Raw genomic sequence first — 57671 nt, 5'->3', positions numbered from 1 at the left:
GACATAGACCGGAACGCCTTGTGCGCCAAACCACCCTGCCCGCCACCAGCCGAGCCTCAGACCCCGATCACGCGAAATGCAGTCGGCGATATTTGCCGCGAAAATAGAGCAAAGGATCGCGGTGCGGTTCGAATTGCGCGCGCACGACGCGGCCGACCAGGATGAAATGGTCGCCGGCCTCGTGGAGCGATTCGCGGGCGCATTCAAACGATACCAGCGAGCTGCCAAGCAGCGGCACGCCAGTCTGGCCCGGCGCCCATGGCAGGTTGGCGAACCGGTCTTCGCCGCGCGTCGCGAAACGGTTTGATGCGGGTTGCTGGCCGATTTGCAGCACATTGACCCCGAAATGCTCCGCCCCGCGCAGCGCGGCTGCGGTTCCGGCGGAATTGGCGATGCACACCAGAAGCAGCGGCGGATCGAGCGAGACCGAGGTAAAGCTGTTCGCGGTCAGCCCCACCGGCACCCCCGTCGTATCGAGCGCGGTGACGATCGTCACCCCGGTGGCAAAGCAGCCCATCGCATCGCGCAGCGTTCGTGGGTCCGATCCCGCCTGAAACTCGGTCGCTTCGCGCGGCTGACGCCGCTCAAGAAATTCGAGCAGTTGGCCGAGCAAAGCCTCGGTCCGGTCGGCGTCGAGTGCCAGATCGGCTTCGTCAATGTCGGCGCTTTCGCCGATCGGCAGCGCGGCGCTGAACGCATCGCTTGCGGCGCTGCATTGCGCGGGGGCAAAGCCGCCGCGCACGACCAGCGTCGGCACCATCTGGCGCGCCGCGATGCCGCTCGCGATGGCGTCGGCATCCTCGGGCATATCGACCAGCACAAGTCCACCGGCGAGCAATACGCCGTCGGTTGCCAGCGCGCGCGTTGCGATCCAACCGCCGTGCCGCGCCGCAACGACGACGGGGCGCGACCCCATTTGCGCAAGGACGAGGCGTAAATCTTCGATATGCGCCGCCAGTTGATCCGGTCCACCGGCTTCGCGCAGATCAAGATTTACCACCCGGCGACCTGACAGCACCAGCCCCTCGGCGACCGCGCGCCACGCGCCGCGATCCTGCCCGATGTCGGGGATCAGCAGCACCGCGGGGTCATTGTCATCGCCCAGCACATCGGCGGGCAGCAGGGCGCCGCCGAAACCCTTATATTCGATGAGGCTCAAACATCCCCCTTGGCGCACCGGCGGGCGAGGACGCCGACGGGTTCCGATATGATCAAATTGCGAAGAATCGGATCATATCGAAAGCGCGCGCGCCGCGCCAGCGCCTCAACGGCGTGCCGGACTATCCGCGCATGGAAGCCAGCCGCTGATCGACGATCGCATCCGCGTCAGCGATGATACGGTCGATCAGTTGCTGACAGGTCGGAACGTCGTGGATCAGCCCCTGCACCATGCCGGCCCAGAACACCCCCTTGGTCAGGTCGCCGGTTTCGAGCAGTTCGCGCCCGGCCTTGCCGTTCACCAGTTCGGCCACATCGGCAAAGGTCGCGTCGGGCTGCGCCAACCGGCGCACGACCTCCTCGCTGACTTCGCTCTTGCCGACGCGCGCGGTGTTCTTGAGGCTGCGGAAGATCAGGTAGGAGCCGCGCTCGTCATTATCGACATAGGCCTGCTTCACATTGTCGTGGATCGGCGCCTCGACCGTCGCGCAGAAACGCGTGCCCATATTGATACCCTCGGCGCCCAGCGCCAGCGCCGCCACAAGGCCGCGCCCGTCGCCGAACCCACCCGACGCCAGCATCGGGATCTTCACCTTGTCGGCGGCGGCGGGGATCAGAATCAGCCCGGGAATATCGTCCTCGCCGGGATGTCCCGCACATTCGAAACCGTCGATCGAGATGATGTCACAGCCCGCGCGTTCGGCCGACAAAGCGTGGCGCACTGCGGTACACTTATGCAGGATGGCGATGCCATGGGGTTTCAGCATCTCCCAGATTTCGCGCACCGCCTGCGTCCCCGCGGTCTCGACGATCTTGACCCCGCCATCGATGATCGCCTGCGCATAGGCCTTGTAATCAGGGGCGTTGATTGTCGGGAACACCGTCATGTTCACCCCGAACGGCTTGTCGGTCATCGCGCGGCAACGCTCGATCTCATCGCGCAGCGCCTCAGGGCTGGGCTGGGTCAGCGCGGTGATGATGCCCAGGCCGCCGGCGTTCGACACCGCGCTCGCCAGTTCGGCATAGCCGACGCTCTGCATCCCGCCCTGGACGATAGGATGTTCGATCCCCAGCATTTCGGTGATGCGTGTCTTGAAAGCCATCGTACAGTCCTTCCCCATGTTCGGTCGCGACAAATTGACGCTACGTCGCCGCCGCGCCGGAATTGGCTTGACGTTTACGTCAACGTCCGGTTCATTGGCAAGACAAGATAATGGGAGCGGGACGAATGGCATCATGACCATCCTCTATGACGAAGGCCAACAGGCGATCGCGACCGAATCGCGGCGGGTGCTCGAGGCGCGCACCAGCACCGAGGCGTTGTTGCCGTTGCTCGAATCGGTCGGTGACTATCACCGTCCCTTTTGGGACACCGCGAAGGAACAGGGCTGGACCGCGCTCGCGCTTCCCGAAGATCAGGGCGGACTGGGACTCCGCCTGGTCGAACTCGGGCTGATTGCCCATCAGGCCGGCCGCTCGCTCAGCGGCGCGCCGTTTCTGACGTCAAGTTTCGGTGCCGCCAAGGCGATTGAGATTTATGGCTCCGCCGCGCAAAAGGCGCGCTGGCTGCCACGGCTGGCCTCGGGTGAAACCATTGGTGCGATCGCTTTCGCGGCCGGACCCGACGCCCTCCCCTCCCGGCCCGACGTCACGCTGACCGGTGACCTGCTCGACGGCGCCGCGCGCGCTGTTCCGGGCGGTCTGGCCGCCGATGTGGCGATCGTCCTCGCCCATGGCCCCGGCATGCCCGTCCTGACGCTGGTCGATCTGGCTGGGGTAGAGCGCACCGCCGTCGCCAGCTTCGACAACAGCCGCTGCCTGGCCGACCTTGGCTTTGCCGCGACGCCCGCTGAGACGCTGGCGGTGGGGCATGCCGCGCGCGATGCGGCGCTCCATATTCTGGCGCTTCAAGCGGTCGTCACTGCGCACGAGCAGACCGGCGGCGCCGAAATGCTGATGGAGATTGCGCGCGACTATGCGCTGACCCGCCGCGCCTTTGGCCAGCCGATCGGCGCCTTCCAGTCGGTGAAGCACCGGATTGCCGAGCTTTACGGGCTGGTCGAACTGGCGCGCGCGAATTGTATCCACGCCGCCGCGCGCGAAGGCGCCGCCGATTTCATCACCGCCGCCGCGGCGGCGCGGCTGTCGGCGACCGAGGCCTACGATACCGCGGCGCGCGATTGCATCCAGATTCACGGCGGCATCGGCGTGACGTGGGAGATCGGGTTGCATCTGCACATGCGCCGCGCACGCAGCCTCGCGATCGAACAGGGCAGCAGCCTGTTCTGGGAAGATGTCCTCGTCGACCGGCTGGCAGGAGAAGCGGCATGAGCAATCTTGAAACCTATCGCGCCAAGGCGGCGGCGTGGCTCGCCTCGATGGCGCCGACCTTCGGCCGCGATGCGCGCAAAGGACTGGCCGAGGCCGACGACCTCGCACTCGGGCGCCGCTATCAAAAAGCAAAGTTCGACGCGGGCTATGCCGGGATCAACTGGCCGACCGAATATGGCGGTCAAGGGCTGACCCACCTCGAAAAGGTCACCTTCGACGCCGAAGAGATGAAGCACGGCTTCCCCAGCTTCTATTTCGGCATTTCGCTCGGCATGCCGGTGCCGGTGCTGATGCAGTTCGGCAGCGACCGGGACTTCGTCAAGGAACGGGTGCTCAAAGCGCTGCAGGGCGAGGAAATCTGGTGCCAGCTGTTTTCCGAACCCTCGGGCGGCTCCGACCTCGCGGGCCTGCGCACCAAAGCCGAACCCGACGGCAACGGGTGGAAGATCAACGGACAGAAGGTGTGGACGAGCTGGGCGCATTATAGCGACTATGGCGTCATCGTCGTGCGCACTGACCCGACGGTCGCCAAGCACAAGGGGCTGACCTATTTCTGGGTCGATATGAAAGCGCCGGGGGTAACCGTGCGCCCGATCAGGCTCGCGGGCGGCGACAGCCACGTCAACGAAGTGTTCTTCGACGATGTGAAGATCAGCGATGATCATCGCATGTCGCCGGTCGGCGGCGGCTTTGCAGTCGCGATCGCGACGCTGATGATCGAACGCTATGTCGCGACCGACAGCGCTGGGTTCGGGCCGCATCTCGACCTGTTTGTCGATCTGGCCAAAGACACCCAACTGAATGGCAAACCCGCGATCGCGGACGGCCGCATCCGGCAACAGATTGCGCGCAACTATGCGATGCGGTCGGGGCTCGATTCGATCAACGTCCGGGCGCGGCTGATGATGCAGGCCGGGATGATCCCGGGCGCCGAAGGATCGCTCAACAAGCTCGTCGCGGTGCGCTCGCGCCAGAAACTGTCCGAACTCGCGATCGACCTGCAGGGCACCGGCGGCTTCGCCTTCGACGAACATGCTTCGCAAAAGGAGGATTGGGCGTCGAGCTGGATCAACGCCCCGACCGGCCGCATCGCCGGCGGGTCGGACGAGACGTTGCTCAACACGATCGCCGAGAAGGTGCTCGGCCTGCCGCAGGATCATCGCCCCGACAAGGGCATCCCGTTCAACCAGATTCCGGCCTGAGGAGGCGCAGTCCATGAAGTTCGATTCGACCACCGCAGCCGTCGTCACCGGCGGCGCCTCGGGCCTTGGCCGCGCGACCGCCGAAGCGCTGGCGGCGGCGGGCGTCAAGGTCGCGATTTTCGATATCAATGAAGCGCTGGGCGAAGAGGTCGCCGCGGCGATCGGCGGGCTGTTCTGCAAGGTCGACATCACCGACGAACAATCGGTGCTGGACGGCTATGCAAAGGCACGCGCGGCGCATGGCCAGGAACGGATTTGCGTCCATTGCGCGATGACCTCGCGCCGCGGCAAAACGCTCGCCTATGACAAGGAAACCCGCACCTTCCGCCGCACCCCGACCGAAGATTATGCCTATGGCGTAGCGGGCATTTTGACCGCAAGCTATCGCATCGGCTCGATCGCCGCCGAGGGCATGGCGACGCTGCCCGAGCTGGACGACGGCGAACGCGGCGCAATCATCTTCACTGCGTCGGTCGCGGCGCAGGACGCGCAGATCGGCCAGGTCATCTATGGCTCGGCGAAAGCGGGCGTGAATGGCTTGGTGCTGCCGATGGCGCGCGACCTGATGGATCTGGGCATTCGCGTCAATTCGATCATGCCCGGCGTGTTCGGCACGCCCTTGCTCGGCAATATGAACCCGAAGGTGAAGGAGAGCCTCGAAGCCTCGGTCCCCTTCCCCAAGCGCCTCGGCAAGGCCGAGGAATATGCGAGCCTCGCGATGGAGATGGTTCGCAATACCTATTTCAACGGCCAGGCGGTCCGCCTCGACGGCGCGATCCGCATGGCCCCCCGCTAACGCCCCGACCGAAAGGAATATCCCATGGCCGAAGCCTATATCATCGACGCCGTCCGCACCCCCCGCGGGATTGGCAAGCCCGGCAAGGGTGCTTTGTCGCACCTCCACCCGCAGCATCTTGCCGCCACCGTCCTGCAGGCGATCAAGGATCGCAACGACCTCGACACTGCGACGGTCGACGACATCATCTGGTCTACCTCAAGCCAGAACGGCAAGCAGGGCGGCGACCTGGGCCGCATGGCGGCGCTGTCGGCGGGCTATGACACCAAGGCATCGGGGACGACGCTCGATCGCTTCTGCGGCGGCGGCATCACCTCGGTCAATCTGGCCGCAGCGAGCGTGATGAGCGGAATGGAAGATTGCGTCATCGCCGGCGGCACCGAAATGATGAGCTACACCACCGCTTTCGCCGCTGAACAGGCGAACGCCGGGCTTCCGCCGCGGCTGATGGGATCGGGCCATGAGGCGCTCGACGAAATGCACCCGCAATCGCATCAGGGCGTCTGCGGCGATGCGATTGCAACGATTGAAGGCATCAGCCGCGAGGCGCTCGACGCGCTGGCGCTAGTCAGCCAGCAACGCGCCGATCGCGCGATCAAGGAAGGCCGCTTTGCCAAGTCGGTCGTCCCCGTGCTTAACCCCGACGGCAGCGTCGCGCTCGACCATGAGGAGTTTCCGCGCCCCGAAACCACCGCCGAAGGGCTGGCGTCGCTGAAGCCCGCCTTCACCGGCCTTGCCGATTTCGACCTCGGCGGCGGCTTCACCTTCCGCAAGCAAATCAATCGCCGCTATCCCGACGTCGAGATCCAGAATTTCCATCACGCGGGCAACAGCTCGGGCGTCGTCGACGGCGCCGCGGCAATCCTGCTCGCGTCGAAGGACTATGCCGACAAGCATGGCCTGAAACCCCGCGCCCGCGTCGTCGCCTATGCCAATATCGGTGACGATCCCACGCTGATGCTCAACGCCCCCGTTCCGGCGGCAAAGAAGGTGCTCGAAAAAGCCGGGCTGACCAAAGACGACATCGACGTCTGGGAAATCAACGAAGCCTTTGCCGTTGTCGCCGAAAAGTTCATCCGCGATCTCGATCTCGATCGCGACAAGGTCAACATCAACGGCGGCGCGATGGCGCTCGGCCATCCGATCGGCGCGACGGGTTCGATCCTGATCGGCACCGCGCTCGACGAGCTCGAACGCTCGGGCGGTCGTTATGGTCTCGTCACCATGTGTGCCGCAGGCGGCATGGCACCCGCGATCATCATAGAACGGATCTGACGGCATGACCGGACCGCTCAAAGGCATCAGGATCGTCGAATTTGCCGGGATCGGTCCCGGTCCCTTCTGCGGCATGATGCTTGCCGACCATGGTGCCGAGGTGATCCGCATCGACCGCCCCGGCGGGTTCATGGACCCGCGCGATCCGCTGAGCCGCAACCGGACCTCGATCGCGCTCGACATGAAGAACCCGGATGCGGTGCAGATCGCGCGTGACCTTTGCAAAAGCGCCGACGGGATCATCGAGGGCTATCGGCCGGGCGTAATGGAGCGGCTCGGGCTTGGGCCGGACGTGCTCCTCGCTGACAATCCAAAGCTGATCTACGGGCGCATGACCGGCTGGGGGCAGTTCGGCCCCTACGCCCATGCCGCCGGGCACGACATCAACTATATCTCGCTGTCGGGTGTCCTCCACGGCATCGGCCGCGCCGGTGAAAAGCCGGTGCCGCCGGTCAATTATGTCGGCGATTTTGGCGGCGGCGGCATGATGCTGGCGTTCGGCATGGCGAGCGCGCTTGTCCATGCGTCGCGCACCGGCGAGGGCCAGGTGATCGATTGCGCGATGACCGACGGTTCGGCGTTGCTCGCGGGGATGACCTGGGGCTTCAGCGCCGCGGGTCGGCTCAAGGACGAAGCCGGGGTCAACATGCTCGACGGCGGGGCGCATTTCTATGACAGCTATGCCTGCGCCGACGGCAAGTTCATCTCGATCGGGTCGATCGAGTCGCAATTCTATGCGCTGCTGCGCGAGAAGACCGGGCTGACCGACGATCCCGATTTCAACGCGCAGATGGACCCGTCGAAATGGGGATCGCTGAAGGACAAGTTGACCGCTCTGTTCCTCACGAAGACCCGCGACGAGTGGTGCGCGATCATGGAGATGACCGACGTCTGCTTCGCGCCGATCCTGTCGCTAGCCGAAGCACCGCGACATCCGCACAATGTGGCGCGTGAGACGTTTGTGACCGTCGGCGGTACGGTGCAGCCCGCGCCCGCGCCGCGCTATTCGGCAACCGTCAACGACACCCCGCGCGCCGCCCCCGCCGTGGGCGCCGATCGCGATGCGGTGCTGGCGGGACTTGGTTATGACGTGGGCAAGATCGCGGCGCTGCGTGAGGGTGGTGCGGTGCGCTAATTCTCCGACCTCCGTTCGTGTCGAGCGAAGTCGAGACACGGTGAAGTCGCGCATGGCCGAAAGGCATCTCGACTTCGCTCGATGCGAACGGAATACAGGGAGGAACTCAACGCGCCGTCAGCGCTTCCCACAGCCCACGCCCACCAAACCCCGCCACCTGCCGCCCTAGTATCTGCGCCCAATAAGCATCATTCCCATGCTCCCCACGCCAGCGCATCAGCGGGATCGTCACCCGGCTGAGATCATATTCGCGGGTAAAGCCAATCGCGCCATGCACCTGATGCGCGACCGATGTGACGACCCCGACCGCTCGATTGGCGCGCAGTTTCGCCGCGGCGATTTCAAAGTCGGCGGCTAACGGGTCCAGACCCACAGCATCCAGCCGGGCGGCCAGCACCGCCGCCGCGGCTTCGACCGCACGTACTTCGCACGCCATCACCGCCAGCGATTGCTGCACCGCCTGAAACTTGCCCAGCGGCCGCCCGAATTGCTGGCGCGTGTTCACATGCTCGATCGACAGCGCCAGAGAATGCCCCATCGCCCCCGCCATTAGGCTGACCGCCGCGGCAGGCTGGAGCGACGCGTTGGCGATCAGCGCCGCAACCGGGAGACCAGGCACGAGCACGCCGGAGATTTGCAGCACGGCGTTCACATCGCCCCAATCGCCACCGAACCCGCCCTGTTCTTCGGGAACAAGCAGCAGGCCGAAGCCAGCATTGTCGATGGGCGCCATCCCCACCGTTGCCGCCTCTGCAAACACCGCCCGCGCGGTGTCGCACAGCATCTCGCGCGCCGCGCTCATCGCAGGCCCAATCCGCGCGCGATAATCCCGCGGATCACCTCGCGCGTCCCGCCGCGCAGCGAAAAGCTGGGCGAGGCGATGAGCAATGCGCGAAGCAGCCGCGCCAGATCGTCCGCATCGTCCCAGCCGCTTGTTACGATCGCCTGCACCCGGCGCGGCATGTCCTGCTCGAATGCGTTGCCCAATTCCTTGACCACCGACGCCTCGACCATCGGATCCTCGCCCGCCGCCAGCTTTGCCGCGGTCGACATCGACAGCTGGCGCAGCGTCCACAGTTCGGCGGTGAGTTCGCCGATCAGCGCCGCCACCGCCGGATCGGGATCGGCGCCCGCCGCATCGATCAGCGCGGCGAGCAGGGCATGGCTCGACAGATAGCGTTCCGGCCCCGATCGTTCGAGCCCGAGTTCGGCAGTGACCTGTTGCCACCCCTGTCCGCGTGTCCCGACCAGCGCGCCGTGCGGGACGAGGACATCGTCGAAAAACACCTCGTTGAAATCATGGTGGCCCGCCATGTCGATGATCGGGCGGATCGTGATACCGGGGGTGTCGAGATCGATCAGCAGCTGGCTGAGCCCCGCATTGCGTTCGCTGCCATCTTCGGTGCGGACGAGCGCCAGCATGATGTGCGAAAAATGCGCGCCGGTGGTCCAGATTTTCTGGCCGTTGATGCGCCAGCCCTCGGCCGTTTCGCGCGCGGTGGTCCGCACCGCCGCCAGATCGGACCCGGCACCGGGTTCGGACAGGCCTATGCACGCAAAGAGCTCGCCCTTCGCGATGCCCGGCAGATAACGCTGCCGCTGCTCCTCGCTGCCGTAGCGCAGGATCAGCGGGCCGGTCTGGCGGTCGGCGATCCAGTGCGCACCGACCGGAGCGCCCGCCGCCAGCAATTCCTCGATCACCACATAGCGTTCCAGCGGATGCCGGTCGCCACCACCATAGCGGGTCGGTAAGGTCATCCCGACATAGCCCGCGGCGCCAAGCGCGCGGCTGAAATCGGCATCGAAGCTCGCCCAGCAATTGGCACGCGCGACGATGTCACCCTGCGGCTGGTTCACCGCGAGCCATGCCCGCAACTCGGCGCGCAGTGCTGCAATGTCGCCGGGTGGATCGAAGGGATAGAGCGCAAAGCCTTGCATGTCCGCCCAGCCATGCAATAGCTTTGTAAAGGCAGCAAAGGATAATTGAAGATGGGCGAGTTTCTGAGTGTCGAGCGGCGGGGCAAGATCGCGATCCTGACCATGATCAAGCCCGAAAGCATGAATGCGATCGGCACCCACGAAGACTGCCAGGACATCATCGGCACTCTGCGCACCCTTGGCGACGACCGTAGCGTCAGCGCGATCATCCTGACCGGCAGCGGCAAGGCGTTCAGCGCCGGCGGCAATCTGAAGGGCATGCAGGATCGCACCGGCATCGGCGTCCTCGACCAGCCCGATTCGACCCGCAGCAACTATCGCAAGGGCGTGCAGGCAGTGATCCGCGCGCTGATGGATTGCGAAGTGCCGATGATCGCCGCGGTCAATGGCCACGCCATCGGCCTCGGCTGCGACCTTGCCTGCACCTGCGACATCCGTATCGCCGCCGAAAGTGCCAAATTCGCGTGCAGTTTCATCAAGGTCGGTATCGTCCCCGGCGACGGCGGCGCCTGGCTGCTCCAGAACGTTCTTGGCTATCCCCGCGCCGCCGAACTGTTCCTGACCGGCGACCGTTTTGACGCGGCCCAGGCAAAGGAATATGGTCTGGTCACGGACGTCGTCCCCGACGCGGAACTGCTCGACCGCGCGGTCGCGATTGCCGAACGGATCGTGTGCAATCCACCCCGCGCGCTGCGCCTGACCAAAAGGCTGCTGCGCGAGGCGCAGCATAGCCGGATGAGCGACATATTGGAGCTCAGCGCCGCCTATCAGGCAATCGTGCACGAAACGGCCGATAACCGGGAGGCGATCAATGCCTTTGTCGAAAAACGCCCGCCGGTGTTTACAGGAGAATGACCATGATTGCCGAGCGCGTCCTGCCCCTGACCGGCATCCATAATTTCCGCGATTATGGCGGCTATGCAGTCGAGGGCGGCGGGCGGCTGCGCAGCGGGATGTTGTGGCGTTCGGCGCATCATCAGGACGCGAACGACGACGATCTGGCGGCAATCGACAAGCTGGGGATCGAGACGATCATCGATTTGCGCGGCGACGACGAACGCGCGCTCCATCCCTGCCGGCGACCCGAAGGTTTTGCGGCGCGCGTCTTATATGCCGAGGGCAATACGGCGGGCCTCGCTCCCCATTTGCAGGCCGCGGGCGGCACCATCGACAACGAGACGGCGCGGTCGCGGATGATCGATGTCTATGCCGGGATGCCCTATCGTCCGGTGCTGGTGAACACCCTGCGGCTCTATCTCGCGGCACTCGCCGAATATGACGCGCCAAGCCTGGTCCACTGCGTCGCGGGCAAGGACCGCACCGGCTTTGCGGTCGCGGTCGTCCACCGGCTGCTTGGAGTGCATGAGGATGACCTGATGCACGACTATCTGCTGACCAACAGCGCGGGCAACATCGAGGAACGCATTGCGCAGGGCGGCGACCACATCCGCGCCCGCTACAATTCCGAGATCCACGACGACGCGATCCGCACCCTGATGTCGGTGAACCCGATTTTTCTCGACGCCGCGCTGGCGACGGTGCGCCGCGACCATGGCGATGTGGCGACTTACGCCGAGGCGGTGCTGAACTTCACGCCCGAAATGCGCGATGCGATCGTGGACAAGCTGGTGGTATATTGAGGCATCCGTCGCCCCCGCGAAGGTGGGGGCCGCCGTCGTTTTATCCTGCCATGTCGGCACAGGCCTCCAGCGGCCCCCGCCTTCGCGGGGGCGACGATTGTAAGGCTTACTCGCCCTTCACCACCACTCCGCCCTTGACCACCGCGTCGACGCTTTCCAGCTGGCGCACATCGGTCAGCGGATTGCCGTCGACCGCGACGATGTCGGCATAGCGGCCGATCGCGATCGCCCCGACATCCTTTTCGCGCCCCAGCGCCTCGGCGGCGTTCTTCGTCGCCGCCTGGATCGCCTGCAACGGGGTCATGCCATATTCGACCATGACGCGGAACTGGCCGCCGACCTGTCCATGCGGCATCACCCCGGCATCGGACGCGAACACCATCCGCACCCCGGCGCGGTGCGCCTTGCGGAAATTGTCGCGCTGGATCTGCGCAATCTCGCGGTCTTTGCGCAGATTATCCTCGAGCACGCCGTTCTTGGCGCCCTCGGCCTGGGTATATTCGGTGTTGAAGATGTCCATCGCGAACCACACCGGCTGCTTGCGCGCCACCGCCATGCGGATGCCCTCGTCGTCGACCAGACTGGCATGTTCGATCGTGTCGATCCCGGCGGCGATCGCGGCGCGGATGCCTGCGCCGCCATGCGCGTGGGCGGCGACGCGCAGCCCCCATTGATGCGCCTCGTCGGCGATCGCGCGCAATTCGGCCTCGGGCACCTGCAGCTGGCCCGGTTCGGTGTTGCGGGAGAACACCCCGCCGGTCGCGCACACCTTGATCACCTCGGCGCCGAACTTGCGCTGGCGGCGGACCTGATAGCGCAGCTCGTCGGGGCTGTCGCCGATCCCCTCTTCCTTGCCGTCCTTCTTTTCCAGGCTGGGCGGCAGGTAGGTGCTGTCGCAATGACCGCCGGTCGCGCCCAGCGCGTAACCCGCAGGGACGATCCGCGGCCCGACCGCATAACCGGCGTCGATCGCCTGTTTCAGGCCGATGTCGTTGCGGTCGCCCGATCCGACGTTGCGCACGGTCGTGAACCCGGCATCGAGCATGTCGCGGGCATTTTTGACCGCGGTCATGCCCCAGAAACTGTCGGTGAACTCCAGCCCGCGATACCCACCGATGTCGGCGGGCCCGTCGAGGTGGACGTGCATGTCGATCAGCCCGGGAACCAGCGTCTTGTCGCCCAGATCGATATGCTTGACGTCGCTGCCCCAGCGCACCGTGCGCGCATCGGCGATATTGGTGATGCGGCCGTCGGCGCCGACAAAGATCGCCGGGAATTCGACCGTTTTACCGGTCAGCACATCGACATAACGCGCGGCGGTGATGACCGTCTGGCCCGCTGGCTCCTGGCCGAGCGCGGGGACGGCGAAAAGCGCCACCGAGCCCAATGCGATTCCCCGCAGAAAACTGCCGAACTTCACTCGCGATTGCATATTTGATCCGCCTGTTGTGGGTGCCCATCCAATTGATGGCAAAACAGGACTTGTTAGGACAGCGGAAAATTGCGTTGGCTCACAATCCCTCCCCTTCACGGGAGAGGCTTAAGAGGCTGCTATCTTATGCTGCGCCAGATGGTGATAATCCGCGCGGCATGCGTCGGCGACCGCCCGTTCGTCGCGCGTCAGGTCGGGTTGTGATTTGTCGGGCGCGCCAAAGCTGGTGCTGGCGGCCACCGCATCATACCAGTGCGTGCCCCAGACGCCGTCGGTCGGGTGCAGCCCCGCCTGCCAGGACAGCATCGCCGGATCCCATGCGATGGCCAGCGCGACGCACAATTTCTGAAGCATCGCTGCCGGGTCGCGCAGGACGTCGGCGCTGTCGATCACCGGCGGCGCATGCCCCAGGCGATCGGCCTCGCGGTCGAAGAATTCGACCTGCTTGTCGGTGCCCAGATGGTCGGGCCGCACCGCGACGCGCTTGGCGGCATAGCTGGCGACAACGCGCGCCGGATCGCGGATCAGAAAGGCGTGGCGCAGCCCCGGCAGGTCGTGATGCGCGATCGGCCCGACCATATGGTGCGCCATATGCTTTTGGTACCAGATCGGCGTACCCGCCGGGTTCGGGCCGGTCATGCTGCGCGCGACGCCGTGCCAGTCGCAATCCATCGACGCCATGACGTCATCCGCCATCGGCTGCGGATCGCCGGTCTGCCTCAGATAGGCGCCGTAGAAAGGTTCGTCGGTCACATGCGTGTCGGCGCGGCTGCCGAAGCTGCGCATCATCGCCGTCGACAGATTGCGCGGCCCCGACCACATGGCGATACGAACGGAGTCGGTCACGGACGGTCGCGCCCCGCAATATCCCGCTCGATCAAAGCCTTGTACAATCCTTGCAACCGCTCGACCATCGGCCCGCGGCCGTCGGTCAGCACGCGCCCGTCGATCGTGTGCGCGGGGACGACCCCGGCAAAGGTGCCAGTGACGAACGCCTCGTCGGCGCCATAGACGTCGGTCAGCGAGAAATTCTTCTCGAACACCGGAATATCATTCTCGCGGCAAATGCGGATGACGTTGTTGCGGGTGATCCCGGCGAGGCAATAATCGCCGCTCGACGTCCACACCTCGCCCTTGCGGACGATGAAGAAATGGGTCGAATTGCACGTCGCGACAAAGCCGTGCGGATCGAGCATCAGCGCCTCGTCGGCGCCCGCCTGCGCCGCCTGGATGCACGCGGTGATGCAGTTCAGCTTGCTGTGCGAGTTGAGCTTTGGATCCTGCACCGCCGGATCGCCGCGGCGTACATGGACGGTGAACAGCGACAGCCCCCTTTCGACGGTCGCGGGCAGCGGATCCTTATATTCGGCGATGATCACGATCGTCGCGGGCGAAATGACGACGCGCGGATCCTGATAAGGGGTCGAGCGGATACCGCGCGTCACCATCAACCGGATATGACAGGTGTCCATGCCATTACCGTCGATCGTATCGTAGAGCCGCTGGGTGAGCGCGGCGCGGTCGATCCCGATATCCATCGCGATCGCCTTGGCGCCCTCCCACAGCCGATCGAGATGCTGGTCGAGGAACGCCATGCGCCCTTCATGGACGCGGATGCCCTCCCACACCCCATCGCCGAGCATGAAGCCGCTGTCGAACACCGACACGCTGGCCTGAGCACGCGGCACCAGCGTGCCGTTGACGTTGATCAGAATCGCGTCGTTGCGCGGATCGGGGACGAAATCATGGGTGCCTTGTGCCATGCCCCATTGGTAGCCGCTGGCGCGCGGCTGTCGAGAGCGAAGCGGTGGCTAAACCGTCTTGCGGCCAAAACCGCCGGGGCGCGGCGCAAAGGGTGCCGACGGCTCGCTCTCTACAGGGTCGATCGAGACATCGCCGGTCACGCCCGCGTCGCGTTTGCGCATATAGTTGGCGAACGCCGCATCGGCGTCGAATGCCGGCTCGACCGCCACTTCGCCAGGTTTGAGCTTGGCGTCAAAGCTGGCGCCGGGCACGCGGTTCACCCCCGTCGTGGCGCGCAGCAATTTGATGATCAGCGGCAGCGCGAACAACAGGCCGACGATCGAAAGCCCGATCACCGTCGGGCCCAGCCCGATCCCGGCGACGCCTTCGGCGGTGCCGCCGCCGACGCCGACGAAATGATAGAGCAGCCAGCCGATCCAGACGAGCGGAATGAGCCCGCCGATGATGCCAAGCACTTTGCCGAGGGAATTGTTCATGCCGAAGCTCCCGTGATTCCGGGGCGTTGATAGCAGCGAGAGCTTACGATTTTCTTAGTGCGTCCGGCGCGCCGCTGCGCGTTCCGGCCCACCACGCCGCGGCGAGCGCAAAGGCCAGCCCGAGCAACGTCCCGCCGACAATGTCGCTGGCCCAATGCACGCCCAGCATCATGCGCGACAAGGCGTTGAGGATGACCATCGCCGCGGCCAGCGCCCAGGCCGCGCCCCGCCAGCGCCGCGGCGCGAGCCAGGCGAGCAGCAGATAGACCACGGCCGCGCTCGTCGCATGGCCGCTGGGGTAGGAGGCGCTGGTGACATGGTCAAGATGCGGCACCAGATCGGGACGCGGCCGGCCGAATGCGATTTTGAGCAGCGTCGAGGCCAGGTTCGCCAGCAACGACGCCCCGCCCAGCGCCACCGCACAGCGCGGCCCGCACCAGTGCCAGACCAGCGCACACAGCAGGATGACGATCCCCCAGCGCGGCAAACCGCCGCCGATCCAGCTGATCGCCTGCATGAACAGGATCGCCCGGCGCGGCGACGTGTCGGCGGTCATCGCCAGCGCGGCGCCGATCTGGCGGTCAAGGCAGTCGAACAGGCCAGCGGCGGTCACCGCGCTGACGAGGGCGAACAGCAGCAGCGCCGCGATCAGGGCGCGCTGAAAAAAAGCGATGCGGGTGGGATTGGTTGGCACGCGCCTCCTATGGCGAAGGCACGCGGGGGGCGCAATCGGTTGCGATCAGCGATGGCCGGGCGGGCGCGACCCGCGCCACATCTCGATCTGCGCGGCAAAGCGCCGCAACTGTTCGGCGCCGCCGTCGAAGTCATTGTCGATCAGCCGCACCTCGCCGGTCGACGCCCCTGACCGGTAACGCAGATACAGGCCATGACGCAGCGTGGCGCCCGATCGCGCCGCACGGTTCGCTGACCAGGAAAAGGCGCTCGCCACCGATTCCCATTTGCCTTCGGGCAGCCGGTCGGCGCGATCGAAGATCGCTTCGGTGACGTTCGCGATCGGCATGATTGACGAGAGCATGTTGTAGCTTGGGTGAAAATGGAGCTGCCCCGTCGCAATCGTCACCGCGACCTCGCGGGTCATCAGCCGCACGCCATGGCGCCAGACATAGAACAGGCTGACCCCGCCCGCGGCGAGCAGCAGCGGTATTTTCACCGGCGCAAACGGATCGGGCCGCGGCGTCGGCATCGGCAGCACCAGTCCGCCGGGCAGCGTCTGGGTCAGCGGCGCCACTGCCTGCCTTTCTTCGAGCAGCAGATAAGCCAAGCCGAAGGCGAGGACCGCGAACCCCAGAAAGAGCAGCATCTTCATCGCGTTGCCGGTGCGCGAAAAATGAAGGATCGTGGGATTCACGGCGTACCGCCTGTGCTGCGTCAACAGCCAGTGGAATGAGGGGCGCGGCGAATGGACGCAAGCCCGGCAACGCACCGGTCCATCCCCTTCCCCGCGACCCCTCGCTCTTGGTCAGATATGCAGCGGCCGTCCGAATGCCGCCAACACGCCCTCGTGCATCGTCTCGCTGAGCGTTGGATGCGGGAAGACGGTGCCGATGAAATCATCCTCGACCAGTTCGGCGGTCTTGCCGATCGTATAGCCCTGGATCAGTTCGGTGACCTCGGCGCCGATCATGTGCGCGCCGAGCAATTCGCCGGTCTTCGCGTCGAACACGGTCTTGGTGAAGCCCTCGGCCTCGCCCAGCGCGATCGCCTTGCCGTTGCCGATGAAGGGGAAGGTACCGGCCTTGACCTCATAGCCCAGCTCCTTCGCCTTGGCCTCGGTCAGCCCGACGCTGGCGATCTGCGGGCGGCAATAGGTGCAGCCGGGGATGTTGCGCGGATCCATCGCGTGCGGGTGGCCCCCCGCGATCGCTTCGACCGAAATCACCGATTCGTGCATCGCCTTGTGCGCGAGCCACGGCGGCGCGGTGACGTCGCCGATCGCCCAGATGCCGGGGACGTTGGTGCGGCACATCGCGTCGGTGTCGATATGGCCCTTGGTCGTTTTCACGCCCAATGCTTCGAGCCCGATATTCTCGGTGTTCGGGACGATGCCGATCGCAACGATCGCGTGGCTGAATTCGGCGCTTTCGGTCTTGCCGTCCTTGGTCTTGATCTTGGCGGTGACCCCGGTCGCGGTCGCCTTCAGTTCCTCGACCCCGGCGCCGGTGAAGATCGTCATGCCTTGCTTCTTGAGCGCCTTTTCGAGGAAAGCCGAGACATCGGCATCCTCGACCGGAACAACGCGGTCGAGCATTTCGACGACGGTGACCTCGGCGCCCATGTCGCTGTAGAAGCTCGCAAATTCGATCCCGATCGCGCCCGATCCGATGACGAGCAACTTTTTCGGCATTTCGGGCGGGACGAGCGCGTGGCGGTAGGTCCAGATGCGCTTGCCGTCGGCGGGCGCGAACGGCAGGTCGCGGGCGCGGGCGCCGGTCGCGACGATGATATTCTTGGCGGTCAGGGTTTCGCTCCCCTTCTCGCCTTTGACTTCCATCTTACCCGGTGCGGTCAGCTTGCCCTCGCCCATATGGACGGCGATCTTGTGCTTCTTCATCAGGAACGCGACGCCTTGGCTGAGCTGTTTCGCGACCCCGCGGCTGCGCTTCACCACCGCGTCGATGTCGGCGCTGATCTGCTGCGCGATCAGGCCGTAATCGCCCGCATGCTGCATATAATGATAGATCTCGGCCGAACGCAGCAGCGCCTTGGTCGGGATGCAGCCCCAGTTGAGGCAGATGCCGCCCAGATTCTCGCGCTCGACGATTGCGGTCTTGAGCCCAAGCTGCGCCGCGCGGATCGCCGCGACATAGCCGCCGGGTCCGGAGCCGAGGACGATGAGGTCGTAGTTGGTGTCAGCCATTATGGGCTCCTTCAAAAGCCCCTCTCCCCTTGCGGGAGAGGGGTTGGGGTGTGGGGTCGGCGCGCGTCGGCGCGCCAGAAGAATCGATGGCGTCCAGTATCGCTTCGGCAATACCGTCGCTGTTGATCAGCACATCGTTGTTCCAGAAGCGCAGAATATGAAAGCCTTGCGCTGCAAGATAGGAATCGCGGTCGGCATCATAGGGGCTTTCTGCATGCTGCCCACCGTCTGCTTCAACGATCAATCGATGCTCAAAACAGACAAAATCGGCGATATAGCGATCGTCGATGATGACCTGGCGCCGCCATCGAAGGTCGGCCAATCGCTTCGCGCGCAGGATCGACCAGGGCCGACGTTCAGCGTCAGTTGGATGCGACCGCATCTCGCGGGCGCGTTCCCGCAACAGTGCCTTGCGGGCGAGAACGTCGGTTACTGTCTTATGCGCCGCAGACGCGGCGCGGACCCCACTCCCCAACCCCTCTCCCGCAAGGGGAGAGGGGCTTTGGCCCCTCACGGGCATTTTACGCCACCAGCCCCAGCGGGTTCTCCACCAGTTCCTTGAACGTCTTCATCAGCAGCGCGCCGTCGGCGCCGTCGATCGCGCGGTGGTCGAAGCTGCCGGTCGCCGACATGACGGTCGCGATCGCGAGCGCGTCGTCGACGACATAGGGCCGCTTCTCGCCCGCGCCGATCGCCATGATCATCGCCTGCGGCGGGTTGATCACCGCGGTGAACTGCTTGATCCCCATCATGCCCATGTTCGAGATGCTGGCGGTGCCGCCCTGATATTCGCTGGGCTGGAGCTTGCCCTCCTTCGCCTTCGCGGCGAGTTCGGCCATTTCGGTCGAGATTTTCGACATCGACTTGCCGCCCGCGTCGGTGATGATCGGGGTGATCAGCCCACCCGGGATGCTGACCGCGACCGAGATGTCGGCGCGGCTGTACTGGCGCATCACATCGCCGCCGAAGCTGACGTTGCACGCGGGGACGCGTTCGAGCGCGACCGCAAGCGCCTTGATCAGCATGTCGTTGACGCTCAGCTTGACCCCGCGGCTTTCGAGGCTGGCGTTAAGCTCGCCGCGCAGCTTGAGCAGCGCGTCGAGGCGGATGTCGACGGTCAGGTAGATGTGCGGCGCTTCCTGCATCGACTGGGTCAGGCGGCGCGCAATGGTCTTGCGCATGCCGCTGAGCTTGGTGTCCTCGTGCGGGATACCGAAATCGGGGATCGGACCTGCGGCGGCGGGAGCGGAGGCTGCTGCAGGCGCTGCGGCTGCAGGCGCTGCGGCTGCGGGTGCGGCGGCGCTGGCGGTGGCGGCGGGTGCCGCGGCGCCTGCCGGGGCGCCGTCGAGGTCGTCCTTGACGATGCGGCCGCCGGGACCGGTGCCGGTGATCGTCGCCAGGTCGATGCCGCGTTCGGCGGCGAGGCGTTTGGCGAGCGGGCTGGCCTTGATGCGATCGCCCTTGTCCGTCGTCCCGGCGGAAGCTGGCGCCGTTGGCGTGGGCGCACTGACGGGAGCGGCTCCAGCTTGCGCTGGGGCGACGTCTTTTACCGCAGCCGGTGCGGGCGCGGGCGCGGGCGCCGCAGCAGGCGCCGGAGCAGCCTTCGCGCTCCTCGCATCCTCACCCTCGCCCGCAATTACCGCGATGACGGTACCGACCTTTACATTGTCGGTGCCTTCGGCGACGAGAATCTGGCTGACGACGCCTTCGTCGATCGCTTCAAACTCCATCGTCGCTTTGTCGGTCTCGATCTCGGCGAGCAGGTCGCCCGATTTGACCGCGTCCCCTTCCTTGACCAGCCATTTGGCGAGCGTCCCTTCCTCCATCGTCGGCGAAAGGGCGGGCATTTTGAGTTCGATCGGCATCGTCTTTTTTGTCCCTTTTTACCTGGGGCGCGAGTCTTGCAGGACGGGCCTGCCGCTACGGTTTCTCCCTCGTCATAAGAGCATCGTTCGTCAACGTCCATCGGGGCAAACTTGCCTTTCATACGAATGTGACGCAATCTCCACGCACAAAAAGCATAGCGAGGGGTCGGGGCGATGCGGACATATCTGGTGGTGATCGACGACAGTCCCGAAGCGAGTCTGGCGCTGCGCTTTGCCGCGCGGCGCGCCGGGCGCACCGGCGGCGGCGTCATCGTGCTGGCGATCATCCCGCCGCAGGACTTTGTCGCGTTTGGCGGGGTCCAGGCGACGATCGAGGCAGAAGCGCGCGAACATGCCGAAGAACTGGTTGCTGCCGCTGCCGAAGCGGTGGTGCAGGAAGCGGGGGTGACGCCGCAGATCCTGATCAAGGCGGGCAAGCCGGCCGAAGTCGTGCGCGAGGTGATCGGCGCCAGCGACGAAATTGCCGCGCTGGTGCTGGCGACCGCGGCGTCGGGCGCGCCCGGGCCGCTGGTCGCGTATTTCACCGGACCGGATGCGGGGACGCTGCCCTGTCCGGTGATGCTGGTGCCGGGCGCGATCGACCTCGCCCGGCTCGACGCACTGAGTTAAGTCCTAGCCTCATCTTATCGCCCGTCATTGCGAGCGAAGCGAAGCAATCTCCAGCCATCGTTCATCAGCGGCGATAGCTGGAGATTGCCGCGTCGCCTTCGGCTCCTCGCAATGACGGGGTTTGCTCAGAACGTAACTGCTCGGGGCAAAGTGGCAGCGCCCTTGGCTTCATAGATCGCGAAAACCAGCACGCCGATCGCCTGGGCGACGACGACCGCGATGCCGAGTGCGGTCATCTGACCGGCAAACATGGCCAGCACCGCAAAGCTGGCGATGACCCAGCCGAGGTTGCCGACCGCGATCAAATTGGCCAGCCCCTTGCTCGGCATCTTCTGGTTCGCGACGAACAGCATCAGCAGCGCCGACGGCAGCCCGATCCAGCCCGCGACGGTCACCACTTCGGAGGGGAGGCCGAGCAGCGCGGCGACCGTCGCAGTCGCAAAGACGCAAAAGACGAACAATCCGGTGCAGGTGACGGCGTCGATGAGCAGGGTGTTTTTGAGGTTGAAGAGGGGCATTGGGGTTCTCCTGTTTGGATGACCCGCTCCATTTGCCGCCGAAAATGCGGCCAGTCGATTACGCGCGAGGTAATGGAAAAGCAGAAAGCCGGGGTATAGCTCTCGCGGCAAAGGAGACGATCATGCAACCCGCACCGCTCGGTACCCAACTCCGCGAATGGCGCAGCCGCCGCCGGATGAGCCAGATGGACTTGGCGCTCGATACCGACATGTCGACCCGGCACCTGAGCTTTATCGAAACGGGCCGGTCGAAACCGAGCGCGCAGATGCTGCAGCGGATCGCCGACTGCTTGGAAGTCCCGCACCGCGCGCGCAACGCGCTGCTGCTCGCCGCCGGCTACGCCCCCGACTATCAGGAACGCCCGCTCGACAGCCCCGAAATGGCCGGAGTCCGCGCGATTGTGGAGCATGTGCTGAAGGGTCATGAGCCTTACCCGGCGCTGGCGGTCGACCGCCACTGGAACATGATCGCCGCGAACGCCGCGATTGAGATCCTGATCGCGCAGGTGGCCCCTGCCCTGCTCGCGCCGCCGGTCAATGTGCTGCGGATCGCGTTGCATCCCGACGGGCTGGCGCCGCAGATCGTCAACCATGGCGAATGGCGCGCGCATATATTGGAGCGGATCGACGTCCAGATTGCGGCGAGCGGTGATGCGGGGCTGATCGCGCTGCGTGATGAACTGGCGGGCTATGCGGTGCGAAGCGACGACCACAGCGGCGAGCAGCGCGACAGCCATGCCAGCAGCATTGCGGTGCCGCTGGTGCTCGACACCGACGCCGGGCGGATTTCGTTCGTATCGACGGTGACGATTTTCGGCACGCCGGTCGATATCACGCTGTCAGAGCTGGCGATCGAAGCGTTTTTTCCGGCCGATGCAGAGAGTGCCGTGTTGTTAGCGAAGCTGGCGGGGAAATGATCTCCCCTCCCTGAAAGGGAGGGGTGTGGAGACTTGGCAGCTTGCTGCCTAGTCGCAGCGGGGTGGGTAAGCGGCCGGAAACAACGCCTGCGGCGACCCACCCCTAACCCCTCCCTAGAAGGGAGGGAAATCAGGTCAGCGTCGCCGCCCCTTGTGCTTGATGTTCGCCGGCCGCCCACGCTTGCCGACGACATGCTTGCCCGCCTTGTCCTTCATCCCGTCACGCCGCGGCCCGCGATTGCGGTATCCGCCCTCCGGCGCATCGGGCAGTTCAAAGCGCAGTGCGCCGCTGATCGGATTGGCGTCGATCAGCCGCAGGTCGAGCCGCTCGCCGGTGGTGAAGCTGACCCGGCCATGCTCGCTATCTAGCGTCCGCGCCTTTTCGTCATAGAAAAAGCGTTCGCTGCCCAAGGTCGACACCGGCACCAGCCCGTCGCCGCCAAGCCCGTCGACCGTCGCAAAAAAGCCGAACGGCTGCACCCCGGTGATGCGCGCCTGGACGATCTCGCCCTTTTTGGCCGACAGATAGGCCGCGACATAACGATCGACCGTCTCGCGCTCGGCCTCCATCGCGCGGCGTTCGAGCGCGCTGATCGCCTCGCCGATGCGCGACAATCCTTTGGCGTCGGCTTCGCCCAGCCCGGTGCGTTCGGGCAATCCCTTGGGCTTGCCCGGCACTTCGAGTTTGTAGCCATCGACGAGCGCGCGGTGGACGATCAGATCGGCGTAGCGGCGGATCGGCGAAGTGAAATGCGCGTAGCTGCCCAGCGCGAGGCCGAAATGGCCCGCATTGGCGGGGCCATAATAGGCCTGCGTCTGGCTGCGCAGGATCGCCTGCATGATCTCGGGTAGCCGGTCGTCTTCGGAAAAACCGTCGATCAGGCGGTTGAACACCGCGGGGGTGATCACCTGCCCCAGTGCAAAGCTCTGCTCAAAGGTTTCGAGATAATCTTTCAGGCTGACCAGTTTCTCGCGGCTCGGCGGTTCGTGGATGCGGTACATCACCGGCGATTTCTTCGCCTCGAGCGCCTTGGCCGCCGCGACGTTCGCCGCGATCATATAATCCTCGATCAGTCGCATCGAATCGAGCCGGTCGCGGACGCGGATTTCGGCGATGCCGCCCTGCTCGTCGAGGATTACCTGCCGTTCGGGCAGGTCGAGGTCGAGCGGCGCGCGGGCGGCGCGCGCCTTGGCGAGCAGCGCCCAGCAGGCCCAGAGGTTCTGGAGGGCCGGAATTATGTCGTCATCCCAGCGAATGCTGGGATCGCTGGCGTCCTGCCCGGCCTCCTGCGGCCCCAGCTTTCGCTGGGGCGACGTGGATCTATCATACGCCGCCTGCGCGTGCTCATACGCGATGTTCGCCCGCAGCCGCACCAGCGCGCGGCTGAACCGCCATGACGTCACTTTACCCTGTTTGTCGATGACCAGATGGCACGCCATCGCCGCGCGGTCCTGCCCGGCTTTCAGCGAACAGACGCCCGCCGACAAGGTTTCGGGCAGCATCGGGACGACCTGGTCGGGGAAATAGACGCTGTTGCCGCGCCGCCGCGCCTCGCGGTCGAGCGCGCCGTCGGGGCGAACGTAATAGCTGACATCGGCAATCGCGACGATCGCCCGGAAGCCGCCCTTGTTCGGGCCGTCCAGATCGGGTTCGGCCCACACCGCATCGTCATGGTCGCGCGCGTCGATCGGGTCGATCGCGACGATCGGCAGGTCGCGCAAATCCTCGCGGCCATCGGCAGTGAGCGGCAATTTCGCTGCCACTTCGGCCTCGGCGAGCGTTTCCGCGCCAAAGACGTGCGGGATTTCGTGGCGCGCGATCGCAATCATGCTCAGCGACTTGGGCGCGAAGGGATCGCCGAGGCGTTCGACGACTTTCGCCTTGATTGCGGGGCCGCGCCCGGTCAGTTCGGCGCGCACGAGGTCGCCGATATTGGCATCGCCCTTGTCGGCGACGGCAAAATCATAGCGCGCGCGCTTGTCGGCGGGGCGCAGCCACAGCATCGGCTTGCCGCCCGGCCCCATATCCTCGACGAGGACGCCGATCACCGTTTCGCCGCCCGATTGCAGCTTTTTCATCGGATATGCGGCATGGCCGCTGCCGCGTTCCTCGGTGCGTGCGAGGATGCGGTCGCCGACACCCAAAGCGCCCTTGCGGCCCTGCTCCATGACGCGAAGCCGCGGTGCCGGGCCGGCGGCTTCCCAATGTTCCGGCACCGCCCAGACCGTGCTGCCATCGATCGACGCCACACGGAGCACCGTCACGCGCGGCAATCCGCCATGTTTGTGGAACGCGCGGCCCGGCGCCAGATCGACCAGCCCCTCGTCGGTCATGTCCTTGAGCAGCGCCTTCAGCGCGATCTTGTCATTGCCGTGCAGCGCAAAATGCTTGGCGATCTCTCGCTTGCCGACGGCCTCCTTGCTCTCTTCGATAAAGCGCAGGATCTGATCCGGGCTGGGAAGACCAGCAGGCTGTTGCCGTTTCGCCAATTAATAGGTCCGCCCGATCAGCACGCGCTCGACCGCGGGTTCGCCGGTGAAGAAGCAGGTGCCGTCCGCGGGCGCGGCGCCCAGCGGGGTGTTGCGCATCGTCAGCTTGAGCGCCTTGAGCTGCTCGACGATCTTGTCGAGCGCGGCGCCGGTCGGGCGCGACCATTGCACCTCGACCCAGCCGACGAACTTGTCGTCGCCCTTGAAATGCGCGGCAAGGTCGGTGACGTCGCGGCGGATATTGGCGTCGAGACGCTGTTTCGCCTCGGCGTGCAGGCTCGTCTGGATATCCTCCAGCGTCGCGACCGCTTCGGCAACAAAATCGCCCTTCGCGACGAAAGCCGAATTGAGCTTGCCATCGTCCTTGTACAGCCGGTCGCGGCGGATCACCGCGACATTGCCGCCCGCGACGTCGCGCGGGCCGATTTCCAGAATGATCGGTGCTCCCTTCTTGACCCAGCCCCAGCGCTTGGTCTGCGCCTTGTTCGCTCCCGCGTCGAGATGGACGCGCAGCGGTTCGCGGAAGGCGTCGAGCGCCTTCAACTCGGTTTCGATGCCGCGGCAATAGTCGAGGATCGCCTGATCCTCCTCATTGTCGCGCAGCATCGGCACGATGACGATCTGGTGCGGCGCGATGCGCGGCGGACAGCGCAGGCCGTCGTCGTCGCCATGGGTCATGATCACGCCGCCGATCATCCGCGTCGACACGCCCCAGCTCGTCGTGTGGCACAGCGAATGGCCGCCGTCCCTGTCCTGATAGCGGATGCCTGCGGCCTCGGCGAAACCGGTGCCGAGATAATGCGAGGTGCCGGCCTGCAGCGCCTTGCCATCCTGCATCATCGCTTCGATCGAATAGGTGGCGACGGCGCCCGGAAAACGCTCATTCTCGGGCTTTTCGCCCGCGATCACCGGCATCGCCAGCACGCCTTCGGCAAAGGCGCGATACATTTCGAGCGCGCGCAGCGTTTCGGCCATCGCGTCATCCTTGTCGGCGTGCGCCGTATGCCCCTCCTGCCACAGGAATTCGCTGGTCCGCAGGAACATGCGGGTGCGCATTTCCCAGCGGACGACGTTGGCCCACTGGTTGACCTTCAGCGGCAGGTCGCGCCAGCTCTGCACCCAGCGGCTCATCGCGGCGCCGATCACCGTCTCCGATGTCGGGCGGACGATCAGCGGTTCTTCCAGCCTGGCTTCGGGATCGGGGATCAGCTTGCCTTTGCCGTCACCGATCAGGCGGTGATGGGTGACGACCGCCATTTCCTTGGCAAAACCATCGACATGGTCGGCTTCCTTCTCAAAGAAGCTCAAGGGGATGAACAGCGGGAAATAGCAATTCTGGACCCCGGCATCCTTGATCGCGGCGTCCATCACCGTCTGGATGCGTTCCCAGATGCCATAGCCCCATGGCTTGATCACCATGCAACCGCGCACCCCCGATTCCTCGGCCAGATCGGCTTCGGCAATGACATCCTGATACCAGGCCGCGAAATCGGCCTGCCGGGTTACGCTGAGCGCATGCTTGACCATGGAATATCCGTTATATCTGTCGTGGCGGGCGGGGAACCGCCCGGCGTTTACTTGTTTGCGAGTTCCGCCTTGAGCGCGGCCACTTCGGCCTTGAGCGCGGCAATCTCGGCGTCCTTGGCTTTGCTGCCGCCCGCGCCTGGAATGAAGGCACCCGCCGCCTGCTGGAACATTTCCATATTGCGCCGGGTCAATTCGGCGAGCGGGTTCGACCCCAGCACGCCGTCAAAGGCGGCACGGACATCCTGCTGGTTCTTGCGGAACGCGGTCATCGATGCTTCCAGATATTGCGGGACCATCGATTGCATCTTGTCGCCGTACATGCCGATCAGGTGGCGCAGAAAATTGACCGGCAACAGCGTTTCGCCGCGCGTTTCCTCGTCCATGATGATTTGGGTCAGGACATTGTGGGTGATGTCTTCGCCGCTCTTGGCATCGACGACACGAAACTCGCGGCCGTCGCGGACCATCGTGCCGAGATCCTCGAGCGTGATGTAACAGCTGCGCTCGGTATCATAGAGCCGTCGGTTGGCATATTTCTTGATCGTGACGACGCCATCATCTGCTGCCGTCTTGGACTTCGCCATGTCTGTTTTGCTCCCATGGCCCGTGAGACAATCGACTTCGTCGCGTCGGGCGTAACCGTATAGCCGGTCAATAGCATCAATTTATGATGCATCGCAACATGGCGTCGCGATGGCCCCGCGAGCGCTGCCCGATTCGGCGGGTTCCAGCCCGCGCGCCCGGATCGCAGCGTCCTGCATCGATTGGCGGCGCGTCTGGCGACCCTCGCCCGTGCCTCGGCAGTTTTCTGGCGTTTAAGCAAGATCGTTTCCCATGAAACCGATTGATCGACATAAACGAAGGCATGAATAGTTCGTGACAAGCCATTCATTTCACCGCGCGATCAAACCGCCCCGCCTCCCCGGCGCGCCCGCGTCCGGCGGCTTGTTGCAAAAATGGCACAGCGGCAGACGCTAAGCGTACCGGTGTAAGATTTATGCCATCAAACTCTTGTGCGGCCGCCACTTTCACGCTTTCTTGTCGCCAAGCCGTCCTGCTTTGTCGGACGGCCAACCGGGGAGTATATAATGACCAAGTCGCACCTGTTTCTGGGTGCTGCTGCCTTTGCAGTAGCGATTTCTGTAAGCCAGCCTGCGTTTGCGCAAGATGCGGCAGCCGACACGGCTGCGTGCGTCGATGCCAACAACGACGGTGTCTGCGATTCCGAAGCCAATGACGATGACCGTGGCACCATCGTGGTGACCGGCACGCGCATTCGTCTTCGCAATCTGGAGTCGATCGAGCCGACCACGACTCTCGACAATCGCCAGCTTCGCGAGCGCAATTTTACCAACGTCGCTGATGCATTGAACGAATTGCCCAACTTTCGCGGCAGCGTGACGCCGCAAGGCGCCCAGGGCTTTGGCCAGGGGGTCAATTTCGTCAACAGCTACGGCTTGGGCTCCAACCGCACCCTGACACTGTTCAATGGCCGCCGTTTCGTCAGCTCGAACGTCGCGACGATCTTTGCGAACGCCGGTGCCGGTACGCAGGTCGATCTCAACGTGCTGCCAAGCATCTTGACTGACCGCGTCGAAACGCTGAGCGTCGGCGGTGCGCCGACCTATGGTTCTGACGCTATTTCGGGTGTCGTAAACGTCATCCTGCGGACACGGATGACCGGAGCCGAGTTTGCGGTCAAAGCGGGCGTTACGGAAGAAGGCGACAACGGGAATTATAACTTCTCCGGTATCGTCGGCAAAAATTTCCTCGATGACCGGCTGAACGTCACCTTGGCGTTTTCGCATGACGAGGTTGACGGCGTGGTGTTCAACGACCGCGAATTTTTGCGTCGTCGCATCGGCGGTGCAACCAACCCGTCGACCGCGCAAAATGGCTCGCTGCGCTTCCCCGGCATCAACTCCACCAACGATGGCCGCCTGAACACGGGTATCGGTTTCAACAACAGCGCGACCGACGGCAATCCCGGCGTCGTCCTGATCCGCGAAGTCAATATCCCCTTCCTGACGCCCGGCGGCCTGATCACCGGCACCAATTTGGCCGGCGCGGGGACCAATCCGCTCAACCCGGCGGTTCCTTTCGGCGTTCGCACGGCGTTTGGTTTGCAGTTTGACACCAACGGCAACCTTGTTCCGTTCAACCAGGGCATTGTTTTCCCCGGCACATCGGGTTCGGGCGGCGATGGCTTCACCTTCGCCGACTACACCCAGATCACGTCGGACCTGAACCGCACCACCGGCAACGCTTTCCTGACGTTCGACCTGACCCCGAATGTCCAGTTCTTTTTCGAAGGCACATATTACCGGTCGCGTGCCGACGAACTGACGCAGCAGCCGACGTTCAACAGCTCGCTGTTCGGCGGCCTCAGCGGCGCGCTGACTTTCTCGGTCGACAATCCGTTCCTGACCACGCAGGCGCGGAACGCGCTGGTGTCGCGCGGGGTCACAACATTCAGTGTCTCGCGCGCATCGGATGATTATGCCGACCTGACCGGGTTCAACAAGACCCGGCTTTACAACCTTGTCGGGGGCTTCAAGGGCGACTTCAGTATTTTCGGCAAGTCGCTGAATTTCGAAACCTATCTCGGCCACGGCAGCACCAAGAGCCGCGATTTCGGGCAGGATCTGAATGCTCAGAATTTCATCAACGCAACCAATGTGACCACCGTGAACGGTCAGATTGTTTGCACCACCGCACAAACACGACCCGGTGGTTTTGCTGCTCCGGGCGGCACCCCGATTGCCGATCCGAACTGCGTGCCGCTCAACGTCTTCGGCGAGGGGCGTGCCTCGCAAGCCGCGCGTGACTATATCATCGAGGATTTCGTGACCGTCAGCGAGCAGCGCCAGACGGTGTTCCAGGCCAACCTCGGTGGCTCCCTGTTCGACCTGTGGGCGGGGCCGGTCGGCTTCAACCTCGGTTACGAGTATCGCAAGGAATTTGCGAGCTTCACGCCCAGCGATTTCCAGCAAGCGGGCCGTGGCCGCTCGGTGCCGATTACGGCGTTGGCAGGTTCGTATACCCTCAATGAGGTGTTTGGCGAACTCTCGATCCCGCTGGTCAGCGAAGAGAATGATGTTCCGGTCATTCACAGTGCATCGATTATCGGCCGCGGCCGCTATTCGGACAACACCGTGAACGGCGGATTCTTCTCCTACACCGTTGGCGGCAATATTGCCCCCATTCCGGATATCGAGTTCCGAGGGAACCTGACCAAGTCGTTCCGTTCGCCGGCAATCACCGAACTGTTTTTGCCGACGGTCAACACCTTCGCTTTCGTGCCTGACCTGTGCCAGCCGTCTGCCCGAAATGCCGGCCCGGCGCCGGCGATCCGTGCCGCCAACTGCGCGGCGTTCATCGCTGCGTTTCCTGGGACAGACTTCAATTCGCCCGATCCTGCATCGACAGCCAGCGTTCCGGCCCAGTCGGGCGGGAACCCGAACCTCAAGAACGAACAGGCGGACAGCTACAGCTTTGGCGTGATCTTGCGCCCGCGCTTCATTCCGCGCCTTTCGATCACCGCCGACTATATCGACATCACGCTGAATGATCCTATTGCGAACCTTACCATCGCCCAGATTGCGTCGGGCTGTTTCGACAATGCGAATTTTGATGCCTCGGACCCGGCCAACGGAAACAGCTTCTGCTCGCAGATCAATTATGGGCCAAATGGTCGCGTACAAGGCGATCCGCAGAACCCGGCGGTGATCAGCGGGTTCGTCAACGGCAACCAGATCAAGTTCAGCGGCATCCAGGGAACGATCGACTATAATGTGCCGCTCTTCTCAGGCACGCTCTCGCTCGGTGGCGACATGCTCTATGTGCGCCGCCGCCTGGTCGACATAACGGGCGTGGCACCGAGCCGGACCGATGGAATTATCGGCGATCCGGAATTTTCGGGTCAGGCCCGCCTTCGCTATGCGCAAGAAGACTTCGGCACTACGCTAACGGTTACTTATACCGGCGAGCAGCTTTTCAACCGTTTGAATCGCGCGACCGGGGTGGCCGGATCGGGTCCGGATGCGCGTGAAATCGACAAGCTGAAAGATTATGTCGTGGTCAGCGCTGGGATCTTCTTCGATCCGGTCGATGATTTCCGGCTGACGCTGTCGGTGACCAATTTGTTCGATCGCCAGGGCGAAAGCTATTTTGGTGAGCTGATCCCTGCCAGCTTCAACGATACGCTCGGCCGCCGCTTCCAGATCAGCGCACGCGCTAAGTTCTGAGGCTGAACACCGCGGAAACCAAGAAGGGGCGCCTTTCGGGGCGCCCCTTTTTTTGGCCATCGGTCGTCAGACCTATTTAGGACCAGCCCCGCTCGAACCGCATCCGCAGCCCCGTCAGCAGCTCATACTGCGACAGCCCGCTGCGCGCGGCGATGGCAGCAAGGTCGTAATCGATCGTCAGCCAGTGGCCCTCGTTCAGCCCTCGTGCTTCGCTGGCATCGAAAGCGGTCAGGTCCATCGACACGCGGCCAACGAGCGGCAGCGCCTGCCCTTGCCACGTCGCACCCCCGTTGCCCGCGTGGCAGCGCAGATAGCCGTCGGCATAGCCCATATTCACCACCGCGATCCGGCTGTCGCGCGGCGCGGTCCATGTCGCACCATAGCCAACCGTCTCGCCCGCCGGGACTGTCCGCACTTGCAGCACCCGCGCCTCGGGAAAGACGACCTGCCGGATATGCCCTGCCGCCTCGGCGCGCGGTGTTCCCCCATAAAGGGCAAGCCCGGGCCGGGTCAGATCGAAACCATAGTCGGCGCCCAGACAGATGCCCGCACTGTTCGCAAGGCTGTAGCGCCGCGCTGGAATCTGGTCGCGGAGCGTGCGAAAGGCCGCAAGTTGCCGCGCGTTCTGATCGCTATCCTCGTCCGCCGACACCAAATGGCTGAGCAGCGTTTCGATCGCGAGGCCGTCGAGCGCGCCGCCCGTCGCCTCGTCGATCCGCAAGCCGAGCCGGTTCATCCCGGTGTCGACCATGACGTCGCACGGCCGTCCCTCGCCCGCCGCGCGCCAGCGCCGCACCTGTTCGACGCTGTTCAGCACCGGACGCGCCGGAAGCAGGCGCGCGGCGACCATATCGCCCTCACCCACGCCATGCAGAACCGACAGCGACACCCCCGCGGGCAGCGGCATCAGCGCCGCGGCCTCGCCCCAAGTGGCGACGAAAAAATCGCGGCAGCCCGCGCCGACCAGCTGCCGCATCACGTCGCGCGCGCCAAGGCCATAACCATCGGCCTTGAGCGCCGCGCCGCACGCCGCCGCGCCGCCCTGTGCCGCCAGCCAGCGCCAGTTGGCGACGAGCGCGTCGGACGAAAGGCGCAGGCGAAGCGGTGACGGCACGTCAATCATGCCCGTGCCCTTATACGGGTTCGCAGATGGCGCCAATGGGCTGGATCAGGCCGCGGGCGGCGGCGCGGACGGCCGTTTGTCCCATTGCCCCTCGACCGGATCCTTCAGCATGAAGGCGGTCACCAGAAACGCGACCAGCACCACGAACCAGGTGTACCACAGCCCGGCATAGGCATCGCCGGTCTTGGCGATGATGAAGCTGGCGATCAGCGGCAGGAAACCGCCGAAATAGCCGGTGCCGATATGATAGGGGATCGACAGCGACGAATAGCGGACATGCGGCGGGAACATCTCCGACAGCAGCGCCGCGACCGGGCCATAGGTAAAGCCCGACAGCGCGCTGAGCCCGAGCAGCGCGAGAAAGATCACCGCGATGCTGCCCCAGCCGGGGATCTGCTTGGCGAAATCATAGCCGCTTGCCTCCAGCGCGGGTTGCAGCAGCGCCGGGTCTTCGCTCGCCACCTCGCGGTCGCCGATGCGGATTTTGACGCTGTCGAAGCCGCTGTCGGTCTGGGCGACGGTGTATGGCACGCCCAGCTTGGTGAGCTCGCCCAGCGTCTTGCCGCACGCGGTTTCTTGTTTCTGGGCAAAAGGATCGAAACTGCACTGCGATCCGGCGACGGTCACCGGAGCGCGTGCGGCGGCGGCCTGCAACGACGGGTTGGCGACGCTACCCATCCACCAGAACAGCGGAAACAATAGCACCAGCGTCGCCGCATAGCCCCACACAATCGGCTTTTTGCGCCCCAGGCGATCGGACAGATGTCCAGCCCAGATGAAAAAGCCCATGCCGACCGCGGCGGCGAATCCGACGATGATTTCGGCGGCGGTGTCCTCGACCTTCATCGGGCCTTTCAGGAAGGACAGGCCCGAGAACATCGCGGTGTACCAGATGACGGTCAGGCCGGCGGCGATCCCGAACAGCGCGATAAAGATGCGGCGCGGATTGCCCGGATAGGTGAAACTTTCCTTGAGCGGGTTCTTCGCGAGTTCACCCTGCGCCTTCATCGCCTGAAACACCGGGCTTTCGGACAGTTTGAGCCGCATCCACAGCGAAATGGCGAGCAGGATCAGCGACAACAGGAACGGCACCCGCCAGCCCCAGCTTTGCCACACCGCATCGGGCATCAGCGCCTTGCACCCCAGCACCACGATCAGGCTGAGCACAAAGCCGCCGACGACGCTCGCCTGGATAAAGCTGGTGTAGAAGCCGCGCTTTCCGGGCGGCGAATGTTCGGCGACATAGACAGCCGCGCCGCCATATTCGCCGCCGAGCGCCAGCCCTTGCAAAATACGCAGCAGGATGACGATGATCGGCGCCGCGATGCCGATCGTCGCCGCCGACGGGATCATGCCGACCCCCGCGGTCGCGACGCCCATCAGGGTGACGGTGACCAGAAACGTATATTTGCGCCCCAGCCGGTCGCCGAGGAAGCCGAACAGCACCGCGCCGAGCGGACGAAAGCCGAAGCCGACCGCAAACCCCGCCCAGACGAGCAAGGTTTCCAGCGTCGCATTGTCGCTGGGGAAAAACGCCTTGCCGATGATCGCGGCGAGCGTGCCGTAGATGAAGAAATCATACCATTCGAACACCGTGCCCGCCGACGAGGCGGCGATGACCATGCGGATTTCTTTCTGGGTCGGTTCGTAGATGGCGCCCGCGGCACTGGCTTCGGTCATGTAATTTTGGCTCCCCCGCCCGCTTTGTTCTGCGACTGTAATAGCCACTGTTCGGCCTTGCACAAGCATGCGCTTGGGCGCAGCATCGACGCCATGACGCGCTTTATCGACCTGTCGATTCCGATCACCAACGACGTCATCTCTGACCCGCCGGTGATGCGGCCGAACATCACCTATATGACCCACGAAAACACGTGGGAGCAGATCGCGATGTTTTTCCCCGGCCTGACCAAGGCCGACCTGCCCGATGGCGAAGGCTGGGCGGTCGAGAGCCTGACGCTCAGCACCCACAATGGCACCCATATGGACGCGCCATGGCATTATCATTCGACCACCGACAGCGGCGCGACCCCTGCCCCGTCGATCGACGAAGCACCGCTTGACCTGTTCTTTCGTCCCGGGGTGAAGCTCGACTTCTCCGACCGCCCGCACGGCCATGTCATCAGCGGCGCCGAGGTTGCAGCCGAACTCGCGCGCATCAGTCACGACCTGCAACCGCTCGATATCGTCCTTGTCCAGTCGGGCGCCGTGTACGGCACCGACAATTTCACCGATCAGGGCTGCGGCATGGGCGCCGAAGCGACGCTGTACCTGACGGAGCGCGGCGTCCAGGTCGTCGGCACCGATGCGTGGAGCTGGGACGCGCCGTTCAGCCACACCGCGCGGCGCTGGGCCGAAACACGCGACCCCGCGATCATCTGGGAGGGGCATAAGGCAGGGCGCATCCGGCCCTATTACCAGATCGAAAAGCTCACCAACCTGGCGGCGATCCCGGCGACGGGTTTCACCTTCAGCTGCTTTCCGGTAAAAATCGAACGCGCGAGCGCCGGGTGGATCCGGGCGGTGGCGTTTGTCGAGGATTGAGGTTCGGGCGCCTTTTTAGGCGTTGTCGAATGACCGAAATCGACCGATTGCGGACATAGCCCATTCTTCCTCCCTCCCCTTGAGGGAGAGATACGAAGGCTTGGCAGCTTTGCTGCCTAGCCGCAGTTGAGAGGGGGTCTACCCCGCGGGCGGTCCACCCCCTCACCAAGCTTCGCTAGCTCCTTGCGGAGCAAGCTGCGCTATCCTCTCCCTCAAGGGGAGAGGATATCATGGCCACTTCCCACCCCAAATCCGCCTTTAAGGCCGATTACAAATTCACCGTCGCTAGCATCGACAACGTCCACCCGCCGAGCGCCAGCAAGGTAATCCAGGTCGCCGCCACCCCGATCTGCCGCGTGACCGGCGGCTTGCCAGGCTCGACCGGAGCATGCAGCCCCGCGATATCGCGACGCGGCCGATCAGGAACAGCGCGCCGATCACCATCAGCGCCATATGATTGGCGCGCGCGGTTTCGAGCAGGCCGAGCAGGATGACGACGATCGGTGCATGTTCGGCCAGATTGCCATGACTGCGGCTGGCGGCGATCAGCTTGGCGTCGCCATGATCGCCGAACGCAGCTTTGAGGCGCAGCCGCTGGCGCACCGTCAGCATCGCGGTGAACAACAAGAGCAGCGCGCAAACGGCGCCGACAAAGGCGGTTACCGGCAAGGTCATATTCTGTCTCCCCCCAATGATCCTGCCCGACAGCCTAACCGACCCGGCGCCGCTTGGCACGACCAATCGCTCCTATTCGCGTGGCTTTTTGTTCAGCTCGGTATCGAGGAATTGCAGGATCCGCTCCGACACCGGGCCGCGGCTGACCTTGTCGCCCAGGCTGACCGATCCCATCGGATAGAAGTGCCCGAACCCCGGTACCCAGGCGATCTCGGCGGCGACGCCCTTGCCCGCCAGCGCCGCAGCAGTATGCCGGGTGCCGTTCAGCACCCCCGCAAAGTCATTCTGCCCCAGGATCAGCAGCGCCGGCGCCCTGCCGCTCTGCGTCGTTTCGTACAGATTATAGCCGCTGATCCCGCCCGACAGCGACACCACCGCTTTGGCCGGAACGCCGATGCCATAAGCGGTGTTGAGCGCGGTGATCGCCCCCGCCGAAAAGCCGCCGAGCGCCAGTCGCTCGCCATCGACGCCATATTCGGCGGCGCGGGTGCGCACGAAATTCGCCGCCATCGCCATGTCGTCGGCAGCGGCAAAGGTGGTGTGCCAATAATGGGTCAGCGTCGTCTCGTCGAATGGCGGCAATGCCATCAGCCGCCGCACCTCCTCGATCCGCTCGATATTCTGCGGCGCGAGGTTCATCGCCCTGGGCACGATGCGTTTGTCGTCGAGCGGGCGGACGAGGCCCGGCACTTCGTGGATCAGGCGGTAATCGATCGAAAAACAGGCATAGCCTGCGCGCGCGAAGGTGCGGCAATAATCGGCCATCGAACTGTCCTGCGCGCCCTCTGACGTAAAGACAAAATCGCCTTTGCTGCCGCGGTGGACGCGCCGCCGAACGCCATGACGATCGCGGGACGATCGGTCAGCGGCTTGCCGTCTGCCGCCGGGCGATAGGCATCGAGCAGCAGGTCGCGGGCCTTGGCACCGTCGGTCGCCACCCCGACCGGAGCGCGGCCGTAAACGACATCGCGCGTCACCATGACATCATAGGCGCGCTTGGCCGGTTCCTGCGCCGCCACGGTCGGCGCCGCCAACGCGATCGTGATCGCCGCCGCGATCATCACTGCCCGAAACGCCATTGCCGATCTCCCCTGATTGTCTTTTGCGCCAAGCCTATGCCATTCGGGCGGGGCTCGACAAGTGGGGGCTAGCTAACCGCTCGCGCGCCGCCGCGCTGCACCGCAAATGAGCTAGTCCGCCGGGGCGATCAGAACAGCCGCGATCCGTTCGGGACCGGCACGTCGGGCGCAAACAGGATCACCGCGCCGTCCTCGTCAGCAAAGCCGAGCGTCAGCACTTCGGACAGGAACTTGCCGATCTGGCGCGGCGGGAAATTGACCACCGCGGCGACCTGTCGCCCCGGCAAGTCTTCGATGGCATAGCGATCAACGATCTGCGCGCTGCTTTTCTTGATGCCAATGGCGGGACCGAAATCGATCTTCAGCTTGAACGCCGGTTTGCGGGCTTCGGGGAAGGGTTCGGCCTCGACGATGGTGCCGATGCGAATGTCGACCCGGAGGAAGTCGTCGAAGGTGATTTCGGGTGCCGCGACCGCGTCGGCGTCATGATTTATGTGCATTCCAACAAACTCCGTCATTGCGAGCGTAGCGAAGCAATCCAGACTAGGCGTAAACCGCTCTGGATTGCTTCGCTACGCTCGCAATGACGAGGAGCTTCAGTCTCACTCCATCTCCAAAATCACCGCATCGACCGCCAGGCTGTCGCCCTGCGCGGCATTGACGGCCTTCACCGTGCCGGTCTTTTCGGCGCGCAGGATATTCTCCATCTTCATCGCCTCGACCGTCGCCAGCGGCTGCCCCGCCTCGACCTTGTCGCCCGCGCCGACATGCAGCGCGACGAGCAGGCCGGGCATCGGGCAGATCAGAAAGCGCGACAGATCGGGCGGAATTTTTTCGATCATATGCTGGGTCAGCGGCGCGACATGCCACGGCAATACCCGCACGTCATGGATGCGCCCGCGCGTCGTCATGCGCCAGCCCGTGCGCGTCTTCGCAACCTTGACCGCCAGCTCGCTGTCGTCGATCTCGGCGATCACCAGTCGGTCGCCCGGCGTATATTCCAGCGCGATGTCGATCTTGTCGTCATCGACCTTGATGTGTTTGTGGCCCAGCTTCACCTTATGCTCGGTCCCGCCGACGGTGACCTGCCATTTGGCCGGCGGATCGAGCCGGTCGCCGAGCTGGCCGTCGGTGCGCCGGGCGCGGTCGGCTTCGGCAGACGCCATGAAGCCCGCAATCGCCGCCAGCGCGCGGACGATATGCGCCTCGGTCGCGGCGCCGTGGAAACCGTCGGGATATTCCTCGGCGATAAAGCCCGTCGTCAGTTCGCCCGAGCGAAAGCGCGGGTGCTGCATGATCGCCGACACGAAATCGATATTATGGCCGAGCCCCTCGATCTCGAAGCGGTCGAGCGCCGCGATCTGCTTGTCGGCCGCCTCGTCGCGCGTTTCGCCCCAAGTCACCAGCTTGGCGATCATCGGGTCGTAAAAGATCGACACCTCGCCGCCCTCCTCGACCCCCGCATCGACGCGCACCCCGTCCTCGCCGCGCGCGTTGCCCGCCCACGCCGGAACCGGCGTGCGATAGCGTACGAGCCGCCCGGTCGAGGGCAGGAAGCCGCGATAGGGATCCTCGGCATAGACGCGGTTCTCGATCGCCCAGCCGTCGATCTTGACGTCGTCCTGCGTCATTGCGAGCTTTTCGCCCGCGGCGACGCGGATCATCTGCTCGACCAGGTCGATGCCGGTAATCGCCTCGGTCACCGGATGCTCGACCTGCAGCCGCGTGTTCATTTCGAGGAAGTAGAAGCTCTCGCCCGTGGGGTCGGCGCCCGACACGATCAGCTCGACGGTGCCCGCGCTGTAATAGCCGACCGCCTTCGACAGCGCGACGCACTGTTCGCCCATTGCCTTGCGCATCTTCTCGGTCACGAACGGCGACGGCGCTTCTTCTACGACCTTCTGATGGCGACGCTGGATCGAACATTCGCGCTCGTTCAGATACAGCACATTGCCGTGCTGATCGCCGAGGATCTGGATCTCGATATGGCGCGGGTTGAGGATGAATTTCTCGATGAAGACGCGGTCGTCGCCAAAGCTGTTGAGCCCCTCGCGCTTGACGCTCTCGAAGCCTTCGCGGACGTCCTTTTCGTCATAGGCGAGCCGCATGCCCTTGCCGCCGCCGCCCGCCGACGCCTTCATCATCACCGGATAGCCGATCTCGTTGGAGATTTTCACGGCATGTTCGGTGTCGTCGATCTCGCCAACGAAACCGGGGACAACATTAACCCCCGCTTCCTTCGCCAGCTTCTTCGACTCGATCTTGTCGCCCATCGCCGCGATTGCGTTCACCGGCGGGCCGATGAAGGCGATATTTTCCTTCGCCAGCGCCTCGGCAAAGCTGGTGCGTTCGGACAGAAAGCCATAGCCCGGATGCACCGCCTCGGCGCCGGTCGCCTTGCACGCGGCAATGATCTTGTCGGCGACCAGATAGGATTCGGACGCGGGCGACGGCCCGATATGCACCGCCTCGTCGGCCATCTGCACGAACGGCGCGCGCGCGTCAGCGTCCGAATAAACGGCGACGGTCGCGATGCCCATGCGCCGCGCGGTCTTGATGACGCGGCAGGCGATTTCGCCGCGGTTGGCGATCAGGATTTTCTTGAACATCAATATTCCTCGACAAGTGCCTGGAGTTCGGCGGTCCGCGCCTTGGTCAGTCGGGCCATGCAACCGCTGTGCAACATCGGCGCCATGCTGCCGCCGCGCGCCGCAAAGCTCTCACCCAGACATTGCTGATCGCGGTAGGTCAGCCACGCGCGCTGCGCCGCCAGCAATGCTTCGTAATGCGTCGGTTGGGTGTCGTAGCTGCGGTCGATATCCTTGTCGCGCGCCTTGAGCACCACGACGGTCTGCTTGTACTGCGCGTTGAGTTCGGCGTCGGCGGCACCATAATCCTTCTGCGCGCAATAGTTCATTTCGACTTGATAGCGCTGATTGTCGCAATCGATCGGCGGATCATCGGCTGTCGGGACAAGCAGCAGGAGTGCAGCGAGGATCACTCCGCAGCCTCCATCTGCGCGCTCTGCCGCATCGGCTCTTCGCTCTCCATCGGCCGCAGCCCCAGCTTGGCAAACAACGCCGCGTCCTTGCTGTCGCCCGCATTCGCCGTTGTCAGCAATTTGTCGCCGGTGAAGATACTATTCGCGCCCGCCATGAAGCAGAGCGCCTGCGTCGCCTCCGACATGCTCTCGCGCCCCGCGCTCAACCGCACCATGCTCAGCGGCATCGTGATGCGCGCGACCGCGACGGTGCGGACGAATTCGATGTCGTCGATCTTGGCGAGCGGGGTGTCGGCCAGCATGTCGCCGAGCACCGTCCCCTTCACCGGCACCAGCGCGTTGATCGGCACGCTGCCCGGATGTTCGGGCAGCGTCGCGAGCGCGTGGATGAAGCCGACGCGGTCGGCGCGCGTCTCGCCCATGCCGACGATGCCGCCCGAACAGACGTTGATCCCGGCGCTGCGTACTTCCTCCAGCGTGTCGAGCCGTTCCTGAAACGTGCGCGTCGTGATGACATTGCCGTAATTTTCCGGCGAAGTGTCAATGTTATGGTTGTAATAATCGAGCCCCGCGACCGCGAGCGTCTGCGCCTGCTCCTTGCTCAGCATGCCCAGCGTCATGCATGTTTCCATGCCCATCTGGCGCACGCCTTCGATCATCTCGACGATCGCGGGCATGTCGCGGTCCTTGGGGTTGCGCCACGCGGCGCCCATGCAGAAGCGCTGCGACCCCGAATCCTTCGCCTGCGCCGCGGCTTGCAGCACCGCGCGGACGTCCATCAGCTTGGTGGCCTTGAGCCCGCTGTCGGCGCTCTTGGACTGCGAGCAATAGCCGCAATCCTCGACGCAGCCGCCGGTCTTGATGCTGAGCAGGGTGCAAAGCTGGATTTCGCCGCGCGCATGATGCCGCCGGTGAACGCTTTGCGCCTCCCACATCAGTTCGTCGAATGGGAGGTCGAAGAGGGTGGCGATTTCTTCGCGGGTCCAGTCGGTCCTGCTCTCCCCTCCCGCTTGCGGGAGGGGTCGGGGGAGGGCCTGTTTAGTGGAGAGCGACGCAGACATGCCCTCCCCTAGCCCCTCCCGCAAGCGGGAGGGGGATTTGGTCAGTTCTTCAGTCACGCAGCTTCTCCAATCGGCGGCATATTATGCCCCAGCAAGCGCAGCACATCGGCGGCGCATTCGACGACATTCGACCCCGGCCCATAAATCCCCTGCACCCCGGCATCGCGCAGGAAATCATAATCCTGCGGCGGGATCACCCCGCCCGCGATCACCTTGATGTCGGTGCGCCCGGCTTCGCGCAGCCTGTGGATAAGTTCGGGGATAAGTGTCTTGTGCCCCGCCGCCAGGCTCGACGCGCCGACGACATCGACGCCGCTGTCGAGCGCCAGCACCACCGTCTCGTCGGGGGTCTGGAACAGCGGTCCCGACACGATGTCGAACCCCATGTCGCCGAACGCCGACGCGATGACATTGGCGCCGCGGTCGTGGCCGTCCTGCCCCATTTTGGCGATGAGCAGCTTGGGCCTGCGACCGAGCCGCCGCGTCACCGCCTCGACCCCGTCAAGCACCTGCGCCCAGCGCGCGTCGCCCTCGTAAGGCGCGGCATAAACGCCCTTCACCGGGGTCGGCTGGGTGCCGTAACGGTCGAAACTTTCCTCCATCGCCGACGAAATCTCGCCCAGCGTCGCGCGCGCGCGCGCCGCTTCGACTGCGAGCGCCAGCAGGTTGTTCTCGATGCTCGACGGCTTGGCCGCGCCATCGCGCAGCGCCGTCAGCGCCGCCTGACACGCCGCCTCGTCGCGGTTCGCCTTTGTCTTCTTGATCCGCGCGATCTGACCATCGCGCACCTTGGCGTTGTCGACCTCGAGCGTTTCGAGCAGGTCTTCGTCCTTCAGGCGATATTTGTTCACTCCGACGATCACATCGTCGCCGCGATCGACCCGCGCCTGCCGCGCCGCCGCCGCGGTCTCGATCATCGCCTTGGGCCAGCCTGCCGCGACCGCCTTCGCCATGCCGCCTTCGGACTGGACGCGGTCGATGATCTCCTGCGCCTTATCGACCAGCTCCTGCGTCAGCGCCTCGACATAATAGCTGCCGCCGAGCGGATCGACGACCTTGGTCATCCCTGTCTCTTCCTGGATCACGATCTGGGTGTTGCGCGCGATGCGGGCCGAAAAATCGGTCGGCAGTGCGATCGCTTCGTCGAGCGCGTTGGTGTGCAGCGACTGGGTGCCGCCCAGCATCGCCGCCATCGCCTCGATCGTCGTGCGCATCACATTGTTGTAGGGATCCTGCTCGGTCAGCGACACGCCCGACGTCTGACAATGCGTGCGCAGCATCTTCGACCGTTCGTCCTGCGCTCCTAACGTGGTCATCGCGCGGTGCCACAACACCCGCGCTGCGCGCAGCTTGGCGATTTCCATGAAGAAATTCATGCCGATCGCGAAAAAGAAGCTCAGCCGCCCGGCGAACTTGTCGATGTCCAGCCCCGACGCGACACCATATTTCACATATTCCATGCCGTCGGCGATGGTGAAAGCTAGCTCCTGCACCTGCGTCGCGCCGGCTTCCTGCATATGATAGCCGGAGATCGAGATGCTGTTGAACTTGGGCATCTCGCGCGATGTGTAGCCAAAGATGTCGCTGATGATCCGCATGCTCGGTTCGGGCGGATAGATGTACGTGTTGCGGACCATGAACTCCTTCAGAATGTCGTTCTGGATCGTCCCGTCGAGCAGCTTGCGATCGACCCCCTGCTCCTCCCCCGCGACGATGAAGAACGCCAGGATCGGGATCACTGCGCCGTTCATCGTCATGCTGACCGACATCTGATCAAGCGGGATGCCGTCGAACAGGATCTTCATATCCTCGACGCTGTCGATCGCGACCCCCGCCTTGCCGACGTCGCCGGTGACGCGCGGGTGGTCGCTGTCATAGCCGCGGTGGGTGGCAAGATCGAAGGCGACACTGAGGCCTTTCTGCCCCGCAGCTAGGTTGCGGCGATAGAAAGCGTTCGATTCCTCGGCGGTCGAAAAGCCAGCGTACTGCCGGATCGTCCATGGCCGTCCCGCATACATCGAGGCGCGCACGCCGCGGGTGAAGGGCGCGAAACCGGGGAGGCCGGGGTCTTCTCGCACGTCCTCCGCGGTGTAGAGCGGCTTGACGGCAATCCCCTCCGGCGTGTGCCAGGTGAGGTCTTTGCCCTTCACCTCTTTGGCGGCGGCTTCAGCCCATTGGTCCAGGGTCGGTTTGTTGGTCATATGCAGTCTCTAGTCCCAAACCCCCTCTCCCCTTGCGGGAGAGGGATGCGAAGACTTGGCGGCTTTGCCGCCTAGTCGTAGCTGGGAGAGGGGTCGCGAGCCGCAGGCTCGCCAACCAACCCCTCTCCAAGTTCCGGTAGGGGACAAGTCCCCAACCTCCACTTTCCTCCCCCGCAAGGGGGGAGGAGCAATTAATGCGCCCCCTTCGGCGTCTCCATAATCTCGGTCAGCACCCCGCCCATATCCTTGGGATGCAGGAAGAAAATCAACGTCCCATGCGCCCCGATCCGCGGCTCGCCCAGCACCCGCTTGCCCAGCGCCTCAAACGCGGCCTTGGCGGCGTGGATGTCGGGCACTTCGTAGCACAGATGATGCTGCCCGCCCGCGGGGTTCTTCTGCAGGAAAGCGGCGATCGATGCATTGCCCGGCAATGGTTCGATCAGCTCGATTTGTGTGCCGTTCAGCCCGCTGTCAGTCGGCGTATCGACGAAACAGACCTTCACCCCTTGCTCTGGCAGGTCGAACGGCGCGTGAATCTGTGTCGCCCCCATCACATCGCGGTAAAAGACGATGCTGTCGGCGATCGATGGCGTCGCGACGCCGATATGGTTGAGGCGGCCTAGTTTCATTTCAAACTCTCTAACTTCGTCATGCCGGACTTGATCCGACATCCATCACCGACGTCCATCTTGTGAGTTTCCGCTACTTAAAAGTGTCGGCATCCGCTGTGGTGCCGCGGCCCGCTGTGGTGCCGCGGCCCGCCGTGAAGAAGCGGACGGCGCCGGAAAGCAAGCCGCCGATCACGTAGCTTACAACCCCATCACCGGGGTTCCATGGCCCACCATCGGCATTCCCGAAACCGTACAATACGATCGCCGCGACGATCGCGGTAAGAGAAGATAGAACTACTGCTGTTTGGGCCGATATTTTGAGCCTTTTGTAGATGGCCCAATTAAACAGCAGGCCCAGAACGAACGTCGCGATGAACGCGCCGACGATCATTCCCAAATTAATCATCAAACTTCCCCCTACAACGGAATATTGTCGTGCTTCTTCCAAGGGTTCTCCAACTGCTTGTTCCGCAGCTTCCTGAGCCCCAATGCGATCCGTTTCCGCGTATTGTGCGGGTGGATAACCTCGTCGATATACCCCCGCGACGCCGCCACAAACGGGTTCGCAAACCGGTCCTCATATTCCTTCGTCCGCTGCGCGATCTTTTCGGGGTCGCCGATGTCGCTGCGGAAGATGATCTCGACCGCGCCCTTCGCGCCCATCACCGCGATCTCGGCGGTCGGCCAGGCATAGTTCAAATCGCCGCGCAGATGCTTTGATGCCATCACGTCATAGGCGCCGCCATAGGCCTTGCGCGTGATTACCGTGATCTTGGGCACCGTCGCCTCGGCATAAGCGAACAGCAGCTTCGCGCCATGCTTGATGATGCCGTTGAACTCCTGCGCGGTGCCGGGCAGGAAGCCGGGGACGTCGACGAAGGTGATGATCGGGATTTCGAACGCGTCGCAGAAACGCACGAAGCGCGCCGCCTTTTTCGACGAATTGATGTCGAGCACGCCCGCGAGGACCAAAGGCTGGTTCGCGACGATGCCGATCGTCCGCCCCTCGATCCGCCCGAAACCGCAAATGATGTTGCCCGCATGCGCCGGCTGCACCTCGAAGAAATCGCCCTCGTCGACCGTTTTTCGGATCAGCTCGTGCATGTCATAGGGTTGGTTCGCATTGGGCGGGATCAGCGTGTCGAGGCTGGGTTCGGCGCGATCGAATGGATCGCTCGTCGGGCGCACCGGCACCCCGCTGCGGTTGTTTTCAGGCAAATAATCAAAGAAATCGCGCGTCGCCAGCAGCGCCTCGATATCATTTTCGAACGCGATGTCGGCGACCGAGCTTTTGGTCGTGTGGGTGATCGCGCCGCCCAGTTCTTCCTGCGTCACCACCTCGTTGGTCACCGTCTTGACCACATCGGGGCCGGTGACGAACATGTAACTGCTGTCCTTCACCATGAAGATGAAGTCGGTCATCGCGGGGCTGTAAACCGCGCCGCCGGCGCACGGCCCCATGATCAGGCTGATCTGCGGCACCACCCCAGAGGCCAGCACGTTGCGCTGGAACACCTCGGCATAGCCGCCGAGCGACGCGACGCCCTCCTGAATGCGCGCGCCGCCGCTGTCGTTGATCCCGATGATCGGCGCGCCGACCTTCATGGCATTGTCCATGACCTTCATCATCTTCTGCGCATGGCGCTCGGACAGCGACCCGCCGAAAACGGTGAAATCCTGGCTGAAGACATAGACGAGGCGGCCGTTGATCGTCCCCGATCCGGTGACGATGCCGTCGCCGGGGATGATCTGGTCCGCCATGCCAAAATCGGTGCAATTATGCTCGACATAGGTGTCGAGCTCTTCGAACGAGCCTTCGTCGAGCAGGACGTCGAGCCGTTCGCGCGCGGTCAGCTTGCCCTTGGCGTGCTGCGCATCGATGCGCTTCTGCCCGCCGCCCAGAGCGGCAGCGGCGCGGCGGCGTTCCATTTCGGCGATATTGGCGGACATTCGGCTCTCCCAACGCACTTCAAAGCGTCATTTGCCCGCATAGAACCGCGCAGGCAAATGCGAATTTGCAAAGTTGCAAAGTGCAAGTTTGCAAAGTACAAACCTCTCTCCCCTTGCGGGAGGGAAAGACTTGGCTTGGCGGCTTGCCGGCTAGCAAGTCCTGAGAGGGGGCCGACGCCCCGTCCCCTCTCCAATTCCGGCTAGGCGGCAAAGCCGCCAAGCCTCCATATCCTCTCCCGCAAGGGGAGAGGAAGAGGAGCGCCATGACCTTCAACCGACTCTACGCTGGGCGGCAACTTCGCCAACTTCGGGAAGCCCGCAGCCTCCGCCAGTCGGACTTCGCGACAAAGCTCGGCATCTCGCCCTCCTATCTCAGCCAGATCGAGCATGACGACCGCCCGCTGACCCCGGCGCTGCTCGAACGCCTGCAGCGCCTGTTCCCGCTCGAATGGGAGGAAGTCGCCGCCGACGCGGGCGATCGGCGCGCCGGAGCGCTCCGGGAAGCCGCCGCCGATCCGCTGTTCGCCGCCGCGCCGCTGCCCCCCGAACAGCTGGAGCGCGCGGCGCTGCAGCAGCCGCAACTCGCCGACCAGTTCGTCGCGCTCCACGCTGCCTATCGCCGCGCCGGACAGCGGCTGCAGATCATCGACGAGGCGCTGACCGGTGGCACCGCCGAGGGCAGTCGCCTGCCGTGGGAAGAGGTGCGCGACTGGTTTCACGATGCGGGCAATTATGTCGACAGCATCGACCGGGCGGCGGAAGCGCTGGCCGGGCAGCTGCGCGGCAAAGACCCCTCGCCCGCGGTCGAAACGATCGAGCGGCGGCTGCGCGACGCGCTGGGCATCTCGATCGTCTATCAACAGACCCAGACGCTGCGCGATTTCGACGCAACGATGCGGCATCTGGTGATCGACCCGTCGCAGCCCGCCGAAAGCCGCCGTTTTCAACTCGCGCACCAGCTGGCGGCGCTGGCGCTGGCACGCGAGATCGCGGCGGTCGTCGAAGCGTCGCCGCTGCGCACCGCGGCGGCGCGGCAATTGCTCCACGTCGGCCTCGCCAACTATGCCGCGGGCGCGGTGCTGATGCCCTACGCCCCCTTCCGCGCCAGCGCGCGCGCGGTGCGCCACGACATCGACCGGCTGCGGCTGGACTATGGGGTCAGCTTTGAACAGGCGTGCCACCGCCTCTCGACCCTCCAGCGCCCCGGGGCGCGCGGCATCCCGATGTTTTTCTGCCGCGTCGATATGGCGGGCAATATCACCAAGCGGCACAGCGCGACGCGGCTCCAGTTCGCCCGCTTCGGCGGCGCTTGCCCGCTGTGGATCGTTCACGAGGCCGCCGCGATCCCCGACCGCATCCTGTTCCAGCTCGCCGAGACGCCCGATGGGCTGCGCTATGTTTCGATGGCGAAGGGGTTGGTGAAACCGTCGGGCAGTTACGCGCGCAGCCCGCGCCGCTATGCCGTGGCGCTGGGGTGCGAGGCGCAATATGCTGGCGATTTCGTCTATGCCGACGGGGTCGATGTCACCGCGCCGCAAGCGGCGACGCGCATCGGCCTGTCGTGCCGCATCTGCCCGCGCGACGATTGCGACCAGCGCGCCTTTCCGCCGAGCGATCGACCGATCTTGGTCGATCCGGATCGGCGCGATGTGGTGCCGTATCGGATTGGCTAGCCGAAACAAAAAGCGGACCCAAGCCCGTTCGTGTCGAGCGAAGTCGAGACACCCATCTGGGTCGAGCAAGGTTGAGGGGTGTCTCGACTTCGCTCGACACGAACGGAATTGTTGATTCTGCGATACGCTATTTCAACAACACCAACTCTTCCGCCATGCTCGGATGCAGCGCCACCGTCGCGTCGAAATCGGCCTTGGTCAGCCCGGCTTTCACCGCAACCGCGGCTGCCTGTAGAATCTCGGGCGCATCGGGACCGATCATGTGCAGCCCGACCACCTGGTCGGTCGCCTCATTGACCACCATCTTGTACAACGCGCGCTCGTTGCGGCCCGCGAGGACATTCTTCATCGCGCGAAAATCGCTCGTGTACACGCGCACCGTGCCCAGCTTGTTGCGCGCCTCGGCCTCGGTCATCCCGACCGCGCCGATCGGCGGGTGACTGAACACTGCGCTCGGGACATTGGCGTAATCGACGACCGTCGGCTTGCCGCCGAACACGCTGTCGGCAAAAGCCTGCCCCTCGCGGATCGCCACCGGGGTCAGCTGGATGCGGTTGGTGACGTCGCCGACGGCATAGATGCTGGGGATCGACGACTGGTTGGTCTCGTCAACCTTGATCGCGCCTTCTTTGTCGAGCTCGACGCCGACGTCTTCCAGCCCCAGTCCCTTCGTGTTCGGCACGCGCCCGGCGGCGACGAGCACGATGTCGGCGTCGATCGGGTCGGTGTTGCCCAGATTTACGGTCAGCGACCCGTCCGCTTTTTTCTCGATCGACTGGAACGGCGCGTTGAAGCGGAATTCGATGCCCTTGGTCATCGAAATTTGCAGCAGGCGGTCGCGGATCTGCTCGTCATAGCCGCGCAGGATCGTGTCGCCGCGGTTGACGATCGTCACTTTGCTGCCGAATTCGTTGAAGATGCCGGCAAACTCGTTGGCAATGTAACCGCCACCCGCGATTACGACGCGCTTCGGCAGCTTGTCGAGATGGAACACCTCGTTCGAGGTGATCGCATGTTCGCTGCCCGGAAATTCGGGGACGAACGGCCAGCCGCCGGTCGCGATCAATATGCGTTCGGCGCTGATTTCCTGCCCGTCGGCCAGCCGTATCTTTTGCGGCCCGACGATCGTCGCGCGCGTCTTGAACAAGGTAACCTTGTGGTTGTCGAGCGTCTGGCCATAGAGCCCCTCGAGCCGCGTCACCTCGGCCAGCACATTGTCGCGCAGCCGATCCCAGTCGAACTTGCAGTCGGGAACGTCCCACCCGAAATGGCGGGCGTCCTTCAGATCCTCGGCAAAATGGGCGCCATAAACGAGCAGCTTTTTGGGCACGCAGCCGCGGATGACACAGGTGCCGCCGACCCGATGCTCCTCCGCCACCGCGACGCGCGCGCCATGCGAGGCGGCGACGCGCGAGGCGCGGACCCCGCCCGACCCGGCGCCGATGACAAACAGGTCAAAGTCGAAATTGCTCATGAAGGAGACCCCTGAATTTGGATTGGCTGACATTCGCAGCCGGCGCATATGTGGTTACGCAGCAGCCCGATGCCAATCGATTTTTGCCATCACAGACAGTGGCGCGGTCTCATTCGCCCAGCGCTGCGGCCCTCAACGCCTGCGTGGCGGGGTCGAATTCGACCGTCCCCTCGGCCAGCCCCTTCGCCATATCCTTGCCCAGCTCGACCCCGAACTGGTCGAACGGATTGATCCCCAGCAACACCGCATTGGCGAACACGCGATGTTCGTAAAAGGCGATCAGCGCGCCCAGCGCGTGCGGGGTGACCTGATCGAGCAGGATCGTCGTCGATGGGCGGTCGCCCGGGTAATTGCGCGCACCGTCGGCGCTGGCGCGCCCGGTCATCAGCGCCGCGCCTTGTGCGATGCAGTTGGCGACGAGCGTTTCGTGATGCGCCTCGTCGAGCAGATGATCGGGCTCGCGCGCGACGACAAATTCGACCGGGACCAGATTGGTGCCCTGATGGAGCAGCTGGAACACCGCATGCTGCGCGTCGGTGCCGACGCCGCCCCAGGTGATCGGCGCGCTGTTCTGCGCCAGCGGTTTGCCGTCGAAGGTCACCGATTTGCCGTTCGATTCCATCTCCAGCTGTTGCAAATAGCTTGGCAGCAACCGCAGCCGCTCGTCATAGGCGAACACCGCGCGCGTCTGGCACCCCAGCCGGTTGGCATAGAGCTGATCGACGAAGGCGGCGAGCAGGCAGATATTGTCGGTGCCGTCGGTCAGCCGGAAATGGCGGTCCATCTCGGCAGCGCCCTCGAGCAGATCCTCGAACGCATCCCAGCCGAGTGCGAGCGCGGCGGGAAAGCCGATCGACGACCACAGCGAATAACGCCCGCCGACACTCTCGTTGAACGGCAGGATGCGCGTCTCGTCGATGCCCCATTCGATCGCGCGGTCGGGCATCGCGGTCAGCGCGATAAAGCGGCCGAGCGGATCATCCACCCCCGCCTCGTCGAGCCATTGCAGCGCCGAATTGGCGTTGAGCAGGGTTTCGGTGGTGGTGAAGGTCTTGGACGCGACCGCGACCAGCGTATGTTCGGGGCTGAATTTGGCGAAGGCTTCGTCGAGCGCCGCACCATCGACGTTCGACACCACCGCGACGTCATAACGGTCGCTGTGGCGTCCCAGCGCATCGACGAGCAGGTCGGGGCCCAGCGCCGACCCGCCGATGCCGATGTGGAGCAAGTGGCGGATCTCGCCGAACGCGCCCACTTCGATCGCGTCGATCATCATCCGCGTCCGCTGGTGCATGGCCTGCGCCCGGTGAACCGATTCAGGGGCACCGTCGCCGCGCTCGGCGCTATGTTCGGCGGCGCGGTTTTCGGTCGGGTTGGCAATGCCGCCGGAAAACAGCGTCTTGCGCCGTCCGTCGAAATCCTGCGCGGCGGCAAGGCCCGACAGGATTGCGATCGCGGCGTCATCCAGATGCGTCTTGGCGAAATCAAAGCGGATGTCGGCGACGCTGCGCACCAGCGCCTGCAGCCGGGCATCAGGATCGGCGCCTACCAGACCGGTCAGTTTCTGTGGCTGCCAGTCGGCGAGTGCCTGCCAGGCTTGGTCGGCGGTGGTCATCATGCGTCTTTCCAGTTTTCCGTTCGTGTCGAGCGAAGTCGAGACACCGAGAGGTCATGGGCCACCGATGGGTATCTCGACTTCGCTCGATACGAACGGGGATGAGATGTCAGCCCTTCTCTAAGCATCCCACCCTCCCGACACCAGCGCCATCCGCCGATATTTGCTTGACGTGGCAACCTATTCATCGCCAAGGCCGCGGCATGACCGAAGCCAGCTTTACTGCCGATAACGCGCCCGCAAGCCAGCCCGCGCCGCCCGCTCCCACCCCCGCGCCGGTGTCCGCCAAGGAAGAGGCGGTCGATACCGTCCGCTTCCTCGCGCTGCTGGCGATTGCGGTGCTGATTTTCCGCAGTTTTTTCCTGTCGCCGTTCAACATTCCATCGGAATCGATGCAGCCGCGGCTGCTGATCGGCGACTATCTGCTCGTCAACAAAATGGCCTATGGCTATTCGAAATACAGCCTGCCGTTCAGCGCGCCGCTGATTCCCGGGCGCATTTTCGCACGCACGCCGGAACGCGGTGACGTCGTCGTGTTCAAGGCGCCGCCGGTTGCCGACAATGATTATATCAAGCGCGTCATCGGCCTGCCCGGCGACAGCGTGCAGGTAAAGGACGGCATCGTCTGGCTGAACGGTACGCCGCTCAAGCGCGAGGCGATCGCCGATTTCGTCATTCCGGTGACCCCGAACATGGTCGAAGCATCGCGCGCCACCGGCACCCTGCCCTGCTTTTCGATGGAGTTCGAGGAAGTCGACGCTGCTGGCCAGCGCCAGTGCCGTTACAAGCAGTTCCGCGAGACGCTGCCGAACGGCAAAAGCTACAACATCCTCGATATCAAAGACATCACCGAGGATAACACCCCGCTGACCATCGTTCCCGCGGGCCACCTGTTCCTGATGGGCGACAACCGTGACCGCAGCGCCGACAGCCGCTTCCCGGCGATGGAAAATCAGGGCATCGGCCTGGTCCCCGAGGAAAATCTGGTCGGTCACGCGCTGGTCGGCATGTTCTCGACCGACGGGTCGGCCAGCTGGCTCAATCCGATCAGCTGGCTCACCGCCGCGCGCTGGAGCCGCATCGGGGACGGTTTTTGAGCGATACCCTCGACACCGGGGCGCTCGCCGAGATCATCGGCTGCACCCCGGGCGACCTGACGCTCTATGATCTGGCGCTGACCCATGGCAGCACCGGGCGCGCCGATTATCAGCGGCTCGAGTTTCTGGGCGACCGCGTTCTCGGGCTGGTGATCGCCTCCGAACTCTACACCCGTTTCCCGAACGCCAGCGAGGGCGAGATGTCGTCGCGGCTGCACGTTCTGGCGTCGGGCGCGACCTGCGCCGCCATCGCGCAGCGGCTGAACCTGACCGATCTTGTTCGCTTTGGCGCGCAGGCCCGCAATGACGGCGGGCGCTACAGCGACAATATCGCCGCCGACGCGATCGAGGCACTGATCGGCGCCGTTTATCTGGATCTTGGTATCGACGCGGCGCGCGCCTTCATCCTTGCCCATTGGGGCGACATGGTCGACGGCCAGGCAACCGCACCCAAGCACCCCAAGGCGGCGCTGCAGGAATGGGCACTTGCCCGCAAACGCCGCCCGCCCGAATATGAAATCGTCGCGCGCGAAGGCCCGGACCACGCGCCGCGCTTTCGTGTCGCCGTCAGCGTCGGCAAGCTCGCGCGCGCCGAGGCCGAAGGGACCAGCAAACAGGCGGCCGAAAAGGCCGCCGCAGCGGCGTTGCTTGCCGAACTCGAAGGAATGAAAATATGACCCACCGCTGCGGATTTGTCGCCGTCGTCGGCGCGCCCAACGCGGGCAAATCGACGATCGTCAACGCGCTCGTCGGCCAGAAGGTCGCGATCGTCAGCCCCAAAGCGCAGACCACGCGCACCCGGTTGATGGGGGTTGCGATGGACGGCGAAACCCAGATCGTGCTGATCGACACGCCGGGCATCTTTGCCCCCACCCGCCGCCTCGACCGCGCGATGGTCGCCGCGGCGTGGAACAGCCTCGATCAGGCCGAAGCTATCCTGGTGATGATCGACGCCGCGGCCAAGCTCGGCGAGCGCGCCGAACGCGTGCTGCAGGGGATCGAGGGGCGGCCGGAAAAGAAGTTCCTCGTCCTCAACAAGGTCGATCTGACCCGCAAGGACAAATTGCTGACGACCGCAACGACGCTCAACGAGCGCGTCAATTTCGACGAAACCTTCTTCGTCTCGGCGAGCACCGGTGACGGGGTTCCCGAACTGAAGGCGCATCTGGCAAAACTGATGCCCGAAGGACCGTGGCATTTCCCCGAGGACGAGGTCAGCGACGCCCCCGAACGCATGCTCGCCGCCGAAATCACCCGCGAACAGCTTTACCGCCAGCTCCACGAGGAGCTGCCATATCAATCGACCGTCGAGACCGAGAAATTCACCACCCGCCCCGACGGCAGCGCGGAAATCCACCAGCAGATCCTGGTCGCGCGCGACAACCAGCGCGCGATCATCCTGGGCCACAAGGGCGAGCGGATCAAAGAAATCGGCAGCAAGGCGCGCGCCGAGCTTGCCGAATTGCTGGGGCGCCCGGTCCATCTGTTCCTGCATGTGAAGGTCAAGGCAAACTGGGACGAAGACCGCAGCGTCTATCGTGACATGGGGCTGGATTGGGTGGATTGAGACTAACGGGCCACCAAGTGATCGATGTCATATCTGCCGCACGACACGCCTAGTACGACGACGGCACTCGCGGCGGATGGAGTGACTCTATGTTGAGATGGCTTACGTGCTTATTGCTCATTGTGACAGTGGCCCCATCACCTGCGCAGGCTTGCTCACTCATGCCGCCTCCGATCGACGAAATGGTCAGTGAGGTTGCCTCAAAAGGTGTATTGATCAGCGGTGAAATCGTTCGCTCAGTCGATGCGAAGGGTAAGCAACCAGAGGTTATTCGGGCTGACGAAGTCTTCATTGGAAACCCGGACCAGCGGGAATATGTGATCAGTCGTTCCGACCGCGAATATGAGATGCTGCTCGTGCGTCCGAGCATGGGCTGCGGCGCCCGACGCCTCCCGCCCGCGGGCGTTGCGTTTGCACGCATGTTTCTAGTTCCCGTCGAAGAAACTGGAACCCGCAACGCAGGGTGGCGCGTCCACGACTTCCTATCAGTAGAGGACAGCAAATTTCTCGACATGATCGTTGACGAAGCGCGACAGGCAGGGCGTTTTCAAAGTCGCCCTCCTCCAATCACAAAATATTGGTGGAACGCAAAAGATCCGTCATTGCCTTTACCGAAATAGCCTAAATCCGCCGACAATCATTCGGCGGCGAGTTACCGTCGAAGCGGGAGGTGATCCAGCCGATCGTTTCCTGAGCGCTCTCGCGCGCGCTATTGCCATGGTCGCCGGTCATATCGATCCAGCGGATGCCCGTCCCGCGCCGACACACCGACTTGGCGAATTTGCGCGTGACCGACGGCGCGACGATCGTGTCGTTGCGGCTCTGTGCGATCAGCAGCGGTCCCGGTACGCGCGCGGCATCGACGCTGTTGGCGCGCGCGAAGCTGCCAAAGGGTTCGATCTTCGCGATGTCCTTGTTCTTCGTCGCGCGGACGATGGTCAGGATGCCGAGGATCGTGCCGAGCTTGGGTTTCTTGTCGAGGCTGACGCAATTATTCTGCGCCAGTCGCGTGATGATCCCCTGATTGGTGCGGTTGGCAACGCCATCCATCGAGAAACCGTACAGCGTCGACCAGCTGTGCAGAGTGAAGGAGAGCAACAACGCGCGCGCATTTTTGTCGCTGCCCTCGCGCAGATTGGCAGCGAGATCGGTCGGCGGCGCGGCGGCGGCAGTGGCAATCAGCGTCAGGTCGGGGGCGTAGGAACCCGCGGCGGTCGCGGTCCACAGCGCGGCGTGGCCGCCCTGCGACTCGCCCCACACGGCAAAGTCGTTGCCCGCCGCGGCACCCGAAATCTCTCGCGCCGCGCGCACCCCGTCGAGCACGGAATGCGCGGTGTCGGGACCGACGAGGAATGGGTGCATCGTCGGGCTGCCAAGACCGATATAATCGGGCGCGACGACGACATAACCACGGTTGACCGCATCGATCCCGGCGGTCGCGGAAAAGAAATTCGGGCTGAGCGACGGGGCGCATTTTTCGGCGACGCCCCATGCGCCGTGGGTCCAGGCGATGACGCGGCGGGGGCGCGGCGGGATCGGCTCGCGCGGCGCGGCGACGATGCCGGTGACCTGGAACGGCTGGCCATATTGATTGGTCGTCCAATATTGGACGCGCCATGCCTGCACCCCGGCGGGCGTATCGACGATCGGTTCGGCCGAGATCAGGCGCCCCGCCTGCTGCGCCGCGGCGGGCAGCGCGAAGATCGACAGGATGGTGAGCAGAGCGGCGGTAAGCATGTGGCGCATGGACGGTCTCCCCGGATGCGCAATGCTAACATATTCAAACCAGTGCGTCATCCCGGCGAAGGCCGGGATCTCACCGTAGCGTCGGACACCAACGGCGAGATCCCGGCTTTCGCCGGGATGACGATAGGTGGGGGCTTTATTCCGTCGCCGCGGCCTTCTTCGCCGGGGCTTTCTTCTTCGCCGCCGGCTTCTTCGCCGCCGCCTTCTTCGGCGCCGCCTTCTTCTTGCCCTTTGCCGGGCCCTTCGCGGCGCGCGCATCGATCAGCGCGATTGCTTCCTCCAGCGTCAAGGCGGCGGGCTCCATCGACTTGGGCAGCGTGGCATTGGTCGTGCCGTCGGTGACATAGGGGCCAAAGCGCCCCTCCATCAACTTCATCTCGCCGCCGCTGGTCGGATGCGGACCAAAGGTGTTGAGCGGTTCGGCCTTGGTCCGCCCCCGCCCGCCGCCCGCCGCAGCTTCAGCGATGCGGACGACCGCGGCGTTCATGCCGATGTCAAAGATTTCGGCGGTGCCGGTCAGCTTCGCATATTTGCCGTCGTGGAGCAGATAGGGGCCGTAACGCCCCAGCCCCGCCATGATGACATTGCCGCTTTCGGGGTGCGTCCCGACTTCGCGCGGCAGGCTGAGCAGCCGCAGTGCATAATCAAGATCGAAATCCTCGCCCGGAATGTCCTTGGGGATCGACGAGCGTTTCGCGTCCTTGCCGTCGCCAAGCTGGATATAGGGGCCGAAACGCCCGCTGCGCTTGGTGACCTCCAGCCCGCTGTCGGGATCATTGCCCATCGTCTCGGGGCCGGTGTCGGCACCGTCACTGCCGCCCGGTTGCGCGAATTTACGGGTGAATTTGCAGTCGGGATAGTTGCTGCACGCGATGAACGGCCCGAACTTGCCGCCGCGCAGCGCCAGCTTGCCGGTGCCGCAATTGGGGCAGAGGCGCGGGTCGCTGCCGTCGCCCTTGTCGGGGAAAAGATAGGGGCCGAGAAATTCGTCGAGCGCGGCGGTAATCTCCGATGGCTTCTGCTCCATCACCTCGCCGGTGCGCGGTTTGAAATCGCGCCAGAAGCGTTCGAGCACCGCCTGCCACTGGGCGCGGCCGCCCGACACATCGTCGAGCTCTTCCTCCAGCCCCGCGGTGAAATCATATTGGACATAGCGTTCAAAGAAACGTTCGAGGAAGGCGGTGAGCAAGCGCCCGCTTTCCTCGGGCATGAAGCGGTTCTTTTCGACCGTCACATAGGCGCGGTCCTTGAGCACTTGCAGGATCGCGGCATAGGTCGATGGGCGCCCGATGCCGAGCTCTTCCATCTTCTTGACCAGGCTTGCTTCCGAATAGCGCGGCGGCGGCTGGGTCTCGTGGCTTTCGGTTTCGACGCCGGTCTTGGCGGGCGCATCGCCCTTGGCCATCGCGGGCAGCAGCCGTGCGTCATCGTCGTCCCCGGCGTCGGCATTTTTGCCAGAGCCGTTTACAGCGTCGTCGCGACCTTCGTCATAGAGCGCGAGGAAGCCCGGGAATTTGATCACCTGCCCCGTCGCGCGCAGCATCGTCTTCCCGGTGCCGTCGGTCAGGTCGATACTGGTGCGTTCCAGCCGCGCCGACGCCATCTGGCTCGCCATCGCGCGCTTCCAGATCAGCTCGTACAGCCGCGCATGGTCGCCGCCGCCGGTCTTGTCCTTGCTGAAATCGGTCGGACGGATCGCCTCATGCGCTTCCTGTGCATTCTTTGCCTTGGTCTGATATTGCCGCGGCTGATCGGGGACATAGCCGCCGTCGTAGCGCGTCGCGATTGCCTTGCGCGCCGCGCTGATCGCGCTGCCGTCCATCTGGACGCCGTCGGTTCGCATATAGGTGATCGCGCCGTCCTCATACAGACCCTGCGCGATCCGCATCGTGTGGCTGGCCGAAAAGCCCAGCTTGCGCGCCGCTTCCTGTTGCAAGGTCGAGGTCGTGAACGGCGGCGGCGGGTTGCGCGTCAGCGGCTTGGTTTCGACCAGATCGACGGTGAAATGCCCCGCCTTCACATCGGCCTCGGCGGCGCGCGCGTCGGCTTCGTTGGTGATCGTCAGCCGCTCGATCTTGTCGCCGCGCCAGCGCGCCAGCCGCGCCTTGAACGGCGTCCCCGACATTTCGAACAGCCCGGTGACCGACCAATATTGCTGCGCAACAAAGGCCTCGATCTCGCGCTCGCGTTCGACGATCATGCGCAGCGTCACCGACTGGACACGCCCCGCCGATTTGGCGCCGGGCAGCTTGCGCCACAGCACCGGCGACAGGGTGAAGCCGACCAGATAGTCGAGCGCGCGGCGGGCGCGATAGGCGTCGATCAAATCGTCGTCGAGCGCGCGCGGCTGCGCCATCGCGGTCAGCACCGCGTCCTTGGTGATCGCGTTGAAGGTGACGCGGTCGACCGCGGCGGGCAGCGCCTTTTTGCTGCGCAGCAATTCCTGAACATGCCAGCTGATCGCCTCACCTTCGCGGTCAGGGTCAGTCGCGAGGATCAGGCGGTCGGCGCCCTTGGCCGCGTCCTGGATTTCCTTCATCCGCTTGGCCTTGTCGGGATACAGCAGCCACTGCATCGCAAAGCCGTCGTCGGGATCGACCGATCCGTCCTTAGGCGGCAGGTCGCGGACATGGCCATAGCTGGCCAGCACCTTGAAATCGCGCCCCAGATATTTTTCGATCGTCTTGGCCTTGGCGGGCGATTCAACAATTACCAACTGCATTAAAAACTATCCCCGTCACCGGCTCTCACATGTACGCGCGAGGGTGGCGGGGATCGCTTGTTGCCGTCAAGCCGGATTTTTCCTCACCCGTTCTGCCATTTGAAATCGGCCGGCAGGATGCATTTGCCCGCATCATATTTACCGACGCTGCGGATGATCTCCTGATCCTCGGGCTCGATCCGGCGGCCGCTGATCTGGGTGTCGATGACGCGGCGCACCAGCGCGTCGAGCTTTGTCACCAGATAGCAATCGATCGCCGGCGGGGCGTGCGGGTTGCCAACCCCGCTGTCGTCGGTCAGGAACAAATAGCGCGACTGGGTCGCCGCCGCCATCGCGCGCATCGCATATTCGGCCTTGTCGGCGACCCCTGACGCGGCAACCGGGGTGATGTGGATGCGTTTGGCGCGGGCCGCTTCGGCGGCGTGCCAGGTCCGCCCGAACAGCTGATCATGCGGCGGCGCGTCGGCGACAAGCAGCAGCGACTTGACCGCATCGGGGCGCCACTCCTGCCCGACCGCACGGATGAGCGCCTGATCCATCGCCTCGGGATAATCGCCGCCGCCATTGGCGTCCTGCCGCGCCAGCGCACCCTGCACCCGCCCAACGTCGCGGTCGAACGCAACCGTGCGGGTTACATAATCGTCGCCGAGATCGCGGTAGAAAACAAAGCCGATGCGGATGTCGAGATCGCGATGCTTGGCGGTGATCGACGAAATGATCGACCGCAGCTCGGATCGCAGGAAGCTGATCTCGTCGCCCATGCTGCCCGTTGTATCGACAACCAGCATCAGGTCGAGCTTGGTCACTTTCGTGGCCGCCTGATTTGCGGTGAGGCCAACGAGCTGGCCGCCCGCCGCATTGGCAACCAGCACCGGGCGCGCGTCGGCAATCGTGCGCCCCGCCTTCCGCGCGCTTACGGTGATCCGCTCGCTCAGCCGGTCGAGGCCCGGGAAGAAAACCGCGCTGCCATCAGCTTGCGTTGCCATGGTGATGCTGTTGCCGTCGCTGCACGTCACGACGACGTCGGCAAAAGGGATCGGCTGGCCGCTGCGGTCGTTGACCTTCACCGTCACGACCCGCGTCGTGTCGACGCGCGGCAGACTGCGGACCTCCTGCCCCAGATCGCCGCTGCGGTTGACATAGGCGGCGTACAGCTCGGGATTGAGCAAATCGTCATGCTCGCCGGCGGTCAGGACGCCCGACTGCGGCTGCGGGCGCGGATAAGGGCGCGGCGGGTATGGTGGCGCGATGCGCGCGTCGGCCGAAGACTTCGTGACCGGCGGCGCCACCGATCGTGCCTCGCCCGCGTCGTC

Annotated in this window: 52 protein-coding genes (2 of these 52 cut by a window edge); 17 read left to right on the top strand and 35 right to left on the bottom strand. The window is 64.4% G+C overall.

All coding sequences use genetic code 11. The features are described from left to right. Nucleotides 1–7 carry the end of an FtsX-like permease family protein gene (locus tag FFS68_RS03440; RefSeq protein ID WP_137751912.1) on the top strand. 2468 nt of this gene lie to the left of the window's left edge, so 7 of the gene's 2475 nt are visible here — the last part of the coding sequence; the start codon falls outside the window, past its left edge; it ends in the stop codon at nt 5–7. Nucleotides 8–67: 60 nt separating this feature from the next. Here FFS68_RS03440 and FFS68_RS03435 read toward each other — a convergent pair whose 3' ends face one another. After that, nucleotides 68–1159 (bottom strand): flavin reductase, encoded by a 1092-nt coding sequence (locus FFS68_RS03435; protein ID WP_137751911.1) that lies wholly within the window; start codon nt 1157–1159, stop codon nt 68–70. 121 nt (nt 1160–1280) lie between these two features. After that, the gene (locus FFS68_RS03430; RefSeq protein ID WP_137751910.1) at nt 1281–2261 is read right to left on the bottom strand and encodes a nitronate monooxygenase family protein; all 981 of its coding nucleotides are present in this window, start codon (nt 2259–2261) and stop codon (nt 1281–1283) included. Between the two features lie 133 nt (nt 2262–2394). Between FFS68_RS03430 and FFS68_RS03425 the strand changes: the two genes are divergently transcribed. The 5 genes from FFS68_RS03425 to FFS68_RS03405 are packed head-to-tail and all read left to right on the top strand — an operon-like array spanning nt 2395 to nt 7897. Continuing rightward, nucleotides 2395–3489 (top strand): acyl-CoA dehydrogenase family protein, encoded by a 1095-nt coding sequence (locus tag FFS68_RS03425; RefSeq protein ID WP_137751909.1) that lies wholly within the window; start codon nt 2395–2397, stop codon nt 3487–3489. Beyond that, nucleotides 3486–4691, top strand: coding sequence for an acyl-CoA dehydrogenase family protein (locus tag FFS68_RS03420; RefSeq protein WP_137751908.1), 1206 nt, complete (start codon nt 3486–3488; stop codon nt 4689–4691). The genes FFS68_RS03425 and FFS68_RS03420 overlap by 4 nt, the downstream gene beginning before the upstream one ends. 13 nt (nt 4692–4704) lie before the next feature. Next, entirely contained in the window at nt 4705–5487 is a 783-nt protein-coding gene (locus FFS68_RS03415; RefSeq protein WP_137751907.1) for an SDR family NAD(P)-dependent oxidoreductase, read from the top strand. A 24-nt stretch (nt 5488–5511) separates the two neighbouring features. Beyond that, entirely contained in the window at nt 5512–6762 is a 1251-nt protein-coding gene (locus FFS68_RS03410; protein WP_137751906.1) for an acetyl-CoA C-acetyltransferase, read from the top strand. Between the two features lie 4 nt (nt 6763–6766). Continuing rightward, on the top strand, nt 6767–7897 hold the full coding sequence (locus FFS68_RS03405) for a CaiB/BaiF CoA-transferase family protein (RefSeq protein WP_137751905.1): 1131 nt from the start codon (nt 6767–6769) through the stop codon (nt 7895–7897). A 106-nt stretch (nt 7898–8003) separates the two neighbouring features. On the opposite strand, the gene FFS68_RS03400 is transcribed toward FFS68_RS03405, so the two are convergent. Both FFS68_RS03400 and FFS68_RS03395 read right to left on the bottom strand, forming a co-directional pair. Further along, nucleotides 8004–8699 (bottom strand): acyl-CoA dehydrogenase family protein, encoded by a 696-nt coding sequence (locus tag FFS68_RS03400; RefSeq protein WP_137751904.1) that lies wholly within the window; start codon nt 8697–8699, stop codon nt 8004–8006. Beyond that, the gene (locus FFS68_RS03395) at nt 8696–9835 is read right to left on the bottom strand and encodes an acyl-CoA dehydrogenase family protein (RefSeq protein ID WP_137751903.1); all 1140 of its coding nucleotides are present in this window, start codon (nt 9833–9835) and stop codon (nt 8696–8698) included. Before FFS68_RS03395 ends, FFS68_RS03400 begins: the two co-directional genes overlap by 4 nt. Before the next feature lie 51 nt (nt 9836–9886). On the opposite strand from FFS68_RS03395, the gene FFS68_RS03390 reads away from it, so the two are divergent. Next, the gene (locus FFS68_RS03390) at nt 9887–10690 is read left to right on the top strand and encodes a crotonase/enoyl-CoA hydratase family protein (protein ID WP_137751902.1); all 804 of its coding nucleotides are present in this window, start codon (nt 9887–9889) and stop codon (nt 10688–10690) included. A gap of 2 nt (nt 10691–10692) precedes the next feature. Then, entirely contained in the window at nt 10693–11475 is a 783-nt protein-coding gene (locus tag FFS68_RS03385) for a tyrosine-protein phosphatase (protein WP_171003731.1), read from the top strand. 106 nt (nt 11476–11581) lie between these two features. Here the strand turns inward: FFS68_RS03385 and FFS68_RS03380 are convergent, their stop codons facing one another. The 9 genes from FFS68_RS03380 to FFS68_RS03340 all read right to left on the bottom strand — a co-directional run bounded on the left by FFS68_RS03380 (nt 11582) and on the right by FFS68_RS03340 (nt 19890). Continuing rightward, complete coding sequence (locus FFS68_RS03380) at nt 11582–12907, bottom strand: amidohydrolase family protein (RefSeq protein WP_137751900.1); 1326 nt, start codon at nt 12905–12907, stop codon at nt 11582–11584. Between the two features lie 108 nt (nt 12908–13015). Next, on the bottom strand, nt 13016–13753 hold the full coding sequence (locus tag FFS68_RS03375) for an HAD family hydrolase (protein WP_137751899.1): 738 nt from the start codon (nt 13751–13753) through the stop codon (nt 13016–13018). Continuing rightward, the gene (locus tag FFS68_RS03370; protein ID WP_137751898.1) at nt 13750–14670 is read right to left on the bottom strand and encodes an aminotransferase class IV; all 921 of its coding nucleotides are present in this window, start codon (nt 14668–14670) and stop codon (nt 13750–13752) included. The genes FFS68_RS03375 and FFS68_RS03370 overlap by 4 nt, the downstream gene beginning before the upstream one ends. 48 nt (nt 14671–14718) lie before the next feature. Continuing rightward, nucleotides 14719–15147, bottom strand: coding sequence for a hypothetical protein (locus FFS68_RS03365; protein ID WP_137751897.1), 429 nt, complete (start codon nt 15145–15147; stop codon nt 14719–14721). Nucleotides 15148–15190: 43 nt separating this feature from the next. After that, a complete protein-coding gene (locus FFS68_RS03360) occupies nt 15191–15841 on the bottom strand; it encodes a phosphatase PAP2 family protein (protein WP_137751896.1) in 651 nt (216 codons plus the stop codon). Between the two features lie 45 nt (nt 15842–15886). Then, nucleotides 15887–16516, bottom strand: a complete 630-nt coding sequence (locus FFS68_RS03355) for a hypothetical protein (protein ID WP_137751895.1) — start codon at nt 16514–16516, stop codon at nt 15887–15889. A 111-nt stretch (nt 16517–16627) separates the two neighbouring features. After that, on the bottom strand, nt 16628–18025 hold the full coding sequence (gene lpdA, locus FFS68_RS03350; RefSeq protein ID WP_137751894.1) for a dihydrolipoyl dehydrogenase: 1398 nt from the start codon (nt 18023–18025) through the stop codon (nt 16628–16630). After that, complete coding sequence (locus tag FFS68_RS03345; protein ID WP_249340000.1) at nt 18018–18428, bottom strand: DUF559 domain-containing protein; 411 nt, start codon at nt 18426–18428, stop codon at nt 18018–18020. Before FFS68_RS03345 ends, lpdA begins: the two co-directional genes overlap by 8 nt. 118 nt (nt 18429–18546) lie before the next feature. Next, complete coding sequence (locus FFS68_RS03340) at nt 18547–19890, bottom strand: pyruvate dehydrogenase complex dihydrolipoamide acetyltransferase (protein WP_137751892.1); 1344 nt, start codon at nt 19888–19890, stop codon at nt 18547–18549. Nucleotides 19891–20064: 174 nt separating this feature from the next. Between FFS68_RS03340 and FFS68_RS03335 the strand changes: the two genes are divergently transcribed. Next, a complete protein-coding gene (locus FFS68_RS03335) occupies nt 20065–20520 on the top strand; it encodes a universal stress protein (RefSeq protein WP_137751891.1) in 456 nt (151 codons plus the stop codon). Nucleotides 20521–20645: 125 nt separating this feature from the next. On the opposite strand, the gene FFS68_RS03330 is transcribed toward FFS68_RS03335, so the two are convergent. Then, nucleotides 20646–21038 carry a hypothetical protein gene (locus tag FFS68_RS03330; protein WP_137751890.1) on the bottom strand — a complete coding sequence of 131 codons (393 nt, stop codon included), beginning with the start codon at nt 21036–21038 and terminating at the stop codon, nt 20646–20648. 122 nt (nt 21039–21160) lie between these two features. Here FFS68_RS03330 and FFS68_RS03325 point away from each other — a divergent pair, with 122 nt between their 5' ends. Further along, nucleotides 21161–21955 carry a helix-turn-helix transcriptional regulator gene (locus FFS68_RS03325; RefSeq protein ID WP_137751889.1) on the top strand — a complete coding sequence of 265 codons (795 nt, stop codon included), beginning with the start codon at nt 21161–21163 and terminating at the stop codon, nt 21953–21955. A gap of 135 nt (nt 21956–22090) precedes the next feature. Here FFS68_RS03325 and FFS68_RS03320 read toward each other — a convergent pair whose 3' ends face one another. From FFS68_RS03320 to phaR, 3 genes are read right to left on the bottom strand one after another with little or no spacing between them, the layout of a single operon-like run. Beyond that, nucleotides 22091–24445, bottom strand: coding sequence for a VacB/RNase II family 3'-5' exoribonuclease (locus tag FFS68_RS03320; RefSeq protein WP_137751888.1), 2355 nt, complete (start codon nt 24443–24445; stop codon nt 22091–22093). Beyond that, nucleotides 24446–25972 carry a proline--tRNA ligase gene (gene proS / locus FFS68_RS03315; RefSeq protein WP_137751887.1) on the bottom strand — a complete coding sequence of 509 codons (1527 nt, stop codon included), beginning with the start codon at nt 25970–25972 and terminating at the stop codon, nt 24446–24448. It lies immediately after the preceding gene. 47 nt (nt 25973–26019) lie between these two features. Further along, nucleotides 26020–26556 carry a polyhydroxyalkanoate synthesis repressor PhaR gene (gene phaR, locus FFS68_RS03310; protein ID WP_137751886.1) on the bottom strand — a complete coding sequence of 179 codons (537 nt, stop codon included), beginning with the start codon at nt 26554–26556 and terminating at the stop codon, nt 26020–26022. 504 nt (nt 26557–27060) lie between these two features. Here phaR and FFS68_RS03305 point away from each other — a divergent pair. Continuing rightward, nucleotides 27061–30219, top strand: coding sequence for a TonB-dependent receptor (locus tag FFS68_RS03305; RefSeq protein ID WP_137751885.1), 3159 nt, complete (start codon nt 27061–27063; stop codon nt 30217–30219). A gap of 76 nt (nt 30220–30295) precedes the next feature. Here FFS68_RS03305 and alr read toward each other — a convergent pair whose 3' ends face one another. Then, nucleotides 30296–31342, bottom strand: coding sequence for an alanine racemase (gene alr, locus FFS68_RS03300; RefSeq protein WP_137751884.1), 1047 nt, complete (start codon nt 31340–31342; stop codon nt 30296–30298). A gap of 45 nt (nt 31343–31387) precedes the next feature. Further along, nucleotides 31388–33022 (bottom strand): MFS transporter, encoded by a 1635-nt coding sequence (locus FFS68_RS03295; RefSeq protein ID WP_137751883.1) that lies wholly within the window; start codon nt 33020–33022, stop codon nt 31388–31390. 93 nt (nt 33023–33115) lie between these two features. Here FFS68_RS03295 and FFS68_RS03290 point away from each other — a divergent pair, with 93 nt between their 5' ends. Then, nucleotides 33116–33886, top strand: a complete 771-nt coding sequence (locus FFS68_RS03290; RefSeq protein ID WP_137751882.1) for a cyclase family protein — start codon at nt 33116–33118, stop codon at nt 33884–33886. A gap of 285 nt (nt 33887–34171) precedes the next feature. Here the strand turns inward: FFS68_RS03290 and FFS68_RS03285 are convergent, their stop codons facing one another. From FFS68_RS03285 to FFS68_RS03235, 11 genes are all read right to left on the bottom strand, one after another. Beyond that, complete coding sequence (locus tag FFS68_RS03285; protein ID WP_137751881.1) at nt 34172–34561, bottom strand: MAPEG family protein; 390 nt, start codon at nt 34559–34561, stop codon at nt 34172–34174. A 72-nt stretch (nt 34562–34633) separates the two neighbouring features. Further along, entirely contained in the window at nt 34634–35326 is a 693-nt protein-coding gene (locus FFS68_RS03280) for a dienelactone hydrolase family protein (protein WP_137751880.1), read from the bottom strand. Further along, nucleotides 35260–35640, bottom strand: coding sequence for a hypothetical protein (locus tag FFS68_RS03275; RefSeq protein WP_137751879.1), 381 nt, complete (start codon nt 35638–35640; stop codon nt 35260–35262). Before FFS68_RS03275 ends, FFS68_RS03280 begins: the two co-directional genes overlap by 67 nt. Nucleotides 35641–35768: 128 nt before the next feature. Continuing rightward, the gene (locus tag FFS68_RS03270; RefSeq protein WP_137751878.1) at nt 35769–36140 is read right to left on the bottom strand and encodes a tRNA-binding protein; all 372 of its coding nucleotides are present in this window, start codon (nt 36138–36140) and stop codon (nt 35769–35771) included. A gap of 102 nt (nt 36141–36242) precedes the next feature. Beyond that, nucleotides 36243–38249 carry an acetyl/propionyl/methylcrotonyl-CoA carboxylase subunit alpha gene (locus FFS68_RS03265; RefSeq protein WP_137751877.1) on the bottom strand — a complete coding sequence of 669 codons (2007 nt, stop codon included), beginning with the start codon at nt 38247–38249 and terminating at the stop codon, nt 36243–36245. Beyond that, complete coding sequence (locus FFS68_RS03260; protein ID WP_137751876.1) at nt 38249–38641, bottom strand: lysozyme inhibitor LprI family protein; 393 nt, start codon at nt 38639–38641, stop codon at nt 38249–38251. Before FFS68_RS03260 ends, FFS68_RS03265 begins: the two co-directional genes overlap by 1 nt. Further along, nucleotides 38638–39576, bottom strand: coding sequence for a biotin synthase BioB (bioB, locus tag FFS68_RS03255; protein ID WP_249339999.1), 939 nt, complete (start codon nt 39574–39576; stop codon nt 38638–38640). The genes FFS68_RS03260 and bioB overlap by 4 nt, the downstream gene beginning before the upstream one ends. A 179-nt stretch (nt 39577–39755) precedes the next feature. Continuing rightward, nucleotides 39756–41903, bottom strand: a complete 2148-nt coding sequence (scpA, locus tag FFS68_RS03250; protein ID WP_137751875.1) for a methylmalonyl-CoA mutase — start codon at nt 41901–41903, stop codon at nt 39756–39758. Nucleotides 41904–42094: 191 nt separating this feature from the next. Then, nucleotides 42095–42532: a methylmalonyl-CoA epimerase gene (gene mce, locus FFS68_RS03245; protein ID WP_137751874.1), complete on the bottom strand. Its 438-nt coding sequence runs from the start codon at nt 42530–42532 to the stop codon at nt 42095–42097. A gap of 73 nt (nt 42533–42605) precedes the next feature. Then, nucleotides 42606–42920 carry a hypothetical protein gene (locus tag FFS68_RS03240; protein WP_137751873.1) on the bottom strand — a complete coding sequence of 105 codons (315 nt, stop codon included), beginning with the start codon at nt 42918–42920 and terminating at the stop codon, nt 42606–42608. A gap of 11 nt (nt 42921–42931) precedes the next feature. Further along, nucleotides 42932–44464 carry an acyl-CoA carboxylase subunit beta gene (locus tag FFS68_RS03235; protein ID WP_137751872.1) on the bottom strand — a complete coding sequence of 511 codons (1533 nt, stop codon included), beginning with the start codon at nt 44462–44464 and terminating at the stop codon, nt 42932–42934. A gap of 263 nt (nt 44465–44727) precedes the next feature. On the opposite strand from FFS68_RS03235, the gene FFS68_RS03230 reads away from it, so the two are divergent. Continuing rightward, nucleotides 44728–46137: a helix-turn-helix transcriptional regulator gene (locus FFS68_RS03230; RefSeq protein WP_137751871.1), complete on the top strand. Its 1410-nt coding sequence runs from the start codon at nt 44728–44730 to the stop codon at nt 46135–46137. A gap of 127 nt (nt 46138–46264) precedes the next feature. Here FFS68_RS03230 and gor read toward each other — a convergent pair whose 3' ends face one another. Together gor and pgi are read right to left on the bottom strand one after the other, a co-directional pair. After that, the gene (gor, locus tag FFS68_RS03225; RefSeq protein WP_137751870.1) at nt 46265–47611 is read right to left on the bottom strand and encodes a glutathione-disulfide reductase; all 1347 of its coding nucleotides are present in this window, start codon (nt 47609–47611) and stop codon (nt 46265–46267) included. A 109-nt stretch (nt 47612–47720) separates the two neighbouring features. Further along, nucleotides 47721–49226, bottom strand: coding sequence for a glucose-6-phosphate isomerase (gene pgi / locus FFS68_RS03220; RefSeq protein WP_137751970.1), 1506 nt, complete (start codon nt 49224–49226; stop codon nt 47721–47723). A 278-nt stretch (nt 49227–49504) separates the two neighbouring features. Here pgi and lepB point away from each other — a divergent pair, with 278 nt between their 5' ends. From lepB to FFS68_RS03200, 4 genes are all read left to right on the top strand, one after another. Next, on the top strand, nt 49505–50323 hold the full coding sequence (gene lepB / locus FFS68_RS03215) for a signal peptidase I (RefSeq protein ID WP_137751969.1): 819 nt from the start codon (nt 49505–49507) through the stop codon (nt 50321–50323). Next, on the top strand, nt 50320–51000 hold the full coding sequence (rnc, locus tag FFS68_RS03210; RefSeq protein ID WP_137751869.1) for a ribonuclease III: 681 nt from the start codon (nt 50320–50322) through the stop codon (nt 50998–51000). Before lepB ends, rnc begins: the two co-directional genes overlap by 4 nt. After that, on the top strand, nt 50997–51890 hold the full coding sequence (gene era / locus FFS68_RS03205; protein ID WP_137751868.1) for a GTPase Era: 894 nt from the start codon (nt 50997–50999) through the stop codon (nt 51888–51890). Before rnc ends, era begins: the two co-directional genes overlap by 4 nt. Before the next feature lie 161 nt (nt 51891–52051). Next, a complete protein-coding gene (locus FFS68_RS03200) occupies nt 52052–52510 on the top strand; it encodes a hypothetical protein (RefSeq protein WP_137751867.1) in 459 nt (152 codons plus the stop codon). 1 nt (nt 52511) lies between these two features. Here the strand turns inward: FFS68_RS03200 and FFS68_RS03195 are convergent, their stop codons facing one another. From FFS68_RS03195 to FFS68_RS03185, 3 genes are all read right to left on the bottom strand, one after another. Next, complete coding sequence (locus tag FFS68_RS03195) at nt 52512–53636, bottom strand: lipase family protein (protein WP_171003729.1); 1125 nt, start codon at nt 53634–53636, stop codon at nt 52512–52514. A 136-nt stretch (nt 53637–53772) separates the two neighbouring features. Further along, nucleotides 53773–56358 (bottom strand): type I DNA topoisomerase, encoded by a 2586-nt coding sequence (topA, locus tag FFS68_RS03190; RefSeq protein ID WP_137751865.1) that lies wholly within the window; start codon nt 56356–56358, stop codon nt 53773–53775. Nucleotides 56359–56441: 83 nt separating this feature from the next. Beyond that, nucleotides 56442–57671 carry the 3' portion of a vWA domain-containing protein gene (locus tag FFS68_RS03185; protein ID WP_249339998.1) on the bottom strand. It continues 402 nt past the right edge of the window, so the window shows 1230 of its 1632 coding nt (coding positions 403–1632); its start codon lies off the right edge, out of view; its stop codon occupies nt 56442–56444.

The sequence above is a fragment of the Sphingopyxis sp. L1A2A genome (genome assembly GCF_005502465.1).
Taxonomy (GTDB): domain Bacteria; phylum Pseudomonadota; class Alphaproteobacteria; order Sphingomonadales; family Sphingomonadaceae; genus Sphingopyxis.
The sequence above is the reverse complement of the archived record's forward strand: the minus strand, read 5'-3'. Positions and strand labels throughout refer to the sequence as shown.

What these genes read in the sequence shown, in the direction of transcription:
- FFS68_RS03425 (WP_137751909.1), top strand. Translation starts at nt 2,395, where the DNA reads ATGACCATCCTCTATGACGAAGGCCAACAGGCGATCGCGACCGAATCG.
- FFS68_RS03295 (WP_137751883.1), bottom strand. Translation starts at nt 33,022, where the DNA reads ATGACCGAAGCCAGTGCCGCGGGCGCCATCTACGAACCGACCCAGAAA.
- FFS68_RS03285 (WP_137751881.1), bottom strand. Translation starts at nt 34,561, where the DNA reads ATGACCTTGCCGGTAACCGCCTTTGTCGGCGCCGTTTGCGCGCTGCTC.
- FFS68_RS03240 (WP_137751873.1), bottom strand. Translation starts at nt 42,920, where the DNA reads ATGATTAATTTGGGAATGATCGTCGGCGCGTTCATCGCGACGTTCGTT.
- FFS68_RS03290 (WP_137751882.1), top strand. Translation starts at nt 33,116, where the DNA reads ATGACGCGCTTTATCGACCTGTCGATTCCGATCACCAACGACGTCATC.
- FFS68_RS03280 (WP_137751880.1), bottom strand. Translation starts at nt 35,326, where the DNA reads ATGGCCGATTATTGCCGCACCTTCGCGCGCGCAGGCTATGCCTGTTTT.
- scpA (WP_137751875.1), bottom strand. Translation starts at nt 41,903, where the DNA reads ATGACCAACAAACCGACCCTGGACCAATGGGCTGAAGCCGCCGCCAAA.
- FFS68_RS03410 (WP_137751906.1), top strand. Translation starts at nt 5,512, where the DNA reads ATGGCCGAAGCCTATATCATCGACGCCGTCCGCACCCCCCGCGGGATT.
- FFS68_RS03395 (WP_137751903.1), bottom strand. Translation starts at nt 9,835, where the DNA reads ATGCAAGGCTTTGCGCTCTATCCCTTCGATCCACCCGGCGACATTGCA.
- FFS68_RS03420 (WP_137751908.1), top strand. Translation starts at nt 3,486, where the DNA reads ATGAGCAATCTTGAAACCTATCGCGCCAAGGCGGCGGCGTGGCTCGCC.
- FFS68_RS03330 (WP_137751890.1), bottom strand. Translation starts at nt 21,038, where the DNA reads ATGCCCCTCTTCAACCTCAAAAACACCCTGCTCATCGACGCCGTCACC.
- gor (WP_137751870.1), bottom strand. Translation starts at nt 47,611, where the DNA reads ATGAGCAATTTCGACTTTGACCTGTTTGTCATCGGCGCCGGGTCGGGC.
- lpdA (WP_137751894.1), bottom strand. Translation starts at nt 18,025, where the DNA reads ATGGCTGACACCAACTACGACCTCATCGTCCTCGGCTCCGGACCCGGC.
- FFS68_RS03275 (WP_137751879.1), bottom strand. Translation starts at nt 35,640, where the DNA reads ATGGCGTTTCGGGCAGTGATGATCGCGGCGGCGATCACGATCGCGTTG.
- FFS68_RS03390 (WP_137751902.1), top strand. Translation starts at nt 9,887, where the DNA reads ATGGGCGAGTTTCTGAGTGTCGAGCGGCGGGGCAAGATCGCGATCCTG.
- FFS68_RS03405 (WP_137751905.1), top strand. Translation starts at nt 6,767, where the DNA reads ATGACCGGACCGCTCAAAGGCATCAGGATCGTCGAATTTGCCGGGATC.
- FFS68_RS03370 (WP_137751898.1), bottom strand. Translation starts at nt 14,670, where the DNA reads ATGGCACAAGGCACCCATGATTTCGTCCCCGATCCGCGCAACGACGCG.
- FFS68_RS03335 (WP_137751891.1), top strand. Translation starts at nt 20,065, where the DNA reads ATGCGGACATATCTGGTGGTGATCGACGACAGTCCCGAAGCGAGTCTG.
- bioB (WP_249339999.1), bottom strand. Translation starts at nt 39,576, where the DNA reads ATGTGGGAGGCGCAAAGCGTTCACCGGCGGCATCATGCGCGCGGCGAA.
- alr (WP_137751884.1), bottom strand. Translation starts at nt 31,342, where the DNA reads ATGATTGACGTGCCGTCACCGCTTCGCCTGCGCCTTTCGTCCGACGCG.
- FFS68_RS03305 (WP_137751885.1), top strand. Translation starts at nt 27,061, where the DNA reads ATGACCAAGTCGCACCTGTTTCTGGGTGCTGCTGCCTTTGCAGTAGCG.
- FFS68_RS03265 (WP_137751877.1), bottom strand. Translation starts at nt 38,249, where the DNA reads ATGTTCAAGAAAATCCTGATCGCCAACCGCGGCGAAATCGCCTGCCGC.
- FFS68_RS03270 (WP_137751878.1), bottom strand. Translation starts at nt 36,140, where the DNA reads ATGCACATAAATCATGACGCCGACGCGGTCGCGGCACCCGAAATCACC.
- FFS68_RS03430 (WP_137751910.1), bottom strand. Translation starts at nt 2,261, where the DNA reads ATGGCTTTCAAGACACGCATCACCGAAATGCTGGGGATCGAACATCCT.
- proS (WP_137751887.1), bottom strand. Translation starts at nt 25,972, where the DNA reads ATGGTCAAGCATGCGCTCAGCGTAACCCGGCAGGCCGATTTCGCGGCC.
- FFS68_RS03385 (WP_171003731.1), top strand. Translation starts at nt 10,693, where the DNA reads ATGATTGCCGAGCGCGTCCTGCCCCTGACCGGCATCCATAATTTCCGC.
- FFS68_RS03195 (WP_171003729.1), bottom strand. Translation starts at nt 53,636, where the DNA reads ATGCGCCACATGCTTACCGCCGCTCTGCTCACCATCCTGTCGATCTTC.
- FFS68_RS03325 (WP_137751889.1), top strand. Translation starts at nt 21,161, where the DNA reads ATGCAACCCGCACCGCTCGGTACCCAACTCCGCGAATGGCGCAGCCGC.
- FFS68_RS03340 (WP_137751892.1), bottom strand. Translation starts at nt 19,890, where the DNA reads ATGCCGATCGAACTCAAAATGCCCGCCCTTTCGCCGACGATGGAGGAA.
- FFS68_RS03400 (WP_137751904.1), bottom strand. Translation starts at nt 8,699, where the DNA reads ATGAGCGCGGCGCGCGAGATGCTGTGCGACACCGCGCGGGCGGTGTTT.
- FFS68_RS03415 (WP_137751907.1), top strand. Translation starts at nt 4,705, where the DNA reads ATGAAGTTCGATTCGACCACCGCAGCCGTCGTCACCGGCGGCGCCTCG.
- FFS68_RS03200 (WP_137751867.1), top strand. Translation starts at nt 52,052, where the DNA reads ATGCCGCCTCCGATCGACGAAATGGTCAGTGAGGTTGCCTCAAAAGGT.
- FFS68_RS03230 (WP_137751871.1), top strand. Translation starts at nt 44,728, where the DNA reads ATGACCTTCAACCGACTCTACGCTGGGCGGCAACTTCGCCAACTTCGG.
- pgi (WP_137751970.1), bottom strand. Translation starts at nt 49,226, where the DNA reads ATGACCACCGCCGACCAAGCCTGGCAGGCACTCGCCGACTGGCAGCCA.
- FFS68_RS03235 (WP_137751872.1), bottom strand. Translation starts at nt 44,464, where the DNA reads ATGTCCGCCAATATCGCCGAAATGGAACGCCGCCGCGCCGCTGCCGCT.
- phaR (WP_137751886.1), bottom strand. Translation starts at nt 26,556, where the DNA reads ATGGCGAAGTCCAAGACGGCAGCAGATGATGGCGTCGTCACGATCAAG.
- FFS68_RS03365 (WP_137751897.1), bottom strand. Translation starts at nt 15,147, where the DNA reads ATGAACAATTCCCTCGGCAAAGTGCTTGGCATCATCGGCGGGCTCATT.
- mce (WP_137751874.1), bottom strand. Translation starts at nt 42,532, where the DNA reads ATGAAACTAGGCCGCCTCAACCATATCGGCGTCGCGACGCCATCGATC.
- topA (WP_137751865.1), bottom strand. Translation starts at nt 56,358, where the DNA reads ATGCAGTTGGTAATTGTTGAATCGCCCGCCAAGGCCAAGACGATCGAA.
- era (WP_137751868.1), top strand. Translation starts at nt 50,997, where the DNA reads ATGACCCACCGCTGCGGATTTGTCGCCGTCGTCGGCGCGCCCAACGCG.
- FFS68_RS03380 (WP_137751900.1), bottom strand. Translation starts at nt 12,907, where the DNA reads ATGCAATCGCGAGTGAAGTTCGGCAGTTTTCTGCGGGGAATCGCATTG.